This is a genomic window from Ramlibacter sp. P4_H7 (assembly GCF_056400765.1).
This window is the reverse complement of record NZ_JBFUKP010000007.1, coordinates 110,619-162,342: the sequence shown is the minus strand read 5'-3', so window position 1 is coordinate 162,342 and position 51,724 is coordinate 110,619. Positions and strand designations below refer to the sequence as shown.

The following is a 51,724-nucleotide window of genomic DNA, read 5'->3' as shown; positions in this document are numbered from 1 at the left end:
GCCGCCTTCCTGGTCGCGAGCCTCACGGTGAAATTCTGGCTCGCGAGCCGGCAGGTGCGCTACGTCGCCAGGCACCGCGATGCCGTGCCGCAACCCTTCGACGGCGTGATCTCCCTCGCCGGCCACAAGAAAGCAGCCGACTACACCGTCGCCAAGGGACGCCTGGGCATCCTGGAGGAAGCGTTCGGGGGCGCCGTGCTGCTCGGATGGACGCTGCTCGGCGGGCTCGATGCGCTGAACCAGGCCCTGGTGCGTGGGCTGGGGACGGGCATGATCCAGCAGCTGGCCCTGCTGGCGTCGGTGTTCGCCATCGGCGCCGTGCTGGATCTTCCCTTCAGCCTGTACCAGACCTTCGTGGTGGAGCAGCGCTTCGGGTTCAACAAGATGACCTGGAAGCTGTGGCTCAGCGACTTGGCCAAGTCGGCGCTGCTGGGCGTCGCACTCGGCCTGCCCCTGGCCTGGGTGATCCTGTGGCTGATGCATGCTGCAGGCGCGCAGTGGTGGATCTGGGCCTGGGGCGTGACCAGCGTGTTCCTGCTGTTCGTGCAGTTCATCTTTCCCCTGTACATCGCGCCGCTGTTCAACAAGTTCGAGCCGCTGCAGGACGAGACGCTGAAGGAACGCATCAGCCGCCTGATGCAGCGCTGCGGCTTCGTCGCCAAGGGCTTCTTCATCATGGACGGCAGCAAGCGAAGCGCCCATGCCAATGCCTACTTCACCGGCTTCGGCGCGAGCAAGCGCGTCGTCTTCTACGACACGCTGATTGCGCGCCTGTCGCCCGACGAAGTCGATGCGGTGCTGGCGCACGAACTGGGTCACTTCCGCCTCAAGCACATCGCCAAGCGCATCGCGGCGACCTATGTCCTGAGCTTCCTGGCTTTCGCGCTGCTGGGCTGGCTGTCCACGCGGGTCTGGTTCTTCACGGGCCTGGGCGTGCGGCCCAACATGGAAGGACCGAACGACGCCCTGGCGCTGCTGCTGTTCATGCTGGCGCTGCCGGTGTTCACCTTCTTCGTGTCGCCGGTGATGGCGCAGTTCTCCCGCAAGCACGAGTTCGAAGCCGATGCCTTCGCCGCGACCCAGACCAGCGGCGAACACCTGGGTTCCGCGCTGCTCAAGCTGTACGAGGACAACGCATCGACGTTGACGCCCGACCCGGTGTTCGTGAAGTTCTACTACTCGCACCCGCCCGCCTCGGAACGGCTGGCGCGCTTGCATCTGGCAGGTGCCGCGGCATGAGCTCGATGCTGAAGAAACGGGACTGGTCCGGGCTGCAGCGCCGTGCCCTGACGCCCACCGAGATCGTCCGGCGGCTGGCGGACCTTCCGGGGTGGAAACTCAGCGGCGACGGCGACCAGGTGGCGATCGAGCGGACGTACACCTTCGCCGACTACCACGAGACGATCGCCTTCGTGAACGCGCTGGCGTTCGTCGCCCACGCGCTGGACCACCATCCCGACCTCTCGGTGCACTACGACCGCTGCGTGGTGCGTTTCAGCACGCACGCGCTGCACGGGATCTCCGAAACCGACTTCGAGTGCGCGGCGCGAGCCGACGCCCTGCTCGCATGAAGGACGTGCCGCTTGGCTGACGGCGAGGGCACGCACCCCGGCCTCGTGGTGGCCAGCCACGGACGCCATTGCCTGGTGGAGACGCCGCAAGGCACGCGCATCCGGTGCCACGCCAAGGGCAAGAAGAACGAAACCGTGGTCGGCGACCAGGTGCTGTGGCGTCACAGCGGCGACGAGGGCGTGATCGCGGGCGTGCAGCCGCGCCGCAACCTCTTCTACCGGCAGGACGAGATCCGCACCAAGTCCTTCGCGGCCAACCTGGACCAGGTGCTGGTGCTGATCGCCGCCGAGCCCGAGTTCTCGGAACTGCAGCTCGCGCGCGCGCTGATCGCCGCCGAGGCCGAACGCATCGCGCCCCTGATCGCGCTGAACAAGAGCGACCTGGTGGAACCCTTCGAACGCGCATGGGCGCGGCTGCTGCCGTACCAGCACGTGGGCTACGGGGTGCTGCCGCTGTCGCTGCGCCAGTCGGGAGAGGTCGACCGCGCCCACCTGCTGCAGCACCTGCAGGGCAAGACGACCCTGGTGCTGGGCCCTTCCGGGGCCGGCAAGAGCACGCTCATCAACTTGCTGGCGCCGCAGGCCCAGGCCCTGACCGGCGAGATCTCTCAGGCGCTCAATTCCGGCAAGCACACGACCACCGCCACCACGCTCTACTGGGTGGATGCAGAGCGCAAGACCGCGATCATCGATTCGCCGGGCTTCCAGGAATTCGGGCTGCACCACATCGCCAAGGCGCAGCTCGCCGGACTCATGCCCGACCTGAATCCGCATGTCGCCGAGTGCAAGTTCTACAACTGCACGCACATGCACGAACCCGGCTGCGGCGTCATCGCGGCGGTCAACGACTCGCCCGGCGCACCTGCGGGACGGATCGAACCCAACCGTTACCGCATCTACCGCACCCTGTTCGAAGAACTTTCGCTGCCGCGCTACTGAAGCTCTTGTGACGCGTGCCGCCGCCCGCATGTTCGCGGGAGGAGGCACCCGAACCCACCATGAGCCAGCTGCACGTCGTCTGCCCGCATTGCCACACCACCAACCGCGTCCAGTCCTCGGACCTCGGCCAGTCGCCGGACTGCGGCAACTGCCACAACGCACTGTTCACGGGCCATCCCGTGAACCTCACCGCCGCGGAATTCGAGCGCCACATCGCCCGCAGCCAGCTGCCCGTGCTGGTGGATTTCTGGGCCCCGTGGTGCGGCCCGTGCCGCATGATGGCGCCGGCGTTCGAGCAGGCCGCCCAGCAGCTCGAACCGCGCGTGCAGCTGGTGAAGCTCAACACCGACGATGCCGCGGGCGTGGGTGCGCGCCTGAACATCCGCAGCATCCCCACGCTGGCCCTCTTCATCGGTGGCCGCGAAGTCGCAAGGCAGGCAGGTGCCATGGCGGCGGGGGACATCGTGCGCTGGACGCAGGCGCAGCTCAGTCGCGCCGCGACGGCGGCCTGAGGTAGCCGGCCAGGAGTCGGCGCGGACCCGTTTCCCTGCCGCGCAGAGTCCTAACCGAGCAGCCGCGCCAGCGTCAGCAGCGCGAGCAGCACCATCCACAGCACGACCGAGCGCCACACCAGGCCCACGATGCTGCGCAGGTGCGCGATCTCCGCTTCGCGCCCCGGCGTGCTGGCCGTGTCGGCCATGGGCTCCGCGGGTCCCGTCGCGTGGAAGCCGGCCGGGCCGCTCGCGGCGAAGGCGGGCTCCAGCGCTTCGCCCCCGAGCCGCACGTTGACGGCCCCCGAGGTGGCGGCCAGGATCACGCCGTCGTTGTCGTTGGGGAATCGCTGCGCGTAGTTGCGCCAGCAGTCGATGGCTTCCTCGAAGCTGCCCACGACCGCGAACGCGATCGCCGTCATGCGCGCCGGCAGCCAGTCCACTGCCGTCCACGCGCGCGCGGCCGCGGACTGCAGAGCCTCGCTGGCGGGCTGCACCTGCATGCGGCTGCGATGGCGCCAGTAGCGGCCGACGAATTCGGCCATGCGGTACAGCACCGCGCCGGCCGGGCCGAGCCCGAAGGCGGCGAGGATGGAGAACCAGGCCAGCACGCCGAACACGTGCCGGTGCGCGGCAAGCACCGAGTACTCGATCACGTGGCGCACGATCTCGCTGCGCGGCAGCTCGCTCGCATCGACCCGCTGCCACTGGGCCAGCAGCAGGCGCGCCTTGCGCTCGTCGCCGCTCTCCAGCGCATCGCGGATGTCGGTGAAGTGGTGGCTGAACTGGCGGAAGCCGAGCGTGATGTACAGCACCAGCACGCTCCAGACCATGGCGGCCGGCCAGCCCACGAAGTACAGCAGCAGCCAGTGCACCGCCAGCGCGGCAAGCGACGGTGCCAGCACCGCCAGCATCCAGCAGGTCCAGCCGTGCTGCGGCTTGCCCGCGTCGAAATTGCGGCTGACCCAGCGCGCCCAGACACGCAGGCCGGTGTGGATGGAGTTGTGCGCGCCCAGCGGACGCACCTGCTCGATCAGCAGGGCGAACAGGATCGCGAAGAAACTCATGGGCGGTGATGATAGCCGCGCCCGCGGCCTGGGCCGTCAGGCCGCCAGGAAGCGGTAGAAGTTGCGCAGCATCGCCGCCGTGGCGCCCCAGATGAAGCGCTCCTTGCCGCCGTCGGCATAGGGCATGGAGAACCATTCGCGCCGGACGCCGCCCAGCTCGATCGCGTGGCGGCGGTGGTGCGACGGGTCCATCAGGAAGTCCAGCGGCACCTCGAACGCGTCGTCCACCTCGTGCGCGTTCAGGGCGAGCCGGTAGTCCGGGTGCACCAGTGCGATCACCGGCGTGATGACGAACATGGTGCCGGTCCTGTAGGTCGGCATGTCGCCGATCACCTCGGCCAGCGAACGTTCCAGGCCGATCTCCTCGTGCGCCTCGCGCAGCGCCGTGTCGGCCGCATCGGCGTCGGTGTCGTCGCGCTTGCCGCCCGGGAAGGCCACCTGGCCGGAATGCGTGCTCAGGTGCGTGGTGCGCTGCGTCAGCAGCACGCTCGGGCGTTCACGCATGACGATCGGCACCAGCACGGCCGCCTCCGCCGTCTTGCGGTCGGTGAAGCGCGGCTCGGCCCAGATCTCCGGCTCCCAGGTCGGCGGTTCGGCGAAGCGTCGCCGCAACGCGTGGGGCGTCAGCCGTTCGCGATCCACCAGCGGCAGGTGCGCGTCGATGCCAATCACCGGCACTTCGCGCGGGTCGAAGTTCGGGATCTTCGACAGCGGCGTGTCGGGCGGAATGCTGGCGGAGGGGTCGATGGGCATGGCTGGAAAGCAAAACCGCCGCGAGCACGAGGCCGGCGGCGGCTGGGTCGCGAGCGCGAGCAGCTTACTGCGCGGCGGCCTTCTGGGTGTGGGCCAGCTTTTCCTTGATGCGGGCCGACTTGCCGGAACGCTCGCGCAGGTAGTACAGCTTGGCGCGGCGAACGTCGCCGCGGCGCTTGACTTCGATGTTCGCGATCAGCGGGCTGTAGGTCTGGAAGGTCCGCTCGACGCCTTCGCCGCTGGAGATCTTGCGCACGGTGAACGCGCTGTTCAGGCCGCGGTTGCGCTTGGCGATCACCACGCCTTCGTAGGCCTGCGCGCGCTTGCGGCTGCCTTCGACGACGTTCACGGAGACGATCACGGTGTCGCCGGGGGCGAAATCGGGGATCTTCTTGCCCAGGCGGGCGATTTCCTCTTGTTCGAGGGTCTGGATCAGGTTCATGGCGGTCTCGTTTCCGATCTTGCGCGCGCTACACGAAAGGTCCTGCTTCATACGCCTGCCGCAAGGGCGGGCGGAACTTCAAAGGTTCATGCCACCAAGGTGCGGTGGCCATGGCTTGGACGGCCGGGCAGAGGATCGGGAAGCCGCAGATTATAGCCCGGCGAGGAAGTCCTCGTCGGCTCGGGTCAGGCGCCCGTCCTGGCGGGCGGCGGCGATCAGGTCCGGGCGGTGGCGCGCGGTCAGGGCCAGCCGCTGCCGGCGTCGCCAGTCCGCGATGCGCGCATGGTGGCCGGACAGAAGTTCCTCGGGCACCTTGCGCCCCTCCCACTCCTCCGGCCGGGTGTAGTGCGGGCAGTCCAGCAGGCCGTCCAGCGCGGGATTGAAGCTGTCCTCCTGGTGGCTGCCGGCGTCGTTCAGCACGCCGGGCTGCAGGCGGGCCACCGCGTCCAGCAGCGCCATGGCCGCGATCTCCCCGCCGGACAGGACGAAGTCCCCCAGGCTGAGCTGCACGTCCACGTGGGCATCGATGAAGCGCTGGTCGACGCCCTCGTAGCGTCCGCACAGCAGGACGGCCCCGGCACTGGCCGACCAGCGCTCCACCTGCGGATGGTCCAGGCGCTCGCCGATCGGGGAAAACAGGACCACGGGGGCGGCGTCGGCCCGCTCGGCCTGGATGGCCGCAAGGCAGCGGGCGAGGGGCTCGGCCAGCATCACCATGCCGGGACCGCCGCCGAAGGGGCGGTCGTCGACCCGCCGGTAGTTGCCCTCGGCGAAATCGCGCAGGTTCCACAGCCGCACGTCCACCTGCCGCGTCTCGAATGCACGCCGGGTCACGCCCGCCGCCAGGAAAGGCGCGAACAGTTCCGGGAACAGGGTGATGACGTCGAAGCGCATGGCCTAGTAGTCGGCCTGCCAGTCGACCGTGATGCGCCGCGCCGGCAGGTCCACGCCATCGACGTAGGCGGAGACGAAGGGCAGCATGCGCTCCTGCGGCTTGCCGTCCTGTTCGTACGCCAGCACCAGCACGGTCTGCGGTCCCGTGGACAGCAGTTCCCGGACCTGACCGAGGTGCACCCCTTCGCGGTTGACCACGTCCAGGCCGATCAGGTCGATCCAGTAGTACTCGTCGTCCCCGGCGGTCGGGAAGGACGAGCGGGGAATGAAGATGCGGCAGCCCCGGAGCGCCTCGGCCGTCTCGCGGCCCTCGACGCCGTCGGCGCGGGCGACGATGGTGTCGGAGTGCTCCTTCGCTTCGCGCACGCGCAGCAGCACCGTGCCGCGAAAGGCCGGGGGGCCTTTCTCGGACGGCTGCAGGAACCAGCGTTTGGAAGAGAACAGCGCCTGGGGGTCGGCGCTGTGGGGAAGGACCTTGAACCAGCCCTTGATTCCCCACGCGTCGGCGATGCGCCCGACTTCGATGGCATCCGCGGGCAGTTCCGCGGGCTCGATGTCCGATGGCAGCGGCGCTGCCGGACGGCCGGGCGCGGCCATCGCGGAATCAGGCCTGCGCTGCGGCAGCCGGCGCGCCGGCGTCCTTCAGCAGGCGCTCCACGGTCGGGGACGCCTGGGCGCCCACGCCGCGCCAGTACGTCAGGCGGTCCTGGGCGATGCGCAGCTTCTCTTCGCCATCCTGGGCGACCGGGTTGTAGAAACCCAGGCGCTCGATGAAGCGGCCATCGCGGCGCACGCGCTTGTCGGCAACGACGATGTTGTAGAAAGGACGGTGCTTGGCACCGCCGCGGGAGAGTCGAATGACGACCATGATTTATCCTTCGGGTGGATGACGTGGGGCCTTCCCGGCTCCCACAAAGTTCTTCCGGCGTTGAGACACGCGACTTGGCCACCCGGCCAGCGACACGCCGAAAAGCCCACGATTATAACTTCTTCCGTCCTTATGCTCACCCTTCGCTCGAGCACCGATGCCGACATCCCGGCCATCACGGCCATCTACACCCACCACGTGACCCACGGCACGGGCACTTTCGAGACCACGCCGCCCACCGAGGCGGACATGGCCCAGCGGCGCATCGACGTGCTCGAAAAGGGCCTGCCCTACCTGGTGGCCGAGAACGACGGCCGCGTGCTGGGCTTCGCCTATTGCCAGTGGTTCAAGCCGCGCCCCGCCTACCGCTTCTCCGCGGAAGACTCGATCTACCTGGACCCCGAGGCGGCCGGCCAGCGCATGGGCAACAAGCTGCTGACCGAGCTGGCGAAGCAGGCGGAGGCGGCCGGTGTGCGCAAGCTGATCGCCGTGATCGGCGATTCGGACAACGTGCGTTCCATCGGCGTGCACCGCGCGGTCGGCTTCCGCCACGTGGGCACGATCGAATCCTGCGGCTGGAAGTTCAACCGCTGGCTGGACATCGTGCTGATGGAGAAGTCCCTGGGCGACGGCGACCGCACCGCGCCGGAACCGCTGGCCAAATGAAAAGCAAGACGCTGGCGGCCTGGCTGGCCTTCCTGGGCGGCCCGCTCGGGCTGCACCGTTTCTACCTGCGCGGCATGGGCGACCTGCTGGGCTGGCTGCTGCCGATCCCCACGGCGCTGGGCCTGTACGGCATCGAGCGCGTGCAGAAGTACGGCCAGGACGACACCCTCAGCTGGCTGCTGGTGCCCCTGCTGGGCTTCACCGTCGCCGCCTGTTGCCTCACCGCGATCGTGTACGGGCTGATGTCGCCCGAGCAGTGGAATGCCCGCTTCAACCCGTCCGCCGCGGCCGATGCCCCCTCCGGCTTCACGCGCTGGGCCACGATCTTCGCCGTGGCGCTGTCGCTGATGGTGGGCGCCGGGGTTCTGATGGCAAGCATCGCCTTCAGCTTCCAGCGCTACTTCGAATACCAGGTGGAGGAAGGCCGGCGCATCAGCGAGTGATGCGCCGGGTGCAGGCTGGTCAGAACAGCTGCAGGCTCACCCAGTAGGCGATCGCCGCCACGAAGGCAGCCGCCGGGATCGTGAAGATCCAGGCCCACACGATGTTGCCGGCGACGCCCCAGCGCACCGCGCTCATGCGCTGGGTCGAGCCGACGCCGACGATGGCGCCCGTGATGGTGTGGGTCGTGGACACCGGGATGCCCAGCGCCGTCGCCAGGAACAGCGTCAGCGCGCCGCCGGTTTCGGCGCAGAAGCCGCCCACCGGCTTGAGCTTGGTGATCCGCTGGCCCATGGTCTTGACGATGCGCCAGCCGCCGAACAGCGTGCCCATGCCCATCGCCGTGTAGCAGCAGACGATCACCCAGGTAGGCGGCGCCGTCTCGCCGGCCCCGACGTAGCCGGTGGCGATCAGCAGCATCCAGATGATGCCGATGGTCTTCTGCGAATCGTTGCCGCCGTGGCCCAGGCTGTAGGCGCCGGCGGACACCAGTTGAAGCCGGCGGAACCACTTGTCCACCTTGGACGGCCGCGTCGAGCGGAACAGGTTCGCCACGATCACCATCATCAGCGAGCCCAGGATGAATCCCATGAGCGGCGAGACGAAGATGAAGATGACCGTCTTCCAGATACCCGCGGCGATCAGCGCGCCCGCGCCGGCCTTGGCGATCACGGCGCCGCAGATGCCGCCGATCAGCGCGTGCGAAGAACTGCTGGGGATGCCGTACCACCAGGTGATCACGTTCCAGGTGATCGCCCCGATCAGCGCCCCGAACACCACGTGCGTGTTGACGATCCCGGGCTCGACGATGCCCTTGCCCACGGTCGCCGCCACGCTCAGGTGGAAGACGAACACGGCCACCACGTTGAAGAAGGACGCGAAGGCCACCGCCTGCGTCGGCTTCAGCACGCCGGTGGACACCACGGTGGCGATGGAGTTGGCGGCGTCGTGGAAGCCGTTCATGAAGTCGAACAGCAGCGCGACGACCACCAGCAGGACCACGACCCACAGGGCCGCTTGCGTTGCGCTCATGGAGGGTGCCTCAGGAGTTCTCGAGGACGATGCCCTCGACGACGTTGGCCACGTCCTCGCACTTGTCGGTGATGGTCTCCAGCAGCTCGTAGATCGCCTTGAGCTTGATGACCTCGCGCACGTCCGGCTCTTCCCGGAACAGCTTGCTGAGGGCCGATCGCATCACGCGGTCGGCATCGGATTCGAGCTTGTCGATCTCCTCGCAGGTCTTCAGGGCGGCGACGGCGGTGTCGTGGTCCGACAGCTTGCTGAGGAAGCCCACCGCTTCCTGCACCCGCTCGCAGCAGCGCACGCTCAGGTCGGTCAGGCGCGAGATCTCCTCGGTCATGTGCCGCACGTCGTACAGCGCCATGGTCTCCGCCGAGTCCTGGATCAGGTCGGCGACGTCGTCCATGGTGTTGATCAGGGTGTGGATCTGCTCGCGGTCGATCGGCGTGATGAAGGTCGAGTGGATCAGCCGGTTCACCTCGTGCGTCACCTTGTCCGCGGAGCGCTCGGCGTGGTCGACCTCCCGGTTGTATTGCTCGCGCAGGTTCACGTCGTTGTAGTTGGCCACCAGCTTGGAGAACGCGTGGGCGCCTTCCACCATGCGCTCGGCATGCTGGTTGAACATTTCGAAGAAGTTGCCTTCTTTGGGGAGGAGTTTCTTGAAGAGCATGGAAGCTCCGGGGTGAGGATTGTTGTGCGAGCCGCGGCGAGTTTACCCGCCACCCCCGGTCAGGAATTGCGGAATATGAAATAGACGGCGCCGACCATGCACAGGCCCGCCCACAGATAGTCCAGCTTCAGGGGCACCTTCAGGTAGAACACCGTGAAGGGCACGAACACGGCCAGCGTGATGACTTCCTGCATGATCTTGAGCTGGCCGATGCTGAACCCGGCCTGCTGGAAGCCGATGCGGTTGCCCGGCACCTGCAGCAGGTACTCGGCCAGCGCGATGCCCCAGCTCACGAGCGCGGCCACGTACCAGGGCGCCGTTGCCAGGCTGCGCAGGTGGCCGTACCACGCGAAGGTCATGAACACGTTGGAGCCGATCAGCAGCAGCACGGTCTGCAGCGGCAGGGGAACAAGGGAAGCGATCGCGGTCATGCACCCATTATCGGAAGGACTGGTGTACCTGGACGAGCAGCTGGTGGTGCTGGACAAGCCCGCGGGCCTGCTCGCGGTGCCGGGGCGCGGCGAGGACAAGCAGGACTGCCTGTCGGCGCGCGCACAGGCGCTCTGGCCGGATGCGCTGGTGGTGCACCGCCTCGACATGGCGACCTCGGGCCTGTTCGTGATGGGACGCGGCCTGCACGTGCAGCGGCTCCTGAGCCGCGCCTTCGCGGAGCGCGGTGTGCAGAAACGGTACGAGGCGTTGGTTGCCGGCGACCTGGGCGTGGCCGGCACGCGCGGGGTGATCGACCTGCCGCTGGCCGCGGACTGGCCCAACCGGCCGCTGCAGAAGGTCGACCCCGACCAGGGCCGAGCGAGCACGACGCGCTGGGAGGTGCTGGCGCAGTTGCCCGGCGCCACCCGGTTGATGCTGGAACCGGTCACCGGCCGCACGCACCAGTTGCGCGTGCACCTGCAGGCGGTCGGCCATCCGATCCTGGGGGACGCGCTCTACGCGCCGGCCGAAGTGCAGGCGCGGGCACCGCGCCTGCTGCTGCACGCCACCTCCCTGCAGCTCGCGCATCCCGCGACCGGCGAGCCGCTCGCGTTCGTCAGCGCCGCGCCGTTCTAGCGGAACTCGCCGCGCGGCAATCGCCCCAGACAGGTTCACGCACCGGAGCTCCCCATGGCCCACTTCTCCCGCCGCAGCGCCGCAGCCGCGCTGGTTGCCCTGCCCTTTTGCTGGACCGGCGCGCGTGCCCAACCCGCAGCCGGCCGGCGCGCGACGCCCGCGCAAACAGAAGGGCCGTTCTACCCGGTGCGCATTCCCGAAGACTCCGACGCCGACCTGCTGCGCAATGGCAGGCTGAATTACGCGCGTGGCCAACCCGCCTGGGTCGAAGGCGTCGTCAGCGACCTGCAGGGCAAGCCCCTGGCCGGTGCCCAGGTGGAGATCTGGCAGTGCGACGAGCAGGGGCACTACCACCACCCCGGCGACGGCGACCGCGCCGACCCCAGCTTCCAGGGCTTCGGCCGCGTCACCGTCGGCAGCGATGGACGCTACCGCTTCCGCACGATCCGGCCCGTGCGCTACAGCGGCCGCACGGCGCACATCCACGTCAAGGTGAAACTGGATCGCCGCGAGCTGCTGACCACGCAGCTGTACGTGGAAGGCGACCCCGACAACGAACGCGACTTCCTCTGGCGCAACCTGGGTGCCGACCGGGCGCTGGTCACCGTGCCCTTCCGTCCCGGCAGCGACGGCCTGAAGGCCGACTTCCCCATCGTCGTCCAGGCCTGAGGCTAGGATGCGGGGATGACCAAGCGACCCCTCACCATCCTCACCGGCGCCTCCCGCGGCATGGGCCTGGCCATGGCGCAGCAACTGCTGGTCGCCGGCCACGACCTGCTGACGCTGTCGCGCAAGACGAACGACGCGCTCGCCGAACAGGCCACGCAGGCCGGCCGCCGCTGCGAGCAGTGGCCGCAGGACCTGGCGCGCGGCGAGGTGGCCGCGGCCATGCTGGAGACCTGGCTGCGCGGTCAGGACGAGGGCAGCATGGACTCGGTCACCCTGATCAACAACGCCGGGATGCTCCCGCGCATCGCGCCGATCGACGACATCCCGTCGGCGCAGCTCGCCGAAGCGATGCGGGTGGACCTGGAAGCACCCATGATGCTCACCTCGGCCTTCCTGCGCGCCACCGGCCACTGGCGGGTGCCGCGCAAGGTGCTCAACATCTCGTCCGGACTCGGGCGCCGGCCGATGGCGGCGCAGGCCGCCTATTGCGCGGCCAAGGCGGGCCTGGACCACTTCACGCGCTGCGTGGCGCTGGAGCAGGCGGCGCTGCCGAACGGCGCGCGCGTGTGCGCGCTGGCGCCGGGCGTGATCGACACCGACATGCAGGTGCAGCTGCGCGGGGCGGACGGCTCCCGCTTCCCGGAGCGCGCGACCTTCGAGGGGCTCAAGCAGAAGGGCCACCTCACCTCGCCGGGCGACGCCGCGGCGCGCGTGCTCGCCTACCTGCAGCGCACCGACTTCGGCGACAACGCCGTCGCCGACGTGCGCGACTGAGGACTCACTCGCCCTGGAAGGCGCCGGCGCGCGCGGTCAGCACCAGCGTGTCGCGGTGCCCGGGGCCGGCCACCGGCTGGATCGGCGTGGTTTCGTGGACCACGCGCGCATCGTCCAGCAGCAGCAGGCTCCAGGGTTGCGCCAGCGTGAAGCGCTGGCCGGCCGGCCCATCGGCCTGGAACACGCGGGTCTCCCCGCCCTTGACCCCGTCGCGCGCGACGAGGAACACCGCCACCAGGTCGACGCCGTCACGGTGCGCGCCTTCCGGCGTCGGACGACCGATGCCCCCCTCGGTGTCGATGCGGAACTGGTGCGCCTCGATGAACCAGGGCTGCGCGCCCCGCAGTTCCGTGGCGGTGCGGGCCAGGGCACGGAGCAGCCCGCTCCAGGCCGGCTGCGCCACCACCTGCGGCTCCACCGGTTCGAACCAGCGCTGCATGCCGCCATGCAGCGCGTTGTATTCGAGCGGCTGCCAGTGCGCGCGGTGCGGTGCCTGCACGATCCGGTCGCCGTCCACGATGAAACACGCGTGGCGCCGGCGGCGGTAGCGTCCCCCGTCCTTCAGGTAGTCGTCCGGCGGCAGCGCGTCCCAGGACGGCCGCAGCGCCTGCAGGTCGCGCGGGGTACAGCCCGCCAGCGCGCACACCGCCTGCGCATCCAGCACCGCATAGCCCTGCCCGCGCAGCAAGCCGGGCAGCTGGTCGGGTGGGGCGTAGGCAGGCTGCAGCAGCATGGGGCGAGCTTACCTCCCGCCGAAAAGCCCCGCGCGAGGTTCACTGACCTGCGTCAAGGCCGGCCGCGGCGGCGCCTCCTAAGCTGGCCGGACACAGGAGATCCGCATGACCGCCCTGCCCTGGACCGAAGGCCTCGAACTGGGCCTGTCCTTCATGGACACCACGCACAAGGAGTTCATCGACCTGCTCGCGCGCGCGGAAGCCGCCGGCGACGACGCCCTGCCCGCGGTGTGGGAAGAACTGGTGGCGCACACGGCCGACCATTTCGGGCGTGAGGACGAATGGATGCTGGCCACGGGCTTCGCGCTGGGCAACTGCCACACCAGCCACCATAAGGTGGTGCTGCAGGTGCTGCGGGACGGGCTGGCCAAGGCGGCCTCGGGCGACCTTGCTCCCGCGCGCCAGATGATCCGGGAGCTGGCCGTGTGGTTCCCCCAGCATGCGCAGACGATGGACGCGGCGTTGGCGTTGCATTTGCAGGGGCTGGGCTACGACCCGGCCACCGGCCAGGTGGCCGACTCCGCCGCCTTGCCGGCCGAAGCCATCACCGGCTGCGGCGGAAGCGCCTGCGCCTGAGCGCGCTCAGGGCGTGACCTGCACGCCTTTCCAGAAGGCCACGCGGTCCTTGATCATCTGCGCCTCCGGCTTGGGATCCGCGTAGTACCAGACCGCTTCCGGGTTGAGCTCGCCGTTCACCAGCAGCGAGTAATAGCTCGCCTCGCCCTTCCAGGGGCAGCTCGTGTGGTGGTTGCTGAAGGTGACGTACTCACGCTTCAGGGCGCTCGCCGGGAAGTAGTGGTTGCCCTCCACCACGACGGTGTCATCGCTCTGCGCCAGCACCACGCCGTTCCACGTCGCCTTCATGCCTCGTCTCCGTCAGGGGCGTGCAGCCAGTGCACGCTGAACAGCCGCTCCGCATCGGTCCACACCGGCCCCGGCCGGAAGCCGGCGCGCTGCGCCAGCGCGCGCAGGCCGTCGACCGTGAACTTGTACGAATTCTCCGTGTGGATGCTCTCGCCTTCCTGCAGCGTGAAGCGTTCGCCGCACAGCGTGATCGACTGCCGCACGCGGCTGATCAGGTGCATCTCGATGCGCTGCAGCGGCGCGTTGTAGAAGGCGTAGTGCGCGAACTGCGCCGGCACGAAGTTCGCCCCCAGCTCGCGGTTGGCGCGCACCAGCAGGTTCAGGTTGAAGGCGGCCGTCACGCCTTGCGCGTCGTTGTATGCCGCGTGCAGCAGCCCGGGATCCTTCACCAGGTCCGCCCCCAGCAGCAGTGCGCCGCCGCGCAGCAGCCTGGCCGCGCCCCGCAGGAATTCCACCGCTTCGTCGGGCGTGAAGTTGCCCAGCGTCGAGCCCGGGAAGAAGCCGATGCGGCGGCCGCCTCCCGCGGGCGGCGGCAATTGCACTGGCTTCGTGTAGTCGGCCACCACCGGCTGCACGTCGAGTCCGGCGAACTCGGCGCGCAGCATGGCCGCCGCATCGCGAAGGTGGTCGCCCGAGATGTCGATCGGCAGGTAGCGCGCGGGCGCGTCGAAGGCGCCCAGCAGCAGCCGCACCTTGCGCAGCGAACCGGCGCCGAACTCCACGATCTCGGCGCGCGGACCGGCCAGCGCCGCCATCTCGCCGACGCTGCGCTCCAGGATGCGCAGCTCGGTGCGGGTGGGGTAGTACTCCGGCAGCTCGCAGATGCGATCGAACAGCGCCGAGCCCTCGGCGTCGTAGAAGTACTTGGGCGAGATCGCGTGCGGCGTGCTGGCCAGGGCCGCCAGCAGGTCACGTCCGAAGTCGCTCAGCATGCACCATCCTTTGCGAGCCGCAGCCCGCTGAATTGCCAGCGCGCGGCCGGCGGGAAGAAGTTGCGGTAGCTGCGCCGCGCGTGTCCGGGCGGTGTCGCCCGGCTGCCGCCGCGCAGCACCATCTGCCCGACCATGAATTTGCCGTTGTACTCGGCGACGGTGCCGTTCCAGGCATGGAAGCCCGGGTACGGTTCATAGGAAGACCGCGTCCATTGCCACACTTCGTCCGTGAGTTGCTGCATGCCCGGCAGCTCGAAGGCGGCGTCCCACTCGGCCTCGGTGGGCAGGCGCGCGCCGGCCCAGGCGGCGAACGCGGCGGCCTCGTAGAAACTGAGCTGGCTCACCGGAAGGTCGGGGTCGAAGGGGCGCACGCCCGTCAGGCCGAACAGCTGCCATTGCGACGACGGCGCCCGCGGGTCGCCCGGCGCCAGCCAGTACGGCGGCGCCTGCCACTGCTGCGACTGCACCAGCGCCCAGCCGTCCGAGAGCCACAGCGACGCGGTGCGGTAGCCGCCGTCCGCCACGAAGTCCGCGTAGTCGCCGCAGCTCACCAGCCGGTCGGCGATGCGATAGGGCTGCAGCCAGGTGGTGTGCCGCGGCATCTCGTTGTCGAAGGCGAAGCCCTCGCCGGCGTGGCCGATGCGCACGGGTCCCGCCGGGCCCGCGATCCAGTTCACCGGCGGCGTGCTGGCTGCGAGCCGCAGCGCAGGCGCTTCCACCGGTTCGCAAGCCGGCAGCAGCGGATTGCACGACAGTGCATGCAGGATGTCCGTGAGGATCAGTTCCTGGTGCTGCTCCTCGTGCTGCAGCCCGAGTTCCAGCAGGGGCCGCGCGGCCGCCCAGGCCTCGTCGTCCGCCGTCCCGATCAGGTGCTCCACGCCGGCTTCCACGTGGGCGCGGTAGCGGTGCACGGAAGCAAGCAGCGGCCGCGTGAGCAGGCCACGCTGCGGACGCGGGTGGCGCGGGCCAAGGGACTCGTAGTAGGAATTGAAGAGCTCGTTCCAGCGGGGCTCGAACGGCTCGTAGCCGGGGGCGTGCGGACCGAGCACGACGGCCTCGAAGAACCAGCTGGTGTGGGCGAGGTGCCATTTGGTCGGACTGGCATCCGGCATCGACTGCACGCACTGGTCCTCGGCCGACAGCGACGCCGTGAGGGCAAGCGTGCGTGCGCGCACCGCCGCAAAGCGCTCGGCCAGGGCGGTGCGGCTTGCGCCAGGCTCGACCGCCAGGTCGGCGGCGGGCATCGGATTCATGCGTTCACGCTCCTGCGAAGCAACGCACCTTCTGCGGTCGCGCTGCGGGCGAGGGTGGGAACCCCCTGCAAAAACATTACAGCACAGGGTCGCTCGCCGCGGGGGTCGTGGGGACGCCGCTCAGTCACGCGCGCCCAGCGCCCACTGCGGACCACGCAATTGCCGCCACTGTCCCCAGCGGCTCGGGCTGTCGTCGACCCGCACGAACAGCACCGACTGGTCGCACGCGGACCAGCGTGCGCAATGCTGCTTCCACTTGCGGACCTGGCCCGGGGGGACATAGAGGTACACCGGCTTCGCGTCCGCGGGCACCACCGCCCCGCTGCCGATCACGGCTTGCCGGTAGATCACGGGCGGCGGCTCGCCCTTGGCCACGATGCGCCCGTAGATGCCAGGGCGCAGGGACCCGCCCTGGGTGACATTGCGCCATTCGCGGTCCTGCGCCGCCGCGGCGGTAGCGGCCAGGGCGGCAGCGGCGAACAGCCCGGCCGGGACGCGCGCGTTCACAGGCTGTTCCCTGCGCCCATGCCGCAGGTGCGGCAAGCACTGGCCGGCAGGCGGTCGATGGCCGGTTCGGGGGGCGCCTTGACCACCCTCACCGGTGCGTCCGCCACGGGACGCGCATGCGCCGCCCCCTGCCATCGCATGCGCAGCGAATGTTCGGCGGCACCGAGGGCGGCCAGGCAGACGACCGTCACGGCGAAGGCGGACACCCGCCGGTACAACACCGGGCTCTTGTTCATGAGGAGCTCCCAAGACTTACGGTCGTGTTGTACCGAGCCCTTCTCGAACCGCCGTGTCGGCATGCAGGCCGTACGCCCCGAGGATCAGGCTGACACGGTGTCGGACGCGTCCGACAGGGCGGTTCGCGACAGGACCAGCTCGTCAGCGGGAATGCGGCGCGGCCACGCGTTTGCCACCGGCGCGTTCGGCGCCGTCCGGTTCGAGCACCGGCCACTGGGGCAAGGGACGCCGCGCCACCTCGGCCGCGGCGGCATCGTCCATGCCCAGGGCTCGCAGCACGACCGTGGCGACGGCGACGTCGTGGCGCGGGGGGGCTTCGCCGGACGCCACGCGCCGCATGGCCTGGGTGCAAACCCCATGCAGGACGTCCAGTGCGACGGCTTCGGTCGGCGCCTTCAGCCGCTTCTGCTTCACTGCCAGGCGCAGGTCGGCGAGCGGATAGCGTTCGATCGCCTGCACCAGGGTCGGGTTGGCCCCGGCCACGTCCAGCAGCAACAGCGCCCAGGCCGGACTTTCCGCGGCCAGCTGGACGTAGCGCCGCTGGCCGATCGCCACCCGCTCGGCGCCGTCGGCGACCTCGGCGCTGCTCTCGCCGATCGCGCGGCACAGGCTCTGCGCCAGCACGACGGCCACGCGCTCGAGCAGCGCCTCCTTCGACTCGAAGTGGTTGTAGACCGTGCCGGCCGTCATGCCGGCGACTTGGGCGACCTCCTGGATGGTCGCGGCCGCCACGCCCCGGGCACCGAACACCTGGACCGCCGCGCGCACCAGCGCGTGCTGCGTCCGCTCCCGCTTGCCTCCGCCCGTGGTGGCCGCCCCGAAGGCGGCCGCCAGCGCGGCCGGCAGCGGCGGAAGCCCCTGGTGGCTGATGACATCGGACATGTTTCTACTTACAATTTGATTTTTGCCACTGTGTTCAATTTTAGACGGGGTGACGAAATCATGGGGAAATGGATCAAGCGGGTCGCTCTGGCCCTCGGTGTGTTGCTGGTGCTGGCCGCGGCCGGCGTCGCCACCGGCCTGCAGCTGGCCGAACGCAAGATGGCCCGCAAGGTGGACGTCACGGTCCAGCCGGTCGCACTGGCCAGCGACGCCGCGTCACTGCAGCGCGGCAAGTACCTGTTCTCCTCGCGCGGCTGCGCGGAATGCCACGGGCCCAATGGCGCCGGGCGCGTGTTCGTCGACAACGGGAAGGACCTGCGCCTGAAGGCGCCCAACATCACCGCCGGCACCGGCGGCGTAGTGGCCAGCTACCAGCCCGCGGACTGGGTGCGCACCATCCGCCACGGCGTCACGCCGGCCGGCCGGGCGGTGATGATCATGCCCAGCGAGGACTACAACCGGCTGACGGACGCCGACCTCGGCTCGCTGGTGGCGTACGTGAAGAGCCTGCCGCCCGCCCCGGGTACCGGCGCGGAAGTGGTGCTGCCGTTGCCGGCCCGGGTGCTGTACGGTTTCGGCGCCATCCAGGACGCCGCCGCAAAGATCGACCACAGCCTGCCACCCGCGGCCGCGGTGCCCGAGGGCGTGACCGTGCAGCACGGCGCCTACGTGGCCAACATGTGCCTGGGTTGCCACAACCCGCAGCTCACCGGCGGCCGCATCCCCGGTGGCCCGCCGGACTGGCCGCCGGCGGCCAACCTCACGCCCGTGGCCGATTCCGGCATGAAGGCGTACGCGCAGCCGGAAGCCCTGATGAAGATGTTCAAGTCCGGCCAGCGGGCCGACGGCAGCAAGATCCAGGTGATGCCGTTCGACTCGCTGCGTGAGCTGAGCGAGACCGACGTCCGCGCCTTGCACATGTACCTGCGCACCCTGGCGGCGCGGCCGCGGGGTTGAGTGCCCTGCCGGGATCGCATCGCCCGATGCCATCCCGGTGACTCAGTTTCAGGCGGCGCGCCCGGAAGCGACGTCCGCGCAACCGTCGATCCACTCAGGCGAACCGCTCCCGCGCCAGCGCCGCTCCCTTCGCGAGCGCCTCCAGCTTCTTCCTGGCGATCTCGCGGTCCATGGGCGCCATGCCGCAGTTGGTGCAGGGGAACAGGCGATCGCGCGCGACGAACTGCAGCGCGCGTCCGATCGTGTCGGCAACCTCTTCGGGTGTTTCGACCACGTCGCTGGCGACGTCGATCACGCCCACCATCACGTCCTTGCCCTTCAGCAGCGCCATCATGTCCGGCGGCACGTGCGAGTGGTAGCACTCCAGGCTCACCTGGTCGATGCTGCTGGCGGCCAGGGCGGGAAACACCTGCTCGTACTGGCGCCATTCCTCGCCCAGCGTCTTCTTCCACTGGTTGTTGGCCTCGATGCCGTAGCCATAGCAGATGTGCACGGCGGTCGTGCAGGTCAGTCCCTGCGCTGCGCGCTCCAGCGCCTTCACGCCCCAGTCGGCGGCATCCTTCATGTAGACGTTGAAGGCCGGTTCGTCGAACTGGACGATGTCCACCCCGTCGGCCTGCAGCGCCAGCGCTTCCTGGTTCAGGAGCTCCGCGAAGGCGAAGGCCATCTTGACCTTGTCGCCGTAGTACTGGTCGGCCACGGTGTCCACGATGGTCATGGGGCCGGGCATGGTGAACTTCAGCTTCTTCCTGGTGTGCGCGCGCGCCAGCCGCGCCTCCGCGGCGTGCACGCGCCCCTTCAGCTTCAGCGGCCCCACCACCTGCGGCACCATCGCCTTGTAGCGGTCCGCGCGGATGCCCATCTCCACCTTGTGCGCGAAGTCGATCCCCTCGACCTGCTCGAGGAAGCCGTGCACGAAGTGCTGCCGCGACTGCTCGCCGTCGGTGACGATGTCCAGCCCGGCGTCCTCCTGCTGCTTGATCCACAGCAGCGTGGCATCCGCCTTGGCCTGCTGCAGCGCGTCGCCCTCGGCCATCCAGCGCGGCCAGAGCTTGTTGGTTTCGGCCAGCCACCCGGGCTTGGGCAGGCTGCCGGCGATCGTCGTGGGGAACATGGTTGTCGCCTCCTGGATTGATGAATGCTTTGGACTGCCTATGATGACAGTCCCAAAACAAGCAGAGCCTACGCGACATGCGCGAACTCCCGGACCCCGAGAACGCCAAACCCAGCGTGCTCGTCATCGACGATGACGAGGCCGTCGCGTGGGCGATCGCCGCCCGGCTCGGCAGGGATTTCCGCGTGGTCGGCCTCAACGACCCGGGCCAGGCCGTGCTGCGCACGCTCGAAGACCACCCGGACGTCATCCTGTGCGACATCAACATGCCGGGCATGCAGGGGGACGAGGTCGCGTTCGCACTGTCGCAGGATCCGCGCACGGCGCGCGTTCCGCTGATCTACCTCACCGCGCTGGTGGGGCCGGACGAGGCGCCGGACCTGGAAGGCGTGTTCGGCGACTTCCTGACGATCTCCAAGAGCGCCAGCACCGAAGAACTGCGCGACGTGGTCGCCGCCGCGCTCGGCCTGCCCCGCCACTGATCAGCGCGGCTGCAGTCCGGCGGCCGCGGCCAGCAGCTCGTAGGAGCGCCGTTGCGCCGCGGGGTCCCAGGTCCACGTGATCACCACCAGCTCGTCGAGCTCGAGTTCTTCGGCCAGCGCCCGCAGCCGCTCCAGCACCTGTTCGCCCGTGCCCACCATCGCCTTGCGCCGCAGTCCCTGCCGGTAGGCCTCCTCGGCCGGGCTGTAGTCGCGCACCGCCTCGTCCGGCGGCAGCAGCGGCCCGAAGCGGCCGGTCTGGCGGTCCACGCGGGCGCGCTCGCGGCTCGCGAACAGGCGCCAGGCCTCTTCCTCGGAGTCGGCTGCGAGCGCCCACACGCAAAGGGTGGCCTGCGGCAGCGCGACCAGCCCCGGCTGGAACATGTGCCGATACAGCTGCAGCGCCTCGGCACAGCCTTCGCCATCGGTGATGAAGTGGGCGAAGGCGTACGGCATTCCGTAATGCGCCGCGAGCTGCGCGCCATAGCCCGAACTGCCCAGCATCCACAGCTGCGGCTGCGTCTCGGCGCGCGGCAGCGCCTGGATGCCGTGGCCGGCATGGCCATCGGGCAGGGGCGCGCCGCTCACCCAGGCGTGCAGCTCCCGGACCTGCTGCGGGAACAGCTCCGCCGATCGCGGGTCGGGATTGAGCAGCCGGGCGGTGCGGTGGTCGCTGCCGGGTGCGCGGCCCACGCCCAGGTCGATGCGGCCGGGCGCCAGCGCGTCCAGCACGCGGAACTGCTCGGCGACCTTGAAGGGCGAATAGTGCGGCAGCATGACGCCCGCGCTGCCGATGCGGATGTGCGCGGTGCGCGCGGCGATGGCCGCCATCAGGATCTCGGGCGCCGTGCCGACGATGGTGGGCAGGCTGTGGTGCTCGCTCACCCAGAAGCGCTCGTACCCGAGGCGTTCGCAGTGTTCGGCCAGGGCGACGGTGTTGCGGATGGAGGCGTCCTGGCCGCGGCCGACGCCGGCGACGGACTGGTCCAGGACGAAGAGGCGCAGGGGCATGCGCCATTGTCGCCGCGCGTTCCTTCACGCGCGGCGACAGGGCCTATTCCCTCGCGGGGAAGGAGTTCAGGCCAGCGCCTCGTTCCACTCGTGGAACGTGCACTTGCCGACGACGCCGTTCAGCATGAAGGGGTCGTCGCGCGCGAACTCCTCCGCGGCGGCGCGGGAGGTGAACACGCCGAGGGCGCCCACCGGCGGCGCGCCATAGGGCCCCGCCATCAGCAGCAGGCCGCGGCCGTGGAACTCGCGCAGCCGCGCCTGGTGCGCGCCCATGTTGGCGGGCACCTTGCTCATTCCGTCTTCGGACAGCTCGTAGAACATCAGGACTTTCATGCGCGACAGGATACCCCTGCCCTGCTACGCTGCAAGCATGCCCATCCGCATCGTCCAACTGGGTTCGCCGCGCGCGCCAAGCGAGGGCCTGCGCCTCGGCACCGTGCGCCGTCCGCCCCGCGGCGTGCCGAAGGAGGAATTCGCCAAGCGCGATTACTACGACGTCTGGCTGCCCAACCTGGCGCCGAGCGCCGAGCTGATGGCCGAGGGCCGCGCGGCGGAAGACGCGAAGGCGTGGGCGGCCTTCAGCCGCAAGTACCAGGCGGAGATGAAGCAGCCCGATGCGAGCCACCTGCTGGACGCGCTGGCGGCCCTGTCGCACCAGACTTCGTTCGCGGTCGGCTGCTACTGCGAGAACGAACAGCGCTGCCACCGCTCGCTGCTGCGCGAACTGCTCGCGCAGCGCGGCGCCGACGTCAAGTCGTAGGCGGCGGGCGCCCGCAGGCGCCCCACCCTCCGCTCAGATCCCGAGCAGCTTCTTCGCCTCGGTGAGGTCCTTCATCGACTCGGCGTGCTTGCCGGCCTTGTGGTAGTCCTCGCCGCTCTTGCGCAACTGGGTCACCTTCTCGGCCACGTCCTTGGACAGCGCGGGCTTGGTCGCCAGCTTGGCGTCGATCTGCTTCATCTCGTTGGGGCAGTTGGTCGCCCATGCCGCGCCGGCCAGGGCCAGGCCGGCAACCAGGATCAGGGATGCACGCATGGAGGGTCTCCTTGGGAGGGGAAGGTCCAAGGTAGCGGCACCGCTCGCGCAGCGTCTGCGTGTTTTCCCGCAGGAATCGACGCGCACCCGGCTCCGGTTGCGACATCCGTGTCCAGACGTCACCCGCTGCGCGACGTTGCCGGTTCTTGCGCCACCGGCGCCAGCTCCGCCCCGCACATGCGGCAGTACGCCGCGTCCGGTGCATGGCCGGCGGCACCGCAGCGCGCACACTGGCGCGGCAGGCCGGGCGGCGGAGCATTCAGCTGGTGGCGCACGGTCATCTCCGCCGTGACGATGCCCGTGGGCACCGCCAGCGTGCCCCAGCCGATCAGCATGATGACCGAGGCGATGAAGCGGCCCAGGTCGGTCTTGGGCGTGATGTCGCCGAAGCCCACCGTGGTGATCGTGGTGATCGCCCAGTACACCGAAGTCGGGATGTCCTTGAAGCCGTGCTCCGGCCCTTCCACCACGTACAGCAGGGTGCCGAGGATCAGCACCACCATCAGCACGGCCGACAGGAACACCAGGATCTTGCGCCGGCTGGCCGCCAGCGCCTCGCCCAGCATCTGGTATTCCACGACGTAGTCGGTCAGCTTGAAGATCCGGAAGATCCGCAGCAGCCGCAGGATCCGCACGTCGATCAGCGCGTGCATCCCGGGGAAGAAGAAGGCGAGATACGTCGGCAGCACCGAGAGCAAATCGACGATGCCGAAGAAGGAGGTCGCGTAGCGCAGTTGCCGTTGCACGCTCACGAGCCGCGCAAGGTATTCGATGGTGAACAACACGGTGAAGAACCACTCGGCCGCATCGAAGACCCGGCGGTAGCGCGCGTTCAGGGCCGGCACGCTGTCCAGCACCACCACCGCCACGCTGACCAGGATCGCCAGCACGATCACCTTGTCGAACAGCCGACCCTCCGCCGTCTCCGACTCGAAGATCACCTCGTGCATGCGGCGCCGCCACGGCTCCGCCGGCTTGCCCAGTTCCGATTCGTTGCCGGGAATCATGCGCGCGCCTTCAGGCGGCGGCCTGGCGGAACTGCGCCCAGGCCTGCGGCGTCGGCGTGGTGCCGGCGCCGGGCTGCGCGGGGCGGCGGAAGAAGCCGTCGACCACTTCCGCCGGCTCGGTGAAGCAGTCCTTGATCCAGGGGATGTACTCCAGCACCTGCACCGCCGGGTGTGCGTACGCGAGGTGCACGTGCACCTGGCTCATGTCGCCGGCATGCGGCGCCACCGGCAGCCGCCAGCTGTGGGCCGCCTCGCAGACGCGCAGCACCTCGGTGAGGCCGCCCATGCGCGTGACGTCCGGCTGCACCCAGTGGATCGCCTGCTGCTGGAAGAATTCGGCGAAGGCGTCCTGCGTGTAGAGCTGCTCGCCCAGCGCCACCGGGATGCGGGTGGCGCGCGCCAGCTGCGCATGGCCCTTGACGTCGTCGTACCAGAGCGGCTCCTCGAACCAGTACACGTCCTGCGGCTCGGCGCCGCGGCAAAAGCGCAGGCAGGTGGCCAGGTCCCACTTGCCGTTGCCGTCCACGGCCAGCGTGACGTCCGGACCGATTGCGGCGCGCACCGCCGCCAGCCGCCGCAGGTCGCGCTCCACCGTGGAGCCGACCTTGATCTTGATGCTGCTGAAGCCCTGCTCCACCGCCCGGCGCGCACCGCGCACCAGCTCCTCGTCGCCGATCGAGAGCCAGCCGATGTCGGTGTTGTAGGCGCGGACCTTGTCGCGCACCGCGCCGCCCAGCAGCTGCCACAAGGGCAAGCCCTGCGCCTTGGCCTTGAGGTCCCACAGGGCGACGTCGATCGCCGCCTGCGACAGCGTGGTGATGCCGGCGCGGCCGATCCATTGCAGCGCCGGATTGCGCGCGAGCTTCAGCCACAGCGCCTGCACCTCGCGCGGATCCTCGCCGAGCAGCAGCGGTGCGTGGCAGGTGGCGATGCAGCGCGTGATCAGCTGGTCGCCCGGCAGGTGCGCGTGCGTGCCGGTGAAGCCGTAGCCGGACAACCCGTCGTCGGTGTCGATGCGCGCGCCGACCACGCCCCAATGCGTGATGCTGTGCGTGCTGTCCGCGATCTGCGAGCCCGTGACGGGCACGTGCAGGATGAAGGGTTCGACGCGGGTGATCTTCAAGGCGGCCTCCGGTTGGGTTCCGGCCGCCATCGTAGCCGCACCGCTACAGCCGGTTGTGGATCGCCGTCGCCGCGATCGCCGCGTGGCCGGCGGCGACGCTGATCTGGTTCAGGTCCATCGCCACGTCGCCCGCCACGTAGAGGCCCTCGATCGTCGTCTGCTGGTGCCGGTCGACTTCGAGCTGGCCATCCTCGCACGCGCGCGCGCCGAGCGCGGTGGCGAGCTCGCAAGCGTGGTGCAGCCCGAGGGCGGGATAGAGCATGTCGAATTCCAGCTGGCGGCCGTCCTGCAACTGCACGCGCACGCCGACGCCGTCGACGCCGCAGTCGATGCGGTGCGGCGGGCTGTCGGCGATGCGCACGCCGGCGGCCCGCAGCTGCGCGAGGTCCGCCGCGCCCACCTCCTCCTGCGTGGCCATCGACAGCCAGGTGATCTCGTTACCCCAGTTGGCGAGGAACAGCGATTCGCGCAGGCCATGGCCCGCTCGCCCGAGCACGGCCACGCGCCGCCCCTCGGTCTCGTACCCGTCGCAGATCGGGCAGTAGCGGACCTGCCCGGCCCGCGTCGCTTCGACCACCCCTTCGATCTCGGGCTCGACGTCGCGTGCGCCGGTGGCCAGCAGCAGGAAGCGCGCATGCCAGGCACGGTCGCCGGCTTCGGCCCGGAAGCTGCCGTCGGGCAGGCGCTGCACCCGGTCGATGCGCGCAGCTTCCATGGGCACGTGGTAGCGCGCCGCCTGCGCGCGCAGGCGTGCCAGCAGCTCCGGCCCTTCAATGCCGTCCGGAAATCCCGGCACGTTGCGCGTCCGGGGGATCAGCTTGAGGCGGCTGCCATCGTCGTCGACCACCAGCGCGCGGCGCTTGTAGCGGCCCATGTACACGGCCGCCGTGAGGCCGGCGACGCCGCCGCCCACGATCAGGCAATCCAGGAGTTCATCGTTCATGCGGTCTCACGCGGCCCACGGGACCTGCCTGGTCACCATCAGCCAGAAGATCAGGAGGAAGGCGATGAAGGCGCCGAGCCCCATCGCGGTCCACCAGAGGAACAGGCGGTCGTACGCCGCGGGAAGGGGAGCGCAGGCGTGTTCGGCGGCATCGGCCACCTTGCGCATGCGGATCTGCAGCACCACCACCGGCAGCCACAGCGCGATCGCCACGGCGTACAAACCCAGCGACCAGGCCACCCAGGGCGTGGAATACGGCAGTCCCATCCTGTGCACGAGGGCGACACCGGTGACCGGCTGCAGCACCGCGGTCGGCGTGGTCAGCAGCCAGTCCGCCAGCACCACGTTGCGCGTGCTGCCCGCCACGCCGCCGATGCGCCGCCGCAGGTAGGAAACGAACAGGTGGAAGGCCGAGCCCACGCCGGCGCCGAACAGGATGGTGGACGACAGGATGTGCACCCACTTGAGCACGAGGTAGTCCATCAGTCCGCGCCCGCCCTGCGCGCCGGGGGCTCCAGCGCCCAGAGCAGCGCGATCAGCGCCAGCAGGGGAAGGTTTTTCGAGACCGGCCCGTAGGGGTGCAGCCAGTACTCGGGAAGGAACAGGGTGACCAGCACGGTGTAGCCGGCGACCAGGGCCAGCTGCGCCAGCCACACGGGCCTGCGCCAGCGCGCCGGCGCCGCGAGCGTGAGCACGCCCAGCGCGAGATCGAGCAGCGCGGCGCCATGCAACGCCAAGGTCGCGAGCGCGCCGTGCAGCCCGACGCGCGCGAGCAGCCCGTAACTGTCCTGCACCGGATAGAGCCCGAAGGAAACGAACGCGGTCCAGATCCAGAGGAAGGCCAGCGCCGCGCGCAGCACGGGATGCCAGAAATCCAGCACGGCCTCGCGCCGCTGCGCCTCGCGCCCGGGGCCGATGAAGTCGCGCGGCGCGCGCGGCTCCCGCTCCAGCAGCCGGGGCAGCGCATTGGACCCGGTGGCATTGCCGGCCAGCAGCATGTCCGCCGTCTCGGCGTCGAGCATGCTGCCCGGCAGGTGTCCGGCCACGACAGCGCCGGTACGGAACAGGGCCGGCGGCACGGGAACGATCCGTGGCCGTCCCGGCTCGCCGAGCGCCTCGCGCAACTGCGCCAGGTAGTCTCGCAGCTCCATCGGCCGGGGCCCGGCGAAGTGCAGCGTCGCGATGTGTTCCGGCGGCGACTCCAGCAGTCGCACGATGCCAGCCACGACGTCGTCGACGTGCACCGGCTGCACCGCCATGCGGCCGCCGTCCGGGAAGGGCAGCAGCGGCGCGACGGCGAGCTTGTTGAACAGGGCCGTGCTCGACCCGCCGGGGCCGTACACCAGGGAGGGCTGCACCACCGCGCCCTGCATCGGCAGCGAACGCAGGACGTCGTCCGCCGACTTCTTGCTGCGGTGATAGGCCGAGCGCGCGTGGTCGTCCGCGCCCAGTGCCGAGACCTGCACCACGATGGGAACGCCGGCCTGGGCGCAGGCATGGAACAACTCGCCCGGTGCGTCCGTGTGCAGCGCGCGGAACGACTGGCCAGCCTGCTCGCGCAGGATGCCCACGGCGTTGACCACCGCGTCGATGCCCGCCAGACGCGGCAGCCACCAGTCGCGCGTGGGCACCGTCGCGAGGTCGGCCTGCACGACCGCTCCGCCGTCCGGCCCCGGACGGCGCAGCACGGGCACGACCTGGTGGCCGCGGGCGAGAAGGGCTTGGGCGATCGCACGGCCAATGAAGCCGCTGGCACCGGTGAGCAGGACATGCATGGGTGAGGCCCAGTCTAGCGACGCTTCGCCGCGCGGGGTGACGGACAGTTACCCTTTGAGAGCGTGAGGCCCGCGGCTGGGCAGGCCTGCCTAGACTCCGTGGATGATCACGTGGAAACAAGCGTTTCGCGAGGGCCTGGTCTCGGGCAGCCTCGCCAGTCTCCTGTCCGCAGCCTGGCTGGTGCTCGCGGGCGATCGGCTCGACAGGCCGGCGGCGCCGCTCAATGCGGTGAGCCACTGGATGTTCGGACATCGTGCCTTGCAGCAGGACGAACCCTCGTTCCGGTACACGGCAACCGGCTACCTGATCCACCACGCATGCTCCGTGTTCTGGGCCGTGCTGCATGCCAGGGTGTGGGGCGCCCGGCCGGAGGCCAAGCAGCCCCTGCCGGCGATCGCGGGCGCCGTTGCGACCGCCGCGGTCGCGAGCCTGGTCGACTACCAGCTCACGCCGAAGCGGCTCACGCCCGGCTTCGAGCACCGGCTGGGACGGCCCCAGATGCTGAACGTGTATGCGTGCTTTGCGCTGGGCCTGGCGATCGGCAGCGTGCTGATGAAGAAGCGCTGAGCTTCAGAAGCTGCCGGCCTCGACGCGGTCGCGCGCGTTTTCGAGCGCATGGCTCACCGCGTCGCCCAGCTGCGCGATGTCGAACGGCTTGCGCAGGATGGGGGGACGGCCGGCGAGACGCTCGACCGCCGCCATGTCGGCATAGCCGGTGGCCAGGATCACGGGAACGTCGCCCACCAGCTTGCGCGCCTCCGAGATCACTTCCGCGCCGGTCATGTCCGGCATGGCGTAGTCCACCACCAGCAGGTCCGGCTTGATCGAGGCGAGCTGCGTCAGCGCCTCGGTGCCGTTGCCCGCCTCCGTGACCTTGTAGCCGATCAGGCTGAGGCATTCGACGATCACGCGGCGCACGTCGGGATCGTCCTCGATCACCATGATGTGGCAGGCGCCCGCCAGTGCGGGCACGGCGGGCTGCTGCCGCGCCGCTCCCGCTTCTTCGGCTTCGGCATCGGCTTCGGGGAATAGCATGTCCACCGTCGTGCCCTTGCCTTCCTCGCTGCGGATGCGTGCGAGGCCGCCAGACTGGCGGGCGAACCCGTAGACCTGGCTCAGGCCGAGGCCGGTGCCGCTGCCGACCGGCTTGGTCGTGAAGAAGGGATCGAAGACCTTGGGCAGCACGTTGGGCGGAATGCCGCTGCCCGAGTCCGACACGGTCACCAGCACGTAGTCCCCCTCGCGCAGGTCGCGGTCGGCGTCGAGGAAGCGGGTGCCGGTGCAGATCGTCAGCTTGCCACCTTCCGGCATCGCGTCGCGCGAATTCACCGCCAGGTTGAGGATGGCCATCTCCAGCTGGCTGGCGTCCAGCATGACGGTGGCGTCCTCCTCGCACAGGTCCAGCACGACCTCGACGCCCGAACCCACCGAGATCTCCAGCAGGTCCTTCATGCCGAGGATCAGCTGGTTCACGCGCGTCAGCCTGGGCATCAGCGACTGGCTGCGGGCGAAGGACAGTAGCTGGTTGGTCAGGCGCGCGCCCCGGCGCGCCGCGCTCTTCGCCCGGTCCACCACCGGCTTGACCTTCTCCTCCTTCGCGTAGAGGGAGACCAGTTCCAGGTTCATGTTGACCACGTGCAGCAGGTTGTTGAAGTCGTGGGCGATGCCGCCGGTGAGGCGGCCGATCGCTTCCATCTTCTGCACCTGCGTGAGCGCCGCCTGGGCGCGCTCGCGCTCGTTGATCTCCTTCATCAGGCGGTCGTTGGCGCTGGCCAGCTCCCGCGTGCGCTGCAGGATGCGGTCCTCCAGTTCGCCGTTGAGGCGTTCCAGCTCGCTGCGCGTGCCCTTCAGTTCTTCCAGGTGCTGGCGCGCCGCGTATTGCCGGCGGCGCGCCCGCACGGCGGAATCGGCGGCGCTGCTCAGCGTCTCGGCGTTGAGCGGGCGTTCCAGCAGCACCAGGTTGCCCAGGCTGTGCAGCGAATGGAAGTCCTTGTCGGCGCGCCGGCCCTCGCGCTTGGTGGCGAGCACCACGAACGGGAAGTCGGACCAGGGCGGCTGCTTGCGCAGCCAGTCCAGCAGGTGCTGGTCCGCTAGCAGCTGGGGCAGCGCTTCCTCGGTCAGGATCACCGACGCGGCGCCCTCTTCCAGCGCCGCCATCAGGTCCTGCTCGCTCGCACACACCAGCGACTCGATGCGCTGGCGGGCCAGCACGCTCTGGACCACGGACGCATCGCGGCCCCGGGGCGCATGGATCAGGACGCGGAGTTCCATGTCAGCGTGTCCGGGGAGCGGGGTCGTCCAGCAGAGGCAGCTTTCCGTGGTAGGCGGGGATGCCGGCCAGCACGCCCTCGAAGTCGGTCAGCTCCTGCCCCACTTCCAGGCCCCGCGGTCCCATGCGGAATTCGCGGATGGTCTGCTCGTGGCGGCTCGTTCGGCTTTTCACCATGGACACGGCCTTGAGCAGGTGACCTCGCGCCTCGAAGAAGCGGAACATGAGGATGGCGTCCGCCAGGTAGCTCATGTCGACCTCGCTGCGCGTCTCGCCCAGCACCCCGTGCTCCGCGAGGATCAGGATGGTCACGACGTTGCGGTGGTTCAGGTAGGTCAGCAGCTCGTGCATCTGCAGCATGAGGTACTTGCTGCCCGGCATGGCCTGCAGGTAGGCGTTGAGGCTGTCGATCACCACGACCTGGGCCCCCTCCTCCTCCACCGCATTGCGCACCATGTGCGCGAACTCGCCCGGCGAGACTTCCGCCGGATCCAGGGCCACCACCCGAAGCTGGCCCGAAGTCAGATAGGGCTCGATGTCGAGATTCAGCGCGCGGGCCCGGATCACCAGCGTGGAAAGGCCTTCGTCGAACAGGTAGTAGACCGCGCGCTCGCCCCGCCGTAGCGCCGCCAGCACGCAGGCGACGGCGGTCGTGGTCTTTCCCACGCCCGAGGGGCCGTTGAACAAGGTGTTGCTGCCGCAGGGCAGGCCGCCGCCCATCAGCTGGTCGAGCATCGGCACGCCGGTGTCCATGATCCTGTGCTCGGTCAGCAGCCGGTGTTCCGCCGCCACCAGGCGCGGGAACACCGAAAGGCCGCCGGTGTCCAGCACGATGTCGTGGTCCCCGCCGCGGAACTTGATGCCGCGCATCTTCAGCACGCGCATCCGCCGCCGTTCGGGTCCGTACTGGTCGACCGCCTGCTCCAGGTTGATCACGCCATGCGCGATGCTGTGCAGCTGCTGGTCGGTGTCGCGGCTGGAGCGGTCGTCCAGGAGGAGGACGGTGCAGCCCTGGTCGGAAAAGAACTTCTTGAGCGCCAGCACCTGGCGCCGGTAGCGCAGCGGGTCCTGGGCCAGCAGCCGCATCTCGGACAGGCTGTCGAACACCACGCGCTGCGGTCGCAGCCTCTCGACGGCGGCGATCACACCGCGCACCGTTTCACCGAGTTCGACTTGCGACGGATGAAGGATGGACTGTTCCAGCTCCGGGCTCAGGCCTTCGCTGCTCACCAGCTCGAACAGTTCGATGCCGTCCAGGCTCCAGCCGTGCGAAGCCGCGACGGTGTGCAGTTCCGCCGCCGTCTCCGACAGCGTGACGTACAGGCCCTTCTCCTTCCTGCGCACGCCTTCCAGCAGGAAGTGCAGGCCCAGCGTCGTCTTGCCCGAACCCGGGTCTCCCTCGACGAGGTAGACATGGTTGCTGGGAAGGCCGCCGCCCAGGACGTCGTCCAGCCCGGCGATGCCGGTGGAAGCGCGGTCCTGAACGGGAAGTTGGTCGGTGGCTACGTTGCGTCTCATCCAATGCGGCGAGCCGCTGGAACGTTGCGGCTGCGCGGCAATCCTAAAGGTTGCGCAGCGGTCCCCGTGTAGGTTCATTCCGACACGGTGCGTCCGTGGATGGCCTGACTCAACCCTTGGGTTCCGCTTCCTGCAGCGTGCGCCACATCACCTTGCCGCTGCCGCTCTTGGGCAGGGCGTCGACGAACTGGACGATGCGCGGCACCTTGTACACCGCCATGTTCTCGCGGCACCAGTCCACGATCTCCTGTTCGGTCACCTTGCCCTTGTGCGTGGGGCGCACCACCACCACGGCCTTGACGGTCTCGCCGCGGTAGCTGTCGCGCGTGGAAACGACGCAGGCCTCCTGGATGGCGGGATGGCGGAACATCAGCGCCTCCACCTCGGCGGGCCACACCTTGAAGCCCGAAGCGTTGATCATGCGCTTGAGGCGGTCGGTGAGGAAGAAGTAGCCGTCGGCGTCCATGCGTCCAAGATCCCCGGAGCGGAAGAATCGCTTGCCCTCGAACCGGATGAAGGCGGCCTCGGTCGCTTCCGGGCGCTTCCAGTAGCCGTTGAACACCATGGGGCCGTGGATGATGATCTCGCCCTGTTCCCCCACGGGCAGCTCCAGCAGCGTCTCGGGATCGACGATGCGGGCGTCGCAGCTCATGAACGGGACGCCCAGGCACTGCTGCTTGGGCGCATCCGGCGGGTTGCTGTGCGAGGGCGCCGCCGTCTCGGTCAGGCCGTAGCCTTCCACGTACTTCAGGTCGTACTGCTCCAGCAGGCGCTGGGCGACCGCCTGCGGCATCGCCGCGCCGCCGCCGCCGATGTGGACCAGCGAGGACAGGTCGTAGTTCGCGAAGTTCGGGCTCGCCAGCAGGTCGATGACCATGGTGGGGATGTTGGTCCAGCCGGTGACCTTCCAGTTGGAGATCAGCCAGCCGGCAACGTCGCGGTCCCAGCGGGGCATCATCACCAGCGTCGCGCCGGTGTAGATGTTGGAATGCATCACGCTCACCATGCCGGTGATGTGGAACATGGGCACCACCAGCAGCGTCACCGTTTCCGGCGTGGCATTGCCCCACACGCTGCTGGCCATCGCGTTGTGCATCAGGCTGCTGTGCGGATGCATGCAGCCCTTGGGATGGCCCGTGGTGCCGCTGGTGTAGGGCAGCACCGCCATGTCCTCGGGGCCTGCCTGCAGCTCCGGCAGCGGAAGCGTGTTGTCGATCGCATCCGCCCAGGCGATCACCTGCCCGCCCGGGATCTGGGGCAGCGGATGGCGCGTGAGCAGCCAGTCCTTCCAGGCCTCGGGCATGGGGCCCGCGTTCGGCGCCGCGGGATCGAACGCATCGGTGAACTGCGTGACGACCAGGTGCGCCAGCTGCTGTTCGCGCGGCAGCTGCGCATTGGCCCTGGCGATTTCGGCGGCGAGGTCCCCGGTGGTGATGGCGACCTTTGCGTCCGGGTCGACGATGTAATGCTTCAGCTCCTCGGCGCGGTTCATCGGGTTCACCGGCACCACGACCGCGTTGGCGCGCAGGATGGCGAAGTGGGCGATCAGCAGCTGCGGGCAGTTCTGCATGTCCAGCAACACCCGGTCGCCCTTGCGCACGCCCAGCGCATGCAGGCGGGCCGCCATCCGCTCGGCCAGGCGCTGCACCTCGGCATAAGGGTAGACGCGGCCGAAGAAGACGACGGCGGCCTTGTCCGGATAACGGCGGGCGCTGATCGCCAGGTTGTCCCACAGCGAAGTCGCGGGAATGGTGAGCGAATGCGGCAGGCGCTTGGGCCAGAACTTGTGATGCGGGCGGTCCATGGAAACGTGACTCCTGAAGCCGCGACCTTAAACCCGTCGCCCGGGTGCGCCATGCGGGGAAGCCCCACGACGGTCACGCAGGCGACGCGCAGGCCGCTGGCTATCATCGCGGCCACGAGGAGACAAGCCCATGCCGTTCCGCCACGCCGCAGCCATGCTGCTGCTCGCCTTCGCCGCGGCCGCCCACGCCGCCTATCCCGAAAAGCCCATTCGCCTGGTCATCGGCTTCCCCGCCGGCGGACCGCTGGACCAGCACGCGCGGCTGCTGTCGGAGCGCCTGCAGGCGGTGCTGGGGCAGCCGATCATCATCGACTACAAGGCCGGCGCCGGCGGCACCGTCGGCGCGCAGGAGGTGATGAAGGCCCCGGCGGACGGCTACACGCTGATGCTCGCCAACACCGGCGTGATGGTGATCAACCCGGCCCTGTACGGCAAGCTGCCGTACAGCACGCTGCGCGACTTCACACCCATCGCGCGCACCGCCATGCAACCGCTGGCGCTGCTGGTGAATCCGCAGGTGCCGGTCGCCACGCTCAGGGACTTCGTCGCCTATGCGAAGGCGCGGCCCGGCCAGGTCAACTACGGCTCGGCCGGCAACGGTGGCATCAGCCACCTGGTGCCGGAGATGTTCAAGAACGCGACCGGCCTGTACATGGTCCACATCCCCTACCGCGGCAGCGCGCCGGCCTTCACCGACCTGATGGGCGGACAGGTGCAGTTCATGGCCGAGTCCATCCCGCAGGCGGCGGCGTACCACAAGCAGGGCAAGGTCAAGGCGCTCGCGGTCACCAGCCGCGAACGCAACCCCGCGCTGCCCGACATCCCCACCGTCATGGAAAGCGGCATCCAGGACTTCGACGTGGTGGGCTTCTACGGTTTCCTGGCGCCGGCCAACCTGCCGAAGGACGTCGCCGCGAAACTGAGCGACGCGTTCAGGCAGGTGTTGACGAACCCCGACATCCGCAACCGCATGATCACCCAGGGAGCCGATCCGGCCTTCCTGGGCGCGGACGATTTCGCGAAGTTCCTCGCGGCCGAAATGCCGCGCTGGGCCGATGCGGTGAAGAAGTCCGGCGCGAAGATGGATTGAGGCGGCTCAGCCCGCGGACCGCAGGGCCTCGAGGTCCAGCGGCCACTCGTTGCCCAGCCAGTAGGCGAACTCCGTGTGGTCCTGGATGACGTCGCCGCCGATGCCGTGCACGAACACGTCGAGGCCGTCGCGGTGCGCGTCCAGCCAGGGAATCAGGTGGTCGAACTCCGCGGCGGCAAACGCCAGCTGGCAACTCCAGCGCGGATGCGGGCCCACGTTGCGCTCGTGGACGCGCCCCACCGCCACCTTGAAGAGGCGTCCGGCCTCCTCGCACAGCGCCCGCGCCTGGTCCACCGTCTGCGCGTCGAAGTAGACGTGGGCGTGGTAGGCGGCATGCAGGTTGACGGGTCGGCGTGGCATGCGCGCATTGTGCGCCGGGTGCGCGGCAAAATGGCGCCATGCGCCGACCGATCCCGCTCTCCGCCTTCCTGATCGCCATCGCCCTGTCCTGCTCCAATGCCGCGGCCTTCGACCTGGAGGGCCACCGCGGCGCGCGCGGGCTGGCGCCGGAGAACACGCTGCAGGCGTTCGAACGCGCCCTGGCCATCGGCGTGTCGACGCTGGAGCTCGACATCGGGGTGACGTCCGACGGCGTGCTCGTGATTTCGCATGATCCCTACCTCAACCCCGCGATCGCCCGCGACGCTTCGGGGCAATGGCTGGCCGCGCGCGGGCCCCTGATCAAGGACCTGAGCTACGCCCAGCTGCAGGCCTACGACGTGGGCCGCATCGACCCGGCGTCGCCGTACGCGCGCACCTTCGGCGAGCAGCAGCCCGTCGACGGCACCCGCATCCCCACGCTCGTGCAATTGTTCGAGCGGGTGCGCGCGCTCGGCGCCGACCACGTGCGCTTCAACATCGAGACCAAGCTGTCGCCGCTGCAGCCGCAGGAGACGGTCGCGATGGAAGCGATGACCGACGCGCTGCTGCGCACGATCCGGGACGCGGGCATGACCCGGCGCGTGAGCATCCAGAGCTTCGACTGGCGCAGCCTGCAACGCGTGCAGCAGCGCGAACCGGCCATCCCCACCGTCTACCTCACGGTGCAGACCCGCGGCAACGACAACACGCGCGACGGCGCCTGGACCGCGGGCCTGCGCATCGAGGAGCACGGCGGCAGCGTGCCGCGCATGGTGAAGGCCGCGGGCGGCAAGGTGTGGTCGCCCAACGCCGGTGCGGTGACGCAGGCGCTGGTGAGCGAAGCGCAGGCGCTGGGCCTGGCCGTGATCCCCTGGACCGTCAACGACCCGGCCGACATGGACCGCCTGGTGGGCTGGGGCGTGGATGGCCTCATCACCGACCATCCCGATCGCCTGCGCGCGGTGCTGCAAAAGCGCGGCGTCGCCTTGCCGCCGCAGGTCCTGCCGCGCTAGTGCCCGTGGCGGTGGTGCGCATCCGGGAAATGCGGATGCGTATGCGCCAGGGGCTCGTGGTGGTGCGCATGCGTGTGGCGCGTACCGGGTGGCACCGGCGGCACGTGCGCATGGTCGTGGTGTTCGTCGCCCGCCCCGTGCACGTGTTCATGGACGTGGTCCAGGGTCCCATGGACGTGCCGGTGTTCATGCCGCTCGGTCAGGTGCAGCCAGACACCGAGCGCCATCAGCAAGGCCGCCGCCGCGAGCTGCCAGGTGAGCGGCTCTCCCAGCAGGAGCACGGCCAGCACCGCGCCGAAGAAGGGCGCGACCGAGAAGTAGGCGCCGGTGCGCGCCGTTCCCAGCGACCTCAGCCCCAGCACGAACAGCATCAGGCTCAGGCCATAGCTGAACAGGCCGAGGAGTGCCGCCGCACCCACCGTCGGGAGCGCCGGCCAGTGCGCGCCGAGCGCGAGCGCCAGCACGAGGTTGGTCGCTCCGGCGATCAATCCCTTCACCATCGCGATCCACGACGCGTCCGCCAGCGAGACCTTGCGGGTCAGGTTGTTGTCGACGGCCCAGGCGAGGCAGGCGCCCAGCACCAGCAGCGTGGCACGCCAGGCACCGGCCGCGCCAGCGCTTTCCCCCGGCCAGGCCAACACGACCCCGCCGGCCACGATGGCGGCCATGCCCAGCGCGACCCGCCGGTCCACGTTCTCCCGGAACACGAACCACGCCAGCAGCGCGGTCAGGACCGCCTCCCCATTGAGCAGCAGCGAAGCCTGCGAGGCCGGCATGCCGGCCAGTCCGGCCATCAGCAGCACCGGACCGACGACGCCGCCGGCGAACACCGCGCCCGCGAGCCAGCGCCACTCGCCGGCGGGAAGCCGCTCGGGGGGCGCGCGCCGCAGGCGGCGCAGCACGGCCAGCCCCAGGCCCGATCCCAGGTACAGGAGTGCGGCCAGCAGCCAGGGGCTCACCTGCGCGAGCAGCAGCTTGGCCAGCGGCGCGGCGGCCCCGAACAGCAGCGCGGCGGCGAGGCTCGCGGCCACGCCCGGCTGCAAGCGTGCGGAAGGGGAGAAAGCGTTCATGGCCTGTCGATCCTAGCCTGCGCGGAAGGCCCCTCCCCGCAGGCGACAATCGCAGCTTCATGTCGCTGCACCACCATCATCACGAGCACGACCACGGCCATGGCCACGGTCACGACCACGCGCTGCCGCAGGGTCCCATCCCGCCCGGCTACCGGCGCGTGCTGTGGATCTCGCTGTTCGCCAATGCGCTGATGTTCCTGGTGGAGATCTTCGGCGGCGTGACGTCCGGTTCGGTGTCGCTGCTGGCGGACTCCATCGATTTCTTCGGCGACGCGGCGAACTACGGGCTGTCGCTGGCGGTGCTGGGCATGGGCCTGGCCGCGCGCTCCCGGGCCGCCCTGTTCAAGGCGACAACGATGGTGCTGTTCGGCATCGCGGTGCTGGCGCGCACCGCGTGGTCGGCCTATGCGGGCGCCGCACCGCAGCCCGAGACCATGGGGGTGGTGGGGACCCTGGCGCTGCTGACGAACGTCGGCGTCGCCTTCCTGCTGTACGCCTACCGCGATGGAGACGCCAACATGCGCAGCGTCTGGCTGTGCACGCGCAACGACGCGATCGGCAACATGGCCGTGCTGCTCGCTGCGCTGGGGGTGTTCGGGACGGGGAGCCGCTGGCCGGACCTGCTGGTCGCGGCCGCGATGGCGGGACTGGCGCTATCCGCCGGCCTGAGCGTGGTGCGCCAGGCGCGGCAGGAGTTGCAGGGGGCCTGAGCCCCCAGGTTCAGCGCAGGATGCGGGCGACGATGAAGCCGGCGGCGAAGGCGATGCCCAGCGCAGCCAGCGGGTTGGAACGCACCTGTTCGCGCGCCATGTTGCCGTATTCCTCCTGCATGCCCATCACGCGGTCGGCGGACGTGCCGATCTTCTGCTCCAGGGAGTCCACGGCCTCGTGCAGGGTCTGCGCCACCTTGCGGACGCGGTTGGCCTCGCTGCTGTAGCCGGTGCCGGTGCCCGTGCTGCCGGTGGTGGTCTCGGCGCTGGTGGGGAAGGGGTTCTGGGTCGACGTCTCGGCGTTCATGCTGTTCCTCTCTCGGCGGTCATTGCTGGAAATTGCCGGCGACTTGCCGGCCGAAGCGCTCACTGTAGGAAGCCCAGCGATTCTCAACTGTCGGAGGATGCGCGGCATCCGCTGTAGGACATGTCCTTCGGCCGACAGGGGGTCGCGCCTCCCGTATCATCTAAGCCATGCGCCGCTGGCTGCTCATGGTCATGATTCTGCTGTTGCCCCTGCGGGCTTGGGTGGGGGAAGCCATGGCCGGGCAGATGCAGCAGCAGCAGCAGCAGCATGGTGCCATTGTTTCGGCGATGGCAGGGGATTCGGTACGCGCGGGCGCTGCGCACGCATCGGGCCATGCCCGCGACTCCGCCCATGCCCATCCCGGCAATCACGCCCACGGCCCCGCGCACGACTGCGACCATGCGCAGGCCCACGCGCCGGCCGTGGAGGACGGGGCACCCCTCGGGAACGGCCACACCAATGGCCATGCGGACTGCCCGACCTGCGCCAGCTGCCAGGTGTGCTCGTCCGTCGCGCTCACCTCCATGATCTGGCCTTCCGTGCCCGCTGCCCATTCGCATCCCAAGCCAGAGGCGGCACAGTCCAGCTACGCCAGCGCCGAGCCCGCGCTCGCCTACAAGCCGCCCAGGTCCTGATCTCCAAGCCCGAAGTGCGTCCGCGGCGTTCCCAGCCGCGGCCTCAGCGTTTCCCTGCGGAGAGATCACCGTGAAATTGCATGCCCTGGCGGCCATCGTCGCCGCAACCCTGCCTCTTCTTTCCTGGGCCGACGGCCCCCCGGCGCCAGCCACATCGCCGGCGACCGTGCCGTACCGGTCCGCCTTCGACGGCCTGTCGCGCGGCGTCGAGGAAGGCACCGTGGACTGGAAGGCGGCGAATGCCGAGGTGGCCCGCTTCCCGCGCGGCCACGTCGACCTGCTGAAGTGGGAGCAGGCGCAGCCGGCAAAGGGCGCCAGCCCGGAGCCCGCGTCCGCCGCGGCATCGGGTCCGCCGGAGGCGCCGCCCGCAGCGGCTCCGGCCGCTCCCGCCGTGGCGCCCAACCACCGGCACTGAGGGCGCGTCGCATGCGATTCCTCCTTGCCTGCGCTGCGCTGGCCCTGGCCGGCTGCGCCAGCGTGACCGCACCCGATGCGCTGCGGCGCGACGTCGAGCAGCTCGCGGCCGGCCGTACCGGCGTGCCCGCCATGAATGCGGGGGAGACGCTGCAGCAACTGCTCGCGCGCCAGCCGCTGGAGGCCGACACCGCGGTGCGCATCGCCCTGCTGAACAGCCCCACCCTGGAGGGCAGTTTCGCGGCGCTCGCCATCAGCGACTCCGAGCTCGTGGCCGCCGCGCAGTTGCCCAATCCGCACTTCACGTTCGCGCGGCTGCGCGAAGGCCAGACGCTGGAGCTGGAGCGCATGCTCAGCTTCAACGTGCTGCAGCTCCTCACGCTGCCCTGGCGCGCCCAGTACGCCAGCGAAGCACTGCAGCTGGCGCGGCTGCGTGCGGCGCAGGACGTGATCCGCACCGCGGCCGACACCCGCAAGGCCTGGATCCAGGCCGTCGCCGCGCGCCAGACCGCGCTCTACCTGCGCGACGCACGCGAAGCGGCGGACGCCGGCGCGGAGCTCGCGCGGCGGATGGCGCGCGTGGGCAACTTCAGCCGGCTGCAGCAGGCGCGCGAGCAATCCACCCTGGCCGAGATCGGCGCGCAGCTCGCGCGGGCCGAGCAGGCGGCCGTCGCGGAACGCGAGAAGCTGACGCGGCTGATGGGCCTGGACGGCGCCGATGTGCGGTTCACCCTGCCCGACCGCCTGCCGGAACTGCCCGGGCAGCTCGCCGACGCGGGCGACATCGAAGCGCAGGCCCTGCAGCAGCGGCTGGACGTGCGCACGGCGCGCGACCAGGCGCGCTTCGTCGCCGGTTCGCTCGGCTTCACCCGCGCGACCGGCTTCATCGACGCGCTGACGGTGGGCGGCGTGCACAACACCACCTTCGACGACGCGGCGGGCACCCGCCAGACCAAGAACGGCTTCGAGCTGGAACTGCCGGTGCCGCTGTTCGACTGGGGCCAGGCGCGCACCGCGCGCGCCGAGGCGACCTACCTGCAGTCGGTGGCGCGCGTGCGCGAGGCCGGCGTGCGGGCGCGCAGCGAGGCGCGCGAGGCCTGGCACGGCTGGCGGACCGCGTACGACCTGGCCCGCCACTACCGCGACGAGATCGTGCCGCTGCGCAAGTTCATCCTTGATGAGACGCAGCTGCGCTACAACGGCATGCTCTCCAGCGTGTGGGACCTGCTCGGCGAAGCCCGGGTGCACATCGTCGCGGTCAACGGGGCCATCGCGGCGCAACGCGACTTCTGGCTCGCCGACACCGACCTGCAGACGGCGCTCACGGGCACGTCGCCCGGCGCCCTGGCGATGCCCGCCGCAGCCAGCGGTGGCGCAACCTCCGCCGCACAGGGACACTGAGATGAAGAGACGTGCCTTCTTCGGCAGCGCCGCGATGTCGGCGGTGGCAGCCACCTCGGTCGCCAAGGTGGCGATGGCGGCCCTGCCCGAGCCCGTGACCGTCGACCAGCCCGCCACCGCACCGCCGCTGGTGCCTCCCAACGGCCGCCCGTACGACCCGGTCGTCACCTTGAACGGCTGGACCCTGCCCTGGCGCATGAACAACGGCGTCAAGGAGTTCCACCTGGTCGCCGAGCCGGTGGAACGCGAACTCGCGCCCGGCATGACCGCGCGGCTGTGGGGCTACAACGGCCAGTCGCCCGGCCCGACCATCGAAGTGGTCGAGGGCGACCGCGTGCGCATCTTCGTGACCAACAAGCTGCCGGAACACACGGCGGTGCACTGGCATGGCCAGCGCCTGCCGAACGGCATGGACGGCGTCGGCGGCATCACGCAGCCGCACATCCCGCCCGGCAAGACCTTCGTCTACGAGTTCGAGGCGCGCCGCCCCGGCACCTTCATGTACCACCCGCACGCCGACGAGATGGTGCAGATGGCGATGGGCATGATGGGCACCTGGATCACCCACCCGAAAGGCGCGCACCCGCAGATCGCCCGCGTGGACCGCGACTTCTGCTTCCTGCTGGCGGGCTACGACATCGACCCGGGCAGCGCGACGCCGAAGGTGAACACGATGCTGGACTTCAACCTCTGGACCTTCAACTCGCGCGTGTTCCCGGGCATCGATTCGCTGAACGTGCGGCAGGGCGACAAGGTGCGCATCCGCGTGGGCAACCTCACCATGACCAACCACCCGGTCCACGTGCACGGGCACGAGTTCGTGGTGACGGGAACCGACGGCGGGCCGGTGCCGCGAGCCGCGCGCTGGCCCGAGGTGACCGTGGACGTGGCCGTCGGCCAGATGCGCCAGATGGAGTTCGTCGCGGACGCGGAAGGCGACTGGTCGCTGCATTGCCACAAGAGCCACCACACGATGAACGCCATGGGGCACGCCGTGCCCACCATGATCGGCGTCGACCACCGAGGGCTGGTGCAGAAGCTGCAGAAGATCGTCCCCGACTACATGGTGATGGGCGAGCGCGGCATGGCCGACATGGGCGAGATGCAGATGCCCATCCCGGACAACACGCTGCCCATGATGGGTGGCCGCGGCCCCTTCGGCGCGGCCGAGATGGGCGGCATGTTCACGCTGGTGAAGGTACGGCGCGACCAGAAGCCCGGTGACTATGCCGACCCCGGCTGGTTCCGCCACCCGCAGGGCACGGTGGCGCGCGAGTGGACCGGCGAGTTGCCGGCGCCCGCGCGCCAGTCCGCACCCGCGCCCCGCAAGAAGTCCGTACCGCTGGACGTGCGCAAGCCCGCCGGCCACGGCGAAGACCATTGAAGAAGGACATGACATGAAGGCAAGTTTCATCATCCTGCTGGCGGCGCTCGCCGGCGGCAGCGTGCAGGCGCAGCACATGCAGCACCCGGGCCATGGCGCCGCGCCACGGCCCTACGCCGGCATGCAGGACCGCGAGATCAAGGCCCTGTCCGCCGAGGAGCGCGCTGCGCTGCTGGAGGGCCAGGGCATGGGCCTGGCGCTGGCGGCGGAGCTCAATGGCTATCCGGGTCCGGTGCACGTGCTGGAACTCGCCGACGCCCTGCAGCTCACCGGCGAGCAGCGCCATGCCACGCAGCAGCTGATGCAGGCCCACAAGGCCGAGGCGCGGGAGCTCGGCGCGCAGGTGCTCGCGGCGGAAGGCGAGCTGGACCGCGGCTTTGCCGGGCGGCGCATCGACGATGCGGAGATCGCGCGGCTGACCGCGCGCATCGGCGAGCTGCAGGCCCGCCTGCGCGCCGCGCACCTGCGCACGCACCTGAAGCAGGCCGCCCTGCTCACGCCCCAGCAGGTTGCGAAGTACCAGCAGCTCCGCGGCTACACCGCGGCGGCCGCGGGCGCGGAAGGAAAACGCTGATGCGGAGGCTCGCCATTGCCCTCGCCCTGCTCGCCGTCTTCGCTGCGCCCGCCTGGAGCCACGGCGACGGATCGGCCAAAGGCCCGTCGCACGTCGTCAAGGAACAGAAGCCCTGGGGCATCGCCGGCGACGCGAAGGGCGCGCGCACCATCACCCTGCGCATGGGTGACGACATGCGTTTCGTTCCGGACCGCATCACGGTGCGCGAAGGCGAGACCGTGCGCTTCGCCGTGCGCAACGGCGGCAAGCTCCTGCACGAGATGGTGATCGGCAGCCCCGGCGAACTGCAGGAACATGCCGCGCTGATGAAGAAATTCCCGACGATGGAACACGACGAGCCGTACATGACGCACGTCAAGGCTTCGCACCGCGGCGAGATCGTGTGGAACTTCAACCGTCCCGGCACGTTCCAATTCGCATGCCTCGTCCCCGGCCATTTCGAAGCGGGGATGGTTGGAACCATCGTGGTCGAACCGGCCGCCTCCCAAGGAAAGAAACCATGAACATCCCTTCGACCCGCCGCGGCGTGCTCCTCGCGCTGGGCGCCGTGCCCCTCCTGTCCTTCGCCCAACAAGGAACCAAGGTCCTCGTCGAGGTGTGGAAGGACCCGGACTGCGGCTGCTGCAAGGACTGGGTGAAGCACCTGGAGGACAACGGATTCACCGTGAAGGTCACGCATGGCGGCAACAGCCAGATGCGCAGCCGCCTGGGCATTCCCGGCAAGCTCGGCTCCTGCCACACCGCGCTGGTGGGCGGCTATGCGGTGGAGGGCCACGTGCCCGCGAAGGACATCCGCCGGCTGCTGAAGGACAAGCCGCAGGCCATCGGCCTGGCGGTGCCCGGCATGCCGGTCGGCTCCCCCGGCATGGACGATCCCGTCTATGGCGGCCGGCGCGATCCCTACGACGTGTTGCTGCTCACCCGCACCGGCGAGACCAAGGTCTACGCCTCGTACAACAAGGCATGATGCCGCCCCTGAGGAATTGCAGACGATGATGAAACGTGCATTCGCCGCCCTGCTGGCCACCGGCCTGGCGGTTTCCGCCTACGCGCAGGCCACGATGACCGAGGGCGAGGTCCGCAAGGTCGACAAGCCCCGGGGCAAGATCACGCTGAAGCACGGCGAGATCAAGAACCTGGACATGCCGCCCATGACCATGGTGTTCGGCGTGCGCGACAAGGCCCTGCTGGACAAGGTCAAGGCCGGCGACAAGGTGAAGTTCACGGCCGACAAGGACGCCGCGGGCGACCTGATCGTCACGGCGGTCGAAGCGCAGAAGTAGGCGGCGCCCCGCGGACCGCCGTCGCGCATCGGCGCGCGAAGCTCGCGCGCCGATGCCCTTCAGAGATCGACCGCCTGCAGGTGTTCCGGCACGCGGCAGGGCCAGCGGTGCTGTTCCTCGATCGCCTGGCGCAGGCTGTCCGCCGCCACGGGTTCGCCGTGGGTGACGAACACCTGCCGCGGCGCGCGCGGCAGCTTGCCGATCCAGCGCAGCAGTTCGTTGCGGTCGGCATGCGCCGACAGCGACCCCAGGTTCACCACCTCGGCCCGCACCGGCACATGTTCGCCGTGGATCTTGATTTCGCGCGCGCCCGCGACCAGCGCGGCGCCGCGCGTGCCAGCCGCCTGGTAGCCCGCCAGCAGGATGGTGTTGCGGCGGTCGGGCGCGAAGGCTTTCAGGTGGTGGACCACGCGGCCGCCGGTGGCCATCCCGCTGGCCGACACGATCACCGCGGGGAAGCGCAGCGCGTTCAGCTTCTGCGATTCCTCCACGCTGTTGATCACGCGTGCCGTCTGGCACATCAGGCGGCAATGCTCCGCGTCCAGCCGGTGTTCGCCGCCATGCCGGTGGTAGATCTCGGTGACGTCGGCCGCCATCGGGCTGTTGAGGAACACCGGCAGGTCCGGGATGCGGCGCTGCTGCTTCAGGCTGCCGAGCAGGTACAGCAGCGCCTGCGCGCGGCCGACGGCGAACGCCGGCACCACGACCACGCCGCCGCGCGCCGCGGTGCGGTTGACCGTCTCCGCCAGCAGCGTCGCCGGATCCTCCTGCTCGTGGAGGCGGTCGCCGTAGGTCGATTCGATCACCACGTGGTCGGCCGCGGGGGGTGGCTCCGGCGGCCGCATCAGGATGTCCTCGTCGCGACCCAGGTCGCCGGAGAACAGCAGCGAGCCGCCGTCCCAGCGCACGAGCAAGCTCGCGGCGCCCAGGATGTGGCCGGCGCGGCTGAAGCGCAGCTGCAGTCCCGGCACCGGCTCGAAGTCGACGCCGTAGTCCCGGGCCCGGAACAGCTTGAGGGCCTTGCGGGCGTCCTCCTCCGTGTACAACGGCAGTGCCGGCTGGTGCTTGGAGAAGCCATGCCGGTTGGCGTAGAAGGCATCCTCTTCCTGCAGGTGACCGGAATCGGGCAGCAGCAGCGCCGCCAGCTCGCGCGTGGCCCCGGTGCTGTCCACGGGGCCGTGGAAGCCGTCGCGTGCCAGCGCGGGCAGGTAGCCGCTGTGGTCGATGTGCGCATGCGTCAGCACGACCGCGTCGATCGCCCGCGGCTGCAGCGGCAGGCGATCCCAGTTGCGCAGCCGCAGCTGCTTGAGGCCCTGGAACAGCCCGCAGTCCACCAGCACGCGGTGGTCCCCGTGCTCCAGCAGGTACTTCGAACCGGTCACGGTGCCGGCGGCGCCCAGGAAGGTCAGTCGCATGCGTGCTCCTCTTGGTTCATTGCCCCCGCCCGCTGCGGCATCGCGCCGCCGGCGAGCGATGGTCTCCACTCTAGGCGCGAGCGCCCTCCGCCTGCTTGACGGCCGTCAAGCGCACCCCGGGCCTCAGGCGAAGCGCGGCGCCAACGCCGCCGCTGCTACTGCCAGCACGGCCAGGTAGGCCCCCAGCACGCGCCGCCCCACGGCCGTGCCCCCGATCGCCCACGCCATGGCGGCCTTCACCACCATGTTGGCAGCCACCGCGAGCACCACGGCGGTCATCGCCACGGTCGCCGACACCTCGCCCTGCGCGGCCATCTGCAGGTTGGACACGAGCGGCGCGTCCACGTCGGCCAGTCCGGAGACGAAACCCACGGCGTACACGCCGGCGTCGCCCAGGGCTTCCTTGGCCGCGCGGGCAAGCACCGCCACCAGCCCCAGCAGCAGCCCGAAGCCGAGGGCCGTGGGCAGGTCGAACAGGCGTCCCTGCGTGCTGACGCCCGCACCAGAACCGTCGCTGCGGCTGCGCCAAAGCACCCAGGTCGCGGCGAAGCAGACGCATGCCAGCAGCAGCAGCGGCCCGGCCATGGCCAGCGCCAGTCGCGGCTGCAGCAGCGCGGCCACCACCGCCATGCGCACGAACATCACGCCCGAGGAGCCGACGATGCCGGCGGCGGCGGGCGTGGCGAGCGCGGGCTGCGCGCGCGCCGAACGCGACAGCGCCAGCGTCGCCGCGGTGGAGGAAGCCAGTCCGCCCACCAGGCCGCTCCACAGCAGTCCCTGTTGCGCACCGCGCCAGCGCGCCGCGACGTGGCCTCCGAGCGAGAGGCCCGCGATCAGGATCACCGCGAGCCACAGGCGGAAGGGATTGAGCGCGCCGTAGGGGCCGTAGCCGGCGTCGGGCAGCAGCGGCAGGACCGCCGCCGTGACGACACCGAGCTGCAGGATGGCAGTGAGTTCGGCCGGATGGATGCGGCGGATGCCCTGGTGCAGCTCGCCCTTCATGCCCAGGAGCAAGGCGACCACGGCGCCGGTCCCGACGGCCAGCACCACGTGGCCAGCGGTCGCGAGGGCTCCGAGCCCGAAGGTGACCAGCGCCGCGACCGCGCTGGTGATGCTGAGCGTGCCGGTCGCCGAGGACGCCCGGCCGAAGGACACGGCGAACAGCACGGCCACGCCGGCCAGGCCCACGGCCAGCGGCAACGGCGACGCCTCGAAGAGGTTGAGCACGCCGCCCAGCAGGCCGATCAGCGCGAAGGTGCGCAGCCCGGCGACACGGCCGCCCTCGGGCCGGTCGCGGTCCTGCCAGCCGCGCTCCAGCCCGACCAGCAGCCCGACGGCCAGGGCCGCACCGAGTTCACCCGCGGCCTGCAGCAGGTCCAAGGCTAGGCCACCCCGTGGGGTGCGGTCGTGGCGGATGTGGCGCCGCCCGTGGACGGTGCGGCGGGCCGCGGCGACGTGCTGCGCGCCGTGGCGCTCATCGCCCGGCCGATGGCCGCCGGCGGGAAGGCTGGAGTCGCCAGGATGGGCAGTCCCCAGGCCACTGCGGTGGCCGCGAGGACGCGGAAGACGGCGATGCGCATGACGCTCCCCTGTGTTCGAGTTCTTGTGGCCGACCAGTGTAGGCAGCACGGCCACCGCACTGTTGACTTCGCGCAAGCGCGGCCGCCATGCCGGCGACGCCGTGTAACCGAAGGGGATCACGGGTAAGCGTGTGCACGGCTGGGGACCGCTCGCCACCCGGTTTCCTAGACTGGGACCTGCATCGGGAGCGACCCATGTCACGTGAAAAGTACGAGGACTACCAGGACTGCATCGCCGCCTGCCACGCCTGCGTGGTGGCCTGCAACCACTGCGCCGCCTCCTGCCTGCAGGAGCCCCACGTGGAGCACATGGTTCGCTGCATCGCGCTGGACAGCGACTGCGCGCAGGCCTGCCAGATGGCCATCTCGTACATGGCCGGCGGCAGCGACTTCGTCCCCGCACTGTGCCGCCTGTGCGCGGAAATCTGCGCAGCCTGCGCCGCCGAATGCGGCCAACACGACATGGACCATTGCCAGCAGTGCGCCGAAGCCTGCCGCCGCTGCGCCGAGGCCTGCGCGGCGATCGCCCGCTGAGCCCGTCCGCTCAGTTCCAGTACGCCTCGGACACGTAGCGCCGCAGCATGCGGTGGCTGTTGAAGTAGGAGGCGTTGCGGGCGATCGTGGACTTCAGGATGCCGGCCCACCGAGAGCCGCCCTCTTGGAAAGCGGGCAGGATGGTGTGCTCCAGCTTGTCGTACAGGGACAGCGCGTGCTGATCCGGGTCGGTGTCGCCGTCGTCGCCGATCGCCCAGCCGGTCGCGCCTTCGTCGCAGCCTTCCAGCCACCAGCCGTCCAGCACGCTGAGGCTGGGAACGCCGTTCAAGGCGGCCTTCATCCCGCTGGTGCCCGAGGCCTCCAGCGGCGGACGCGGCGTGTTGAGCCACAGGTCCACGCCGGCGACGACCCGTCGCGCCACCTCCAGCCGGTAATCCGGCAGGAACACCACCGGCAGCGCGCTGCCCAGTTCACTCGCCCAGGCATGCAGGCTGGCGATGTGGCGCTTGCCCGGCTCGTCCTGCGGATGCGCCTTGCCGGCGACGATCACCTGGAAGGGATGGCGCCGTGCGATGGCGCGCAGCCGGTCGAGGTCGGAGAACAGCAGGCCCGGGCGCTTGTAGTCGGTCATGCGGCGGGCGAAGCCGACGGTGAAGCGATCGGCAGCCAGCGCGCGCGCCCCCGGCGACGCCGCGATGGACTGCTGCAGTTCCTCCTTCGCCTGCGCGTGCGCGTGCACGATCTCGCCGTCGGGAATGCGCAGCGCGCGCACCAGCAGTTCGGGCTCGTGGCACCAGCCAGGGATGTAGCGGTCGAACAGCGCCTGCATCGGCCCGCAGGTCCAGCGCATCGCATGGACGCCGTTGGTGATCGCGTGCAGGACGTAGCCCGGGAACAGCACGCGCGAGACTTCGGCATGGCGCTGCGCCACGCCGTTCACCCAGCCGCACAGCGCGAGCGCCAGGCAGGTGAGGTTCAGGCGCTCCGGCCCGCCGAGGGTGTGCAGCACCCGCGCGTCGACCAGCCCCGCGAGCCACTGCTCGGCGAGGCCGTAGCCATACTGGTCGTGCCCGGCCTCCACCGGCGTGTGGGTGGTGAACACGCAGCGCCGGCGCACCGCCGCCACGGCCTCCTGCAGCGCGGGGCCTTGCGCGTCGCCCGCGCCGCGCAGCCGCAGCAGCTCCAGCGTCAGCAGCGCGGAGTGGCCTTCGTTCAGGTGGTATTTCTGGATGCGCAGTCCCAGCGCATCGAGCATGCGCACGCCGCCGACACCGAGCACGATCTCCTGGCGCAGGCGATAGGTCGCGTCTCCCCCGTAAAGGAAGTGGGTCAGCGTCCGGTCGTCCTCGCGGTTCTCCGGCAGGTCGGTGTCCAGCAGGATCACGGGCACTGCCGGGAACTGCTCGCAGTGGCTGGGCACGTCGTACTGCCAGGCGCCGACCCACACCTCGTGGTCGCCGATGCGCACGGCGACCTTGCACGCCAGCCGCTGCGCCCGCGCGGCCGGATCCCAGGGCTCGGGCTGCTCGACCTGGCGGCCGTCGACGATCTGCTGGCGGAAGTAGCCGAAGCGGCTCACCAGCGTGACCGCCACCATGGGCACGCCCAGGTCGGCCGCGCTGCGCATCATGTCGCCCGCCAGCACGCCCAGCCCGCCGCTGTAGGTGGGGATGCCCTCTTCCAGCGCGATCTCCATCGAGAAGTACGCGATGCGCGGTCGGGGCGGGAGCGGGACGGCCATGGCGGTGGCGGTGGCGGTGGCGGAAACGGTTCCGGGAATGATGCTCCTTCAAACGATCGCGTGGGCGGCAGCGCAACGCAAGGCGGCACTTCGGCGGCCGATGGGGCCGCGTTCCGTCGCCGCGCCGCAGGGGCACGCAATAATCGCCGCATGCGCTCCTCCATCACCGACGTCGGCGGCATCTCCGTCGGCCACTTCACCGACAGCCGCCGGCCCACCGGTTGCACCGTGGTACTGGCTCCGGCGGGCGCGGTGGGCGCGGTCGACGTGCGCGGCGCCGCCCCCGGCACCCGCGAGACCGACCTGCTGGCGCTGGACAACGTGGTGGAACAGGTGCATGCCGTGCTGCTGGCGGGCGGCAGCGCCTTCGGCCTGGACGCGGCGGGCGGCGTGATGCGCTGGCTGGACGAACAGGGGGCAGGTCTCGCGGTCGGGCCCGCGCGGGTGCCCATCGTGCCGGCGGCGGTGCTGTTCGACCTGCCACTGGGCGATGCGCGCATCCGGCCCGATGCCGAAGCGGGCTATGCGGCGTGCCAGGCCGCGTCCAACCAGATGCCGGAGGAAGGCTGCGTGGGCGCCGGCGCCGGGGCGGTGATCGGCAAGATCTTCGGCTTTCATCGCGCCATGAAGGGCGGCATCGGCACCGCCTCGGTGACGGTGGACGGCGTGACCGTCGGTGCGATCGTCGCCTGCAATGCGCTGGGCGACGTGATCGATCCCGACACGGCGCAGGTGCTCGCCGGCGCGCGCACGGAGGACGGCCGCCGCCTGCGCGACACGCGCCAGGCCTTGCTGCAGGGCGAGCTGCCCCGGCCCATCCTGGCGGGCAGCAACACCACGATCGGCGTGATCGCCACCGATGCGGTGCTCACCAAGATGCAGGCCGCGCGGCTCGCGCTGCAGGGACACGACGGGCTGGCGCGCGCGATCAATCCGGTGCACACGCTGTCCGACGGCGACACCCTGTTCGCGCTGGCCACCGGCGCCAGCGGCCGCAGCCTCGGCATGATGACGCTGGGCACCATGGCCGCCGAATCCTGTGCCCGCGCCGTCGTGCGTGCCGTGCGCGCAGCGCGCGGCCTCACCCTGGGTGACCTGCACCTGCCGGCCGCCGGCGAGCTCGCATGAAACCGGTGAAGATCTTGCGCCACACCCTCCTGTCCGTCCGCGACATCCTGATTTCCGGCGGCCCGGTGCTGCTGCTCGCCGTCGGCCTGCTCGCGCTGGCCTACTGGTGGCTGAACCCCAATCCGCCCAAGCGGGTGACCCTGGCCACCGGCGCGCCGCAGAGCGCCTACGAGGAGTTCGGCAAGCGCTACCAGCAGGCGCTCAAGCGCTACAACATCGAGGTGGTGCTGGTGCCCAGCGAAGGCTCGCCGGCCAACCTGCGGCTGCTGCGCGCCGGGCGCGCCGACCTGGCCTTCGTGCAGGGGGGCAGTTCGGATCGCGCCGCCAACGAGGAGAGCGGCATCGAAAGCCTGGGCAGCCTGTTCCTGGAGCCGCTGTGGCTGTTCTACCGCGCCGACGCGGCGAAGAACCTGCCGGGCGGCACCCTCTCCTCGCTCACGCAGCTGCAGGACCTGCGGGTCAACGTGGGCGCGCGCGGCAGCGGCTCGCCGGGCATCATGCGGCGCCTGCTGGAAGCCAACAAGATGGATCCGGCGCAACTGAAGCTGTCGCGGCTGGACCAGACCGCGGCAACGGTGGCCTTCCTCAACGGCGAACTCGACGCGATCGTGTTCGCCTCGGCACCCGAGTCGCTGATGGTGCAGATGCTGCTGCAGACGCCCGGCGTGAAGCTGATGGACTTCAGCCAGAGCGAGGCCTATTCGCGCCGCCTGCGCTTCCTCACGCCGGTGGTGCTGCCGCGCGGCGTGGTGGACCTGGCGAGCGACCTGCCGCCGCAGGACGTGCGGCTGGTGTCCACCACCACCTCGTTGCTGGCGCGCGAGGACACGCATCCGGCGCTGCTGCAGCTGTTCACGCAGGCCGCGCGGGACCTGCACGGCCCGGCGGGCTGGTTCAACAAGGCGGGCAGCTTTCCCAACATGGCCAGCACCGAGTACCCGGTGGCGCCGGAGGCGGAGCGCGCCATCCGCGCCGGCCAGCCCTTCCTGCAGCGCTGGCTGCCCTTCTGGCTGGCCAACCTGGTGGAGCGCATGTGGCTCGCGCTGGGCATCATCCTGGCCTTCCTGCTGCCGCTGTCGCGGGTCGTGCCGCCCCTGTACCAGTTCCGCATCCGCTCGCGCGTGTTCCGCTGGTACGGCCAGCTGCGCGACATCGAGGAACGCCTGCAGGCGCGCCCCGAGGACGCACCGGAGCTCGCGCGCGAGCTGGACACCCTGGACGACCGGGTCGGCCGCATCACGGTGCCCCTGTCGTATGCCGAGGAGCTCTACGCGCTGCGCAACAACATCGACGCCGTGCGGCGCCGGGCGCTGCACGAAGGGTCCTGAGGTCGGTCCAGGCGATCCGGCGCTGCGTTCGTGTCCTGCCCCAGCCGTTTCGCGCAAAAAAAGGCCGGCGGGCTGCTAAGCCGGCCGGCCTGGGCGCAGGGCGGATTCACTCAGCCGCCACGGCCCTGAAACGAGGCGGTCACCACTCCGGGGCGGCCGATGCGGTCCTTCACCTGCCGCAGCTGGCCTTCGAGCTCGGCCGCCTGCAAGGCGCCCAGGCGGGCGTTCGCGATGTGCCGGCGGGTCTCCACCGGGAGGGTCTCGGTGTTCTTGCCGTTCCACTCGCTGCGGCCCTTGCTGGACAGGTTGTAGTAGATCGAGACGCCTTCGCGCAGCTTGATGGCACGCTGTTCCGGCGTGAGGTCGAGGTCGGCGATGCGCTTGGCGCTCCAGACGGCCGCGTCCTTCAGGTGCATGGCCGCGGCGTGCACGGCCTGCACGGGATCGGTGGGATCGGTCAGGCCGATGGCCTTGGCGGTGGCGGGTTCGAACTGCGCGATGCCCAGGTTGGGCGTGCCGTCCTTGCTGGCGCCCAGGCGCGGGATCCACGAGGTCTCGGCATTGATGATGCCGTACACGTCACGGTAGCTCAGCCCCACTTCTTCCAGGCCCGCGCGCTTGGCGGCGGAACGCACCAGCAGCAGGCGCGACTGCGGATCCGGCGTCTTCAGGACGTTGCCGGCATAGCGCACCGGCAGCCAGGTCAGTTTCTGGCGCAGCTGCTCGTAGTAGTTGTCGACCTTGAAGTTGAAGGGCGACACGGCCGCCGCCTGCGGGGAAGGGGCCAGGGCAATCTGGGGCTGCGGCACGACCTCGGTCACCCTGCCGGCCTGCAGCCGCTGAGCCAGCGTGTCGGACGCAGGCGCCGGAACGTGGCCCATCGACCCCGTGACGCCGACGGCCACCAGGCCGGCCAGCATCAAGGCGTTGTGAACGGAAGCCACGTGCGAAGCGATGCGCTCTTTCATCCCTGAGGTCCCCTGCTTGAAATTGCGAACAAGTCCTACAGAGCGCGAGGTG

General features: G+C 70.1%; 64 protein-coding genes (1 of these 64 running past the window's edge). 28 read left to right on the top strand and 36 right to left on the bottom strand.

Annotation, left to right across the window (positions count from 1 at the left end; all coding sequences use genetic code 11):
• The 4 genes in view from AC1DSA_RS12360 to trxC are tightly spaced (at most 59 nt apart) and all read left to right on the top strand, a layout consistent with a single transcriptional unit that may run on beyond the window.
• A protein-coding gene (locus tag AC1DSA_RS12360) for a M48 family metallopeptidase (protein ID WP_477889490.1) crosses the window boundary here: on the top strand, nt 1-1,239 show its 3' portion. It extends 33 nt beyond the left edge of the window; only the last 1,239 of its 1,272 coding nucleotides appear in the window; its start codon lies beyond the left edge, outside the window; its stop codon occupies nt 1,237-1,239.
• Nucleotides 1,236-1,571 (top strand): 4a-hydroxytetrahydrobiopterin dehydratase, encoded by a 336-nt coding sequence (locus AC1DSA_RS12355; protein ID WP_477889488.1) that lies wholly within the window; start codon nt 1,236-1,238, stop codon nt 1,569-1,571. Before AC1DSA_RS12360 ends, AC1DSA_RS12355 begins: the two co-directional genes overlap by 4 nt.
• Nucleotides 1,572-1,583: 12 nt before the next feature.
• Nucleotides 1,584-2,510: a ribosome small subunit-dependent GTPase A gene (gene rsgA, locus AC1DSA_RS12350; protein ID WP_477889486.1), complete on the top strand. Its 927-nt coding sequence runs from the start codon at nt 1,584-1,586 to the stop codon at nt 2,508-2,510.
• 59 nt (nt 2,511-2,569) lie between these two features.
• The gene (trxC, locus tag AC1DSA_RS12345; protein WP_477889484.1) at nt 2,570-3,022 is read left to right on the top strand and encodes a thioredoxin TrxC; all 453 of its coding nucleotides are present in this window, start codon (nt 2,570-2,572) and stop codon (nt 3,020-3,022) included.
• Nucleotides 3,023-3,072: 50 nt separating this feature from the next.
• Here the strand turns inward: trxC and AC1DSA_RS12340 are convergent, their stop codons facing one another.
• From AC1DSA_RS12340 to rpsP, 6 genes are all read right to left on the bottom strand, one after another.
• Nucleotides 3,073-4,068 carry a CobD/CbiB family protein gene (locus AC1DSA_RS12340; protein ID WP_477889482.1) on the bottom strand — a complete coding sequence of 332 codons (996 nt, stop codon included), beginning with the start codon at nt 4,066-4,068 and terminating at the stop codon, nt 3,073-3,075.
• 36 nt (nt 4,069-4,104) lie between these two features.
• Nucleotides 4,105-4,821, bottom strand: a complete 717-nt coding sequence (locus AC1DSA_RS12335) for a CoA pyrophosphatase (protein ID WP_477889480.1) — start codon at nt 4,819-4,821, stop codon at nt 4,105-4,107.
• A gap of 64 nt (nt 4,822-4,885) precedes the next feature.
• Entirely contained in the window at nt 4,886-5,263 is a 378-nt protein-coding gene (gene rplS, locus AC1DSA_RS12330; RefSeq protein WP_477889478.1) for a 50S ribosomal protein L19, read from the bottom strand.
• A gap of 150 nt (nt 5,264-5,413) precedes the next feature.
• Nucleotides 5,414-6,157, bottom strand: coding sequence for a tRNA (guanosine(37)-N1)-methyltransferase TrmD (gene trmD / locus AC1DSA_RS12325; RefSeq protein WP_477889476.1), 744 nt, complete (start codon nt 6,155-6,157; stop codon nt 5,414-5,416).
• A 3-nt stretch (nt 6,158-6,160) separates the two neighbouring features.
• A complete protein-coding gene (gene rimM, locus AC1DSA_RS12320) occupies nt 6,161-6,754 on the bottom strand; it encodes a ribosome maturation factor RimM (RefSeq protein ID WP_477889474.1) in 594 nt (197 codons plus the stop codon).
• A gap of 7 nt (nt 6,755-6,761) precedes the next feature.
• The gene (rpsP, locus tag AC1DSA_RS12315) at nt 6,762-7,025 is read right to left on the bottom strand and encodes a 30S ribosomal protein S16 (RefSeq protein WP_477889472.1); all 264 of its coding nucleotides are present in this window, start codon (nt 7,023-7,025) and stop codon (nt 6,762-6,764) included.
• A gap of 132 nt (nt 7,026-7,157) precedes the next feature.
• Between rpsP and AC1DSA_RS12310 the strand changes: the two genes are divergently transcribed.
• A complete protein-coding gene (locus AC1DSA_RS12310; protein ID WP_477889470.1) occupies nt 7,158-7,691 on the top strand; it encodes an N-acetyltransferase family protein in 534 nt (177 codons plus the stop codon).
• A complete protein-coding gene (locus AC1DSA_RS12305; RefSeq protein ID WP_477889468.1) occupies nt 7,688-8,134 on the top strand; it encodes a TM2 domain-containing protein in 447 nt (148 codons plus the stop codon). The genes AC1DSA_RS12310 and AC1DSA_RS12305 overlap by 4 nt, the downstream gene beginning before the upstream one ends.
• A gap of 19 nt (nt 8,135-8,153) precedes the next feature.
• Here AC1DSA_RS12305 and AC1DSA_RS12300 read toward each other — a convergent pair whose 3' ends face one another.
• The 3 genes from AC1DSA_RS12300 to AC1DSA_RS12290 are packed head-to-tail and all read right to left on the bottom strand — an operon-like array spanning nt 8,154 to nt 10,253.
• The gene (locus AC1DSA_RS12300) at nt 8,154-9,164 is read right to left on the bottom strand and encodes an inorganic phosphate transporter (protein ID WP_477889466.1); all 1,011 of its coding nucleotides are present in this window, start codon (nt 9,162-9,164) and stop codon (nt 8,154-8,156) included.
• Nucleotides 9,165-9,174: 10 nt separating this feature from the next.
• A complete protein-coding gene (locus AC1DSA_RS12295; RefSeq protein WP_477889464.1) occupies nt 9,175-9,822 on the bottom strand; it encodes a DUF47 domain-containing protein in 648 nt (215 codons plus the stop codon).
• 59 nt (nt 9,823-9,881) lie between these two features.
• On the bottom strand, nt 9,882-10,253 hold the full coding sequence (locus AC1DSA_RS12290) for a DMT family protein (protein ID WP_477889462.1): 372 nt from the start codon (nt 10,251-10,253) through the stop codon (nt 9,882-9,884).
• Here AC1DSA_RS12290 and AC1DSA_RS12285 point away from each other — a divergent pair.
• From AC1DSA_RS12285 to AC1DSA_RS12275, 3 genes are read left to right on the top strand one after another with little or no spacing between them, the layout of a single operon-like run.
• The gene (locus AC1DSA_RS12285; RefSeq protein WP_477889460.1) at nt 10,252-10,890 is read left to right on the top strand and encodes an RluA family pseudouridine synthase; all 639 of its coding nucleotides are present in this window, start codon (nt 10,252-10,254) and stop codon (nt 10,888-10,890) included. The genes AC1DSA_RS12290 and AC1DSA_RS12285 overlap by 2 nt on opposite strands.
• Before the next feature lie 54 nt (nt 10,891-10,944).
• Nucleotides 10,945-11,559, top strand: a complete 615-nt coding sequence (locus tag AC1DSA_RS12280; RefSeq protein ID WP_477889459.1) for a dioxygenase family protein — start codon at nt 10,945-10,947, stop codon at nt 11,557-11,559.
• A 15-nt stretch (nt 11,560-11,574) separates the two neighbouring features.
• The gene (locus AC1DSA_RS12275) at nt 11,575-12,333 is read left to right on the top strand and encodes an SDR family NAD(P)-dependent oxidoreductase (protein ID WP_477889457.1); all 759 of its coding nucleotides are present in this window, start codon (nt 11,575-11,577) and stop codon (nt 12,331-12,333) included.
• A gap of 4 nt (nt 12,334-12,337) precedes the next feature.
• On the opposite strand, the gene AC1DSA_RS12270 is transcribed toward AC1DSA_RS12275, so the two are convergent.
• Nucleotides 12,338-13,066, bottom strand: a complete 729-nt coding sequence (locus AC1DSA_RS12270) for a 2OG-Fe dioxygenase family protein (protein WP_477889455.1) — start codon at nt 13,064-13,066, stop codon at nt 12,338-12,340.
• A gap of 106 nt (nt 13,067-13,172) precedes the next feature.
• Between AC1DSA_RS12270 and AC1DSA_RS12265 the strand changes: the two genes are divergently transcribed.
• A complete protein-coding gene (locus AC1DSA_RS12265; RefSeq protein ID WP_477889453.1) occupies nt 13,173-13,643 on the top strand; it encodes a bacteriohemerythrin in 471 nt (156 codons plus the stop codon).
• Between the two features lie 6 nt (nt 13,644-13,649).
• On the opposite strand, the gene AC1DSA_RS12260 is transcribed toward AC1DSA_RS12265, so the two are convergent.
• The 6 genes from AC1DSA_RS12260 to AC1DSA_RS12235 all read right to left on the bottom strand — a co-directional run bounded on the left by AC1DSA_RS12260 (nt 13,650) and on the right by AC1DSA_RS12235 (nt 17,742).
• Nucleotides 13,650-13,931, bottom strand: a complete 282-nt coding sequence (locus AC1DSA_RS12260) for a DUF427 domain-containing protein (protein WP_477889451.1) — start codon at nt 13,929-13,931, stop codon at nt 13,650-13,652.
• Nucleotides 13,928-14,863 carry an L-histidine N(alpha)-methyltransferase gene (gene egtD / locus AC1DSA_RS12255; RefSeq protein WP_477889449.1) on the bottom strand — a complete coding sequence of 312 codons (936 nt, stop codon included), beginning with the start codon at nt 14,861-14,863 and terminating at the stop codon, nt 13,928-13,930. The genes AC1DSA_RS12260 and egtD overlap by 4 nt, the downstream gene beginning before the upstream one ends.
• Nucleotides 14,857-16,107 carry an ergothioneine biosynthesis protein EgtB gene (gene egtB / locus AC1DSA_RS12250; RefSeq protein WP_477889581.1) on the bottom strand — a complete coding sequence of 417 codons (1,251 nt, stop codon included), beginning with the start codon at nt 16,105-16,107 and terminating at the stop codon, nt 14,857-14,859. Before egtB ends, egtD begins: the two co-directional genes overlap by 7 nt.
• A 129-nt stretch (nt 16,108-16,236) precedes the next feature.
• Complete coding sequence (locus AC1DSA_RS12245; protein WP_477889447.1) at nt 16,237-16,623, bottom strand: hypothetical protein; 387 nt, start codon at nt 16,621-16,623, stop codon at nt 16,237-16,239.
• On the bottom strand, nt 16,620-16,859 hold the full coding sequence (locus AC1DSA_RS12240) for a hypothetical protein (RefSeq protein ID WP_477889445.1): 240 nt from the start codon (nt 16,857-16,859) through the stop codon (nt 16,620-16,622). Before AC1DSA_RS12240 ends, AC1DSA_RS12245 begins: the two co-directional genes overlap by 4 nt.
• Nucleotides 16,860-17,001: 142 nt before the next feature.
• Entirely contained in the window at nt 17,002-17,742 is a 741-nt protein-coding gene (locus AC1DSA_RS12235) for a TetR/AcrR family transcriptional regulator (RefSeq protein ID WP_477889443.1), read from the bottom strand.
• A gap of 60 nt (nt 17,743-17,802) precedes the next feature.
• Between AC1DSA_RS12235 and AC1DSA_RS12230 the strand changes: the two genes are divergently transcribed.
• On the top strand, nt 17,803-18,699 hold the full coding sequence (locus AC1DSA_RS12230) for a c-type cytochrome (protein ID WP_477889441.1): 897 nt from the start codon (nt 17,803-17,805) through the stop codon (nt 18,697-18,699).
• A gap of 94 nt (nt 18,700-18,793) precedes the next feature.
• On the opposite strand, the gene AC1DSA_RS12225 is transcribed toward AC1DSA_RS12230, so the two are convergent.
• The gene (locus AC1DSA_RS12225) at nt 18,794-19,813 is read right to left on the bottom strand and encodes a methionine synthase (RefSeq protein WP_477889439.1); all 1,020 of its coding nucleotides are present in this window, start codon (nt 19,811-19,813) and stop codon (nt 18,794-18,796) included.
• A 77-nt stretch (nt 19,814-19,890) separates the two neighbouring features.
• On the opposite strand from AC1DSA_RS12225, the gene AC1DSA_RS12220 reads away from it, so the two are divergent.
• Nucleotides 19,891-20,295, top strand: coding sequence for a response regulator (locus tag AC1DSA_RS12220; protein WP_477889437.1), 405 nt, complete (start codon nt 19,891-19,893; stop codon nt 20,293-20,295).
• On the opposite strand, the gene AC1DSA_RS12215 is transcribed toward AC1DSA_RS12220, so the two are convergent.
• Both AC1DSA_RS12215 and AC1DSA_RS12210 read right to left on the bottom strand, forming a co-directional pair.
• Nucleotides 20,296-21,297, bottom strand: coding sequence for an LLM class flavin-dependent oxidoreductase (locus AC1DSA_RS12215; RefSeq protein ID WP_477889579.1), 1,002 nt, complete (start codon nt 21,295-21,297; stop codon nt 20,296-20,298). It lies immediately after the preceding gene.
• A gap of 72 nt (nt 21,298-21,369) precedes the next feature.
• Nucleotides 21,370-21,636 carry a YciI family protein gene (locus tag AC1DSA_RS12210; RefSeq protein WP_477889435.1) on the bottom strand — a complete coding sequence of 89 codons (267 nt, stop codon included), beginning with the start codon at nt 21,634-21,636 and terminating at the stop codon, nt 21,370-21,372.
• A gap of 37 nt (nt 21,637-21,673) precedes the next feature.
• Between AC1DSA_RS12210 and AC1DSA_RS12205 the strand changes: the two genes are divergently transcribed.
• Nucleotides 21,674-22,063 (top strand): DUF488 domain-containing protein, encoded by a 390-nt coding sequence (locus AC1DSA_RS12205; RefSeq protein WP_477889433.1) that lies wholly within the window; start codon nt 21,674-21,676, stop codon nt 22,061-22,063.
• A 33-nt stretch (nt 22,064-22,096) separates the two neighbouring features.
• On the opposite strand, the gene AC1DSA_RS12200 is transcribed toward AC1DSA_RS12205, so the two are convergent.
• The 6 genes from AC1DSA_RS12200 to AC1DSA_RS12175 all read right to left on the bottom strand — a co-directional run bounded on the left by AC1DSA_RS12200 (nt 22,097) and on the right by AC1DSA_RS12175 (nt 27,184).
• The gene (locus tag AC1DSA_RS12200; RefSeq protein ID WP_477889431.1) at nt 22,097-22,336 is read right to left on the bottom strand and encodes a hypothetical protein; all 240 of its coding nucleotides are present in this window, start codon (nt 22,334-22,336) and stop codon (nt 22,097-22,099) included.
• 119 nt (nt 22,337-22,455) lie between these two features.
• Nucleotides 22,456-23,343, bottom strand: coding sequence for an ion transporter (locus tag AC1DSA_RS12195; RefSeq protein WP_477889429.1), 888 nt, complete (start codon nt 23,341-23,343; stop codon nt 22,456-22,458).
• A 10-nt stretch (nt 23,344-23,353) separates the two neighbouring features.
• On the bottom strand, nt 23,354-24,466 hold the full coding sequence (locus AC1DSA_RS12190; RefSeq protein WP_477889427.1) for a mandelate racemase/muconate lactonizing enzyme family protein: 1,113 nt from the start codon (nt 24,464-24,466) through the stop codon (nt 23,354-23,356).
• 43 nt (nt 24,467-24,509) lie between these two features.
• A complete protein-coding gene (locus tag AC1DSA_RS12185) occupies nt 24,510-25,409 on the bottom strand; it encodes an NAD(P)/FAD-dependent oxidoreductase (protein WP_477889426.1) in 900 nt (299 codons plus the stop codon).
• 6 nt (nt 25,410-25,415) lie between these two features.
• A complete protein-coding gene (locus AC1DSA_RS12180; RefSeq protein ID WP_477889424.1) occupies nt 25,416-25,892 on the bottom strand; it encodes a DUF2269 family protein in 477 nt (158 codons plus the stop codon).
• The gene (locus tag AC1DSA_RS12175) at nt 25,892-27,184 is read right to left on the bottom strand and encodes an SDR family oxidoreductase (protein ID WP_477889422.1); all 1,293 of its coding nucleotides are present in this window, start codon (nt 27,182-27,184) and stop codon (nt 25,892-25,894) included. Before AC1DSA_RS12175 ends, AC1DSA_RS12180 begins: the two co-directional genes overlap by 1 nt.
• Nucleotides 27,185-27,287: 103 nt before the next feature.
• Between AC1DSA_RS12175 and AC1DSA_RS12170 the strand changes: the two genes are divergently transcribed.
• Entirely contained in the window at nt 27,288-27,752 is a 465-nt protein-coding gene (locus AC1DSA_RS12170) for a hypothetical protein (protein WP_477889420.1), read from the top strand.
• A 3-nt stretch (nt 27,753-27,755) separates the two neighbouring features.
• Here AC1DSA_RS12170 and AC1DSA_RS12165 read toward each other — a convergent pair whose 3' ends face one another.
• From AC1DSA_RS12165 to AC1DSA_RS12155, 3 genes are all read right to left on the bottom strand, one after another.
• A complete protein-coding gene (locus AC1DSA_RS12165) occupies nt 27,756-29,456 on the bottom strand; it encodes a response regulator (protein WP_477889418.1) in 1,701 nt (566 codons plus the stop codon).
• A 1-nt stretch (nt 29,457) separates the two neighbouring features.
• Nucleotides 29,458-30,972, bottom strand: coding sequence for a DUF7125 family protein (locus AC1DSA_RS12160; RefSeq protein WP_477889416.1), 1,515 nt, complete (start codon nt 30,970-30,972; stop codon nt 29,458-29,460).
• Nucleotides 30,973-31,081: 109 nt separating this feature from the next.
• Nucleotides 31,082-32,776: a long-chain fatty acid--CoA ligase gene (locus tag AC1DSA_RS12155; RefSeq protein WP_477889414.1), complete on the bottom strand. Its 1,695-nt coding sequence runs from the start codon at nt 32,774-32,776 to the stop codon at nt 31,082-31,084.
• 130 nt (nt 32,777-32,906) lie between these two features.
• On the opposite strand from AC1DSA_RS12155, the gene AC1DSA_RS12150 reads away from it, so the two are divergent.
• Nucleotides 32,907-33,866 (top strand): Bug family tripartite tricarboxylate transporter substrate binding protein, encoded by a 960-nt coding sequence (locus tag AC1DSA_RS12150; protein WP_477889412.1) that lies wholly within the window; start codon nt 32,907-32,909, stop codon nt 33,864-33,866.
• 6 nt (nt 33,867-33,872) lie between these two features.
• Here the strand turns inward: AC1DSA_RS12150 and AC1DSA_RS12145 are convergent, their stop codons facing one another.
• Entirely contained in the window at nt 33,873-34,226 is a 354-nt protein-coding gene (locus tag AC1DSA_RS12145; protein ID WP_477889410.1) for a DOPA 4,5-dioxygenase family protein, read from the bottom strand.
• A 38-nt stretch (nt 34,227-34,264) separates the two neighbouring features.
• On the opposite strand from AC1DSA_RS12145, the gene AC1DSA_RS12140 reads away from it, so the two are divergent.
• Nucleotides 34,265-35,239 (top strand): glycerophosphodiester phosphodiesterase, encoded by a 975-nt coding sequence (locus AC1DSA_RS12140; RefSeq protein WP_477889408.1) that lies wholly within the window; start codon nt 34,265-34,267, stop codon nt 35,237-35,239.
• On the opposite strand, the gene AC1DSA_RS12135 is transcribed toward AC1DSA_RS12140, so the two are convergent.
• Complete coding sequence (locus AC1DSA_RS12135) at nt 35,236-36,309, bottom strand: DMT family transporter (RefSeq protein ID WP_477889406.1); 1,074 nt, start codon at nt 36,307-36,309, stop codon at nt 35,236-35,238. The genes AC1DSA_RS12140 and AC1DSA_RS12135 overlap by 4 nt on opposite strands.
• A gap of 59 nt (nt 36,310-36,368) precedes the next feature.
• On the opposite strand from AC1DSA_RS12135, the gene AC1DSA_RS12130 reads away from it, so the two are divergent.
• Entirely contained in the window at nt 36,369-37,019 is a 651-nt protein-coding gene (locus AC1DSA_RS12130; RefSeq protein WP_477889404.1) for a cation efflux transmembrane domain-containing protein, read from the top strand.
• Between the two features lie 10 nt (nt 37,020-37,029).
• Here AC1DSA_RS12130 and AC1DSA_RS12125 read toward each other — a convergent pair whose 3' ends face one another.
• Nucleotides 37,030-37,326: a hypothetical protein gene (locus tag AC1DSA_RS12125; protein ID WP_477889402.1), complete on the bottom strand. Its 297-nt coding sequence runs from the start codon at nt 37,324-37,326 to the stop codon at nt 37,030-37,032.
• A 167-nt stretch (nt 37,327-37,493) separates the two neighbouring features.
• On the opposite strand from AC1DSA_RS12125, the gene AC1DSA_RS12120 reads away from it, so the two are divergent.
• From AC1DSA_RS12120 to AC1DSA_RS12085, 8 genes are all read left to right on the top strand, one after another.
• The gene (locus tag AC1DSA_RS12120) at nt 37,494-37,961 is read left to right on the top strand and encodes a hypothetical protein (protein WP_477889400.1); all 468 of its coding nucleotides are present in this window, start codon (nt 37,494-37,496) and stop codon (nt 37,959-37,961) included.
• A gap of 70 nt (nt 37,962-38,031) precedes the next feature.
• Nucleotides 38,032-38,376, top strand: a complete 345-nt coding sequence (locus tag AC1DSA_RS12115; RefSeq protein ID WP_477889398.1) for a hypothetical protein — start codon at nt 38,032-38,034, stop codon at nt 38,374-38,376.
• 11 nt (nt 38,377-38,387) lie between these two features.
• Nucleotides 38,388-39,776 (top strand): TolC family protein, encoded by a 1,389-nt coding sequence (locus tag AC1DSA_RS12110; RefSeq protein ID WP_477889396.1) that lies wholly within the window; start codon nt 38,388-38,390, stop codon nt 39,774-39,776.
• Between the two features lies 1 nt (nt 39,777).
• Nucleotides 39,778-41,160 (top strand): multicopper oxidase family protein, encoded by a 1,383-nt coding sequence (locus tag AC1DSA_RS12105; RefSeq protein WP_477889394.1) that lies wholly within the window; start codon nt 39,778-39,780, stop codon nt 41,158-41,160.
• Nucleotides 41,161-41,173: 13 nt separating this feature from the next.
• Nucleotides 41,174-41,734, top strand: coding sequence for a Spy/CpxP family protein refolding chaperone (locus AC1DSA_RS12100; RefSeq protein WP_477889393.1), 561 nt, complete (start codon nt 41,174-41,176; stop codon nt 41,732-41,734).
• Nucleotides 41,734-42,237, top strand: coding sequence for a cupredoxin domain-containing protein (locus AC1DSA_RS12095; RefSeq protein ID WP_477889391.1), 504 nt, complete (start codon nt 41,734-41,736; stop codon nt 42,235-42,237). The genes AC1DSA_RS12100 and AC1DSA_RS12095 overlap by 1 nt, the downstream gene beginning before the upstream one ends.
• Complete coding sequence (locus tag AC1DSA_RS12090; RefSeq protein WP_477889389.1) at nt 42,234-42,701, top strand: DUF411 domain-containing protein; 468 nt, start codon at nt 42,234-42,236, stop codon at nt 42,699-42,701. Before AC1DSA_RS12095 ends, AC1DSA_RS12090 begins: the two co-directional genes overlap by 4 nt.
• A gap of 28 nt (nt 42,702-42,729) precedes the next feature.
• Nucleotides 42,730-43,017 carry a copper-binding protein gene (locus AC1DSA_RS12085; protein WP_477889387.1) on the top strand — a complete coding sequence of 96 codons (288 nt, stop codon included), beginning with the start codon at nt 42,730-42,732 and terminating at the stop codon, nt 43,015-43,017.
• A gap of 59 nt (nt 43,018-43,076) precedes the next feature.
• On the opposite strand, the gene AC1DSA_RS12080 is transcribed toward AC1DSA_RS12085, so the two are convergent.
• The 3 genes from AC1DSA_RS12080 to AC1DSA_RS12070 all read right to left on the bottom strand — a co-directional run bounded on the left by AC1DSA_RS12080 (nt 43,077) and on the right by AC1DSA_RS12070 (nt 46,012).
• Nucleotides 43,077-44,432 (bottom strand): MBL fold metallo-hydrolase RNA specificity domain-containing protein, encoded by a 1,356-nt coding sequence (locus AC1DSA_RS12080; protein WP_477889385.1) that lies wholly within the window; start codon nt 44,430-44,432, stop codon nt 43,077-43,079.
• A gap of 123 nt (nt 44,433-44,555) precedes the next feature.
• Nucleotides 44,556-45,812, bottom strand: coding sequence for an MgtC/SapB family protein (locus tag AC1DSA_RS12075; protein WP_477889383.1), 1,257 nt, complete (start codon nt 45,810-45,812; stop codon nt 44,556-44,558).
• A gap of 2 nt (nt 45,813-45,814) precedes the next feature.
• The gene (locus AC1DSA_RS12070; RefSeq protein ID WP_477889381.1) at nt 45,815-46,012 is read right to left on the bottom strand and encodes a hypothetical protein; all 198 of its coding nucleotides are present in this window, start codon (nt 46,010-46,012) and stop codon (nt 45,815-45,817) included.
• A gap of 195 nt (nt 46,013-46,207) precedes the next feature.
• Here AC1DSA_RS12070 and AC1DSA_RS12065 point away from each other — a divergent pair, with 195 nt between their 5' ends.
• Nucleotides 46,208-46,546, top strand: coding sequence for a four-helix bundle copper-binding protein (locus AC1DSA_RS12065; protein ID WP_477889379.1), 339 nt, complete (start codon nt 46,208-46,210; stop codon nt 46,544-46,546).
• Between the two features lie 10 nt (nt 46,547-46,556).
• Here AC1DSA_RS12065 and glgP read toward each other — a convergent pair whose 3' ends face one another.
• A complete protein-coding gene (glgP, locus tag AC1DSA_RS12060) occupies nt 46,557-48,248 on the bottom strand; it encodes an alpha-glucan family phosphorylase (protein WP_477889377.1) in 1,692 nt (563 codons plus the stop codon).
• 150 nt (nt 48,249-48,398) lie between these two features.
• Here glgP and AC1DSA_RS12055 point away from each other — a divergent pair, with 150 nt between their 5' ends.
• Both AC1DSA_RS12055 and AC1DSA_RS12050 read left to right on the top strand, forming a co-directional pair.
• Entirely contained in the window at nt 48,399-49,376 is a 978-nt protein-coding gene (locus tag AC1DSA_RS12055; protein ID WP_477889375.1) for a P1 family peptidase, read from the top strand.
• Nucleotides 49,373-50,704: a TAXI family TRAP transporter solute-binding subunit gene (locus AC1DSA_RS12050; RefSeq protein ID WP_477889373.1), complete on the top strand. Its 1,332-nt coding sequence runs from the start codon at nt 49,373-49,375 to the stop codon at nt 50,702-50,704. The genes AC1DSA_RS12055 and AC1DSA_RS12050 overlap by 4 nt, the downstream gene beginning before the upstream one ends.
• A 110-nt stretch (nt 50,705-50,814) precedes the next feature.
• Here the strand turns inward: AC1DSA_RS12050 and AC1DSA_RS12045 are convergent, their stop codons facing one another.
• Entirely contained in the window at nt 50,815-51,672 is an 858-nt protein-coding gene (locus AC1DSA_RS12045) for a hypothetical protein (protein WP_477889371.1), read from the bottom strand.
• Nucleotides 51,673-51,724 lie beyond the last annotated feature (52 nt).

Coding starts and splice junctions, on each gene's coding strand:
- AC1DSA_RS12355 (WP_477889488.1), top strand. CDS start 1,236: ATGAGCTCGATGCTGAAGAAACGGGACTGGTCCGGGCTGCAGCGCCGT.
- AC1DSA_RS12055 (WP_477889375.1), top strand. CDS start 48,399: ATGCGCTCCTCCATCACCGACGTCGGCGGCATCTCCGTCGGCCACTTC.
- AC1DSA_RS12195 (WP_477889429.1), bottom strand. CDS start 23,343: ATGATTCCCGGCAACGAATCGGAACTGGGCAAGCCGGCGGAGCCGTGG.
- egtB (WP_477889581.1), bottom strand. CDS start 16,107: ATGCCCGCCGCCGACCTGGCGGTCGAGCCTGGCGCAAGCCGCACCGCC.
- AC1DSA_RS12210 (WP_477889435.1), bottom strand. CDS start 21,636: ATGAAAGTCCTGATGTTCTACGAGCTGTCCGAAGACGGAATGAGCAAG.
- AC1DSA_RS12105 (WP_477889394.1), top strand. CDS start 39,778: ATGAAGAGACGTGCCTTCTTCGGCAGCGCCGCGATGTCGGCGGTGGCA.
- AC1DSA_RS12095 (WP_477889391.1), top strand. CDS start 41,734: ATGCGGAGGCTCGCCATTGCCCTCGCCCTGCTCGCCGTCTTCGCTGCG.
- AC1DSA_RS12280 (WP_477889459.1), top strand. CDS start 10,945: ATGGCCCACTTCTCCCGCCGCAGCGCCGCAGCCGCGCTGGTTGCCCTG.
- AC1DSA_RS12310 (WP_477889470.1), top strand. CDS start 7,158: ATGCTCACCCTTCGCTCGAGCACCGATGCCGACATCCCGGCCATCACG.
- AC1DSA_RS12155 (WP_477889414.1), bottom strand. CDS start 32,776: ATGGACCGCCCGCATCACAAGTTCTGGCCCAAGCGCCTGCCGCATTCG.
- AC1DSA_RS12205 (WP_477889433.1), top strand. CDS start 21,674: ATGCCCATCCGCATCGTCCAACTGGGTTCGCCGCGCGCGCCAAGCGAG.
- AC1DSA_RS12220 (WP_477889437.1), top strand. CDS start 19,891: ATGCGCGAACTCCCGGACCCCGAGAACGCCAAACCCAGCGTGCTCGTC.
- AC1DSA_RS12070 (WP_477889381.1), bottom strand. CDS start 46,012: ATGCGCATCGCCGTCTTCCGCGTCCTCGCGGCCACCGCAGTGGCCTGG.
- AC1DSA_RS12100 (WP_477889393.1), top strand. CDS start 41,174: ATGAAGGCAAGTTTCATCATCCTGCTGGCGGCGCTCGCCGGCGGCAGC.
- AC1DSA_RS12200 (WP_477889431.1), bottom strand. CDS start 22,336: ATGCGTGCATCCCTGATCCTGGTTGCCGGCCTGGCCCTGGCCGGCGCG.
- AC1DSA_RS12225 (WP_477889439.1), bottom strand. CDS start 19,813: ATGTTCCCCACGACGATCGCCGGCAGCCTGCCCAAGCCCGGGTGGCTG.
- AC1DSA_RS12050 (WP_477889373.1), top strand. CDS start 49,373: ATGAAACCGGTGAAGATCTTGCGCCACACCCTCCTGTCCGTCCGCGAC.
- AC1DSA_RS12335 (WP_477889480.1), bottom strand. CDS start 4,821: ATGCCCATCGACCCCTCCGCCAGCATTCCGCCCGACACGCCGCTGTCG.
- AC1DSA_RS12165 (WP_477889418.1), bottom strand. CDS start 29,456: ATGGAACTCCGCGTCCTGATCCATGCGCCCCGGGGCCGCGATGCGTCC.
- AC1DSA_RS12180 (WP_477889424.1), bottom strand. CDS start 25,892: ATGGACTACCTCGTGCTCAAGTGGGTGCACATCCTGTCGTCCACCATC.
- AC1DSA_RS12090 (WP_477889389.1), top strand. CDS start 42,234: ATGAACATCCCTTCGACCCGCCGCGGCGTGCTCCTCGCGCTGGGCGCC.
- AC1DSA_RS12305 (WP_477889468.1), top strand. CDS start 7,688: ATGAAAAGCAAGACGCTGGCGGCCTGGCTGGCCTTCCTGGGCGGCCCG.
- AC1DSA_RS12145 (WP_477889410.1), bottom strand. CDS start 34,226: ATGCCACGCCGACCCGTCAACCTGCATGCCGCCTACCACGCCCACGTC.
- AC1DSA_RS12300 (WP_477889466.1), bottom strand. CDS start 9,164: ATGAGCGCAACGCAAGCGGCCCTGTGGGTCGTGGTCCTGCTGGTGGTC.
- AC1DSA_RS12120 (WP_477889400.1), top strand. CDS start 37,494: ATGCGCCGCTGGCTGCTCATGGTCATGATTCTGCTGTTGCCCCTGCGG.
- AC1DSA_RS12265 (WP_477889453.1), top strand. CDS start 13,173: ATGACCGCCCTGCCCTGGACCGAAGGCCTCGAACTGGGCCTGTCCTTC.
- AC1DSA_RS12135 (WP_477889406.1), bottom strand. CDS start 36,309: ATGAACGCTTTCTCCCCTTCCGCACGCTTGCAGCCGGGCGTGGCCGCG.
- AC1DSA_RS12140 (WP_477889408.1), top strand. CDS start 34,265: ATGCGCCGACCGATCCCGCTCTCCGCCTTCCTGATCGCCATCGCCCTG.
- AC1DSA_RS12240 (WP_477889445.1), bottom strand. CDS start 16,859: ATGAACAAGAGCCCGGTGTTGTACCGGCGGGTGTCCGCCTTCGCCGTG.
- AC1DSA_RS12065 (WP_477889379.1), top strand. CDS start 46,208: ATGTCACGTGAAAAGTACGAGGACTACCAGGACTGCATCGCCGCCTGC.
- AC1DSA_RS12275 (WP_477889457.1), top strand. CDS start 11,575: ATGACCAAGCGACCCCTCACCATCCTCACCGGCGCCTCCCGCGGCATG.
- glgP (WP_477889377.1), bottom strand. CDS start 48,248: ATGGCCGTCCCGCTCCCGCCCCGACCGCGCATCGCGTACTTCTCGATG.
- AC1DSA_RS12125 (WP_477889402.1), bottom strand. CDS start 37,326: ATGAACGCCGAGACGTCGACCCAGAACCCCTTCCCCACCAGCGCCGAG.
- AC1DSA_RS12085 (WP_477889387.1), top strand. CDS start 42,730: ATGAAACGTGCATTCGCCGCCCTGCTGGCCACCGGCCTGGCGGTTTCC.
- AC1DSA_RS12230 (WP_477889441.1), top strand. CDS start 17,803: ATGGGGAAATGGATCAAGCGGGTCGCTCTGGCCCTCGGTGTGTTGCTG.
- rplS (WP_477889478.1), bottom strand. CDS start 5,263: ATGAACCTGATCCAGACCCTCGAACAAGAGGAAATCGCCCGCCTGGGC.
- AC1DSA_RS12150 (WP_477889412.1), top strand. CDS start 32,907: ATGCCGTTCCGCCACGCCGCAGCCATGCTGCTGCTCGCCTTCGCCGCG.
- AC1DSA_RS12260 (WP_477889451.1), bottom strand. CDS start 13,931: ATGAAGGCGACGTGGAACGGCGTGGTGCTGGCGCAGAGCGATGACACC.
- trmD (WP_477889476.1), bottom strand. CDS start 6,157: ATGCGCTTCGACGTCATCACCCTGTTCCCGGAACTGTTCGCGCCTTTC.
- AC1DSA_RS12170 (WP_477889420.1), top strand. CDS start 27,288: ATGATCACGTGGAAACAAGCGTTTCGCGAGGGCCTGGTCTCGGGCAGC.
- AC1DSA_RS12235 (WP_477889443.1), bottom strand. CDS start 17,742: ATGTCCGATGTCATCAGCCACCAGGGGCTTCCGCCGCTGCCGGCCGCG.
- AC1DSA_RS12295 (WP_477889464.1), bottom strand. CDS start 9,822: ATGCTCTTCAAGAAACTCCTCCCCAAAGAAGGCAACTTCTTCGAAATG.
- AC1DSA_RS12185 (WP_477889426.1), bottom strand. CDS start 25,409: ATGAACGATGAACTCCTGGATTGCCTGATCGTGGGCGGCGGCGTCGCC.
- egtD (WP_477889449.1), bottom strand. CDS start 14,863: ATGCTGAGCGACTTCGGACGTGACCTGCTGGCGGCCCTGGCCAGCACG.
- AC1DSA_RS12160 (WP_477889416.1), bottom strand. CDS start 30,972: ATGAGACGCAACGTAGCCACCGACCAACTTCCCGTTCAGGACCGCGCT.
- rimM (WP_477889474.1), bottom strand. CDS start 6,754: ATGGCCGCGCCCGGCCGTCCGGCAGCGCCGCTGCCATCGGACATCGAG.
- AC1DSA_RS12045 (WP_477889371.1), bottom strand. CDS start 51,672: ATGAAAGAGCGCATCGCTTCGCACGTGGCTTCCGTTCACAACGCCTTG.
- AC1DSA_RS12270 (WP_477889455.1), bottom strand. CDS start 13,066: ATGCTGCTGCAGCCTGCCTACGCCCCACCCGACCAGCTGCCCGGCTTG.
- AC1DSA_RS12175 (WP_477889422.1), bottom strand. CDS start 27,184: ATGCATGTCCTGCTCACCGGTGCCAGCGGCTTCATTGGCCGTGCGATC.
- AC1DSA_RS12080 (WP_477889385.1), bottom strand. CDS start 44,432: ATGCGACTGACCTTCCTGGGCGCCGCCGGCACCGTGACCGGTTCGAAG.
- AC1DSA_RS12130 (WP_477889404.1), top strand. CDS start 36,369: ATGTCGCTGCACCACCATCATCACGAGCACGACCACGGCCATGGCCAC.
- AC1DSA_RS12110 (WP_477889396.1), top strand. CDS start 38,388: ATGCGATTCCTCCTTGCCTGCGCTGCGCTGGCCCTGGCCGGCTGCGCC.
- AC1DSA_RS12340 (WP_477889482.1), bottom strand. CDS start 4,068: ATGAGTTTCTTCGCGATCCTGTTCGCCCTGCTGATCGAGCAGGTGCGT.
- rpsP (WP_477889472.1), bottom strand. CDS start 7,025: ATGGTCGTCATTCGACTCTCCCGCGGCGGTGCCAAGCACCGTCCTTTC.
- AC1DSA_RS12285 (WP_477889460.1), top strand. CDS start 10,252: ATGCACCCATTATCGGAAGGACTGGTGTACCTGGACGAGCAGCTGGTG.
- AC1DSA_RS12290 (WP_477889462.1), bottom strand. CDS start 10,253: ATGACCGCGATCGCTTCCCTTGTTCCCCTGCCGCTGCAGACCGTGCTG.
- trxC (WP_477889484.1), top strand. CDS start 2,570: ATGAGCCAGCTGCACGTCGTCTGCCCGCATTGCCACACCACCAACCGC.